At 71.3% G+C, this 47,498-nt stretch carries 38 protein-coding genes and 2 pseudogenes; 19 read left to right on the top strand and 21 right to left on the bottom strand.

Going from position 1 to position 47,498, the window contains the following annotated elements:
* Positions 1–1,667: exo-alpha-sialidase (locus DLJ47_RS20000; protein ID WP_146228151.1), on the top strand; the 1,667-nt coding region annotated here is incomplete at its 5' end.
* A gap of 134 nt (positions 1,668–1,801) precedes the next feature.
* Here the strand turns inward: DLJ47_RS20000 and DLJ47_RS19995 are convergent.
* Complete coding sequence (locus tag DLJ47_RS19995; protein WP_146228150.1) at positions 1,802–5,650, bottom strand: carboxypeptidase regulatory-like domain-containing protein; 3,849 nt, start codon at positions 5,648–5,650, stop codon at positions 1,802–1,804.
* A gap of 66 nt (positions 5,651–5,716) precedes the next feature.
* Positions 5,717–8,311, bottom strand: coding sequence for a M4 family metallopeptidase (locus tag DLJ47_RS19990; protein WP_109901561.1), 2,595 nt, complete (start codon positions 8,309–8,311; stop codon positions 5,717–5,719).
* A 160-nt stretch (positions 8,312–8,471) separates the two neighbouring features.
* Here DLJ47_RS19990 and DLJ47_RS19985 point away from each other — a divergent pair, with 160 nt between their 5' ends.
* The 3 genes from DLJ47_RS19985 to DLJ47_RS19975 all read left to right on the top strand — a co-directional run bounded on the left by DLJ47_RS19985 (position 8,472) and on the right by DLJ47_RS19975 (position 12,974).
* A complete protein-coding gene (locus tag DLJ47_RS19985) occupies positions 8,472–11,276 on the top strand; it encodes an AfsR/SARP family transcriptional regulator (protein WP_109901550.1) in 2,805 nt (934 codons plus the stop codon).
* 140 nt (positions 11,277–11,416) lie between these two features.
* Positions 11,417–11,824, top strand: coding sequence for a YciI family protein (locus DLJ47_RS19980; RefSeq protein ID WP_109901548.1), 408 nt, complete (start codon positions 11,417–11,419; stop codon positions 11,822–11,824).
* 4 nt (positions 11,825–11,828) lie between these two features.
* Positions 11,829–12,974, top strand: coding sequence for an RNA polymerase sigma factor (locus DLJ47_RS19975; RefSeq protein ID WP_109901546.1), 1,146 nt, complete (start codon positions 11,829–11,831; stop codon positions 12,972–12,974).
* Positions 12,975–13,018: 44 nt separating this feature from the next.
* Here DLJ47_RS19975 and DLJ47_RS19970 read toward each other — a convergent pair whose 3' ends face one another.
* Together DLJ47_RS19970 and DLJ47_RS19965 are read right to left on the bottom strand one after the other, a co-directional pair.
* Positions 13,019–13,597 (bottom strand): hypothetical protein, encoded by a 579-nt coding sequence (locus tag DLJ47_RS19970; RefSeq protein WP_146228149.1) that lies wholly within the window; start codon positions 13,595–13,597, stop codon positions 13,019–13,021.
* 145 nt (positions 13,598–13,742) lie between these two features.
* Positions 13,743–14,570 (bottom strand): alpha/beta fold hydrolase, encoded by an 828-nt coding sequence (locus DLJ47_RS19965; protein ID WP_109901542.1) that lies wholly within the window; start codon positions 14,568–14,570, stop codon positions 13,743–13,745.
* A gap of 40 nt (positions 14,571–14,610) precedes the next feature.
* On the opposite strand from DLJ47_RS19965, the gene DLJ47_RS19960 reads away from it, so the two are divergent.
* Positions 14,611–15,321, top strand: coding sequence for a DNA alkylation repair protein (locus tag DLJ47_RS19960; RefSeq protein WP_109901540.1), 711 nt, complete (start codon positions 14,611–14,613; stop codon positions 15,319–15,321).
* Between the two features lie 127 nt (positions 15,322–15,448).
* On the opposite strand, the gene DLJ47_RS19955 is transcribed toward DLJ47_RS19960, so the two are convergent.
* Complete coding sequence (locus DLJ47_RS19955) at positions 15,449–15,826, bottom strand: DUF4267 domain-containing protein (protein ID WP_109901538.1); 378 nt, start codon at positions 15,824–15,826, stop codon at positions 15,449–15,451.
* A 106-nt stretch (positions 15,827–15,932) separates the two neighbouring features.
* On the opposite strand from DLJ47_RS19955, the gene DLJ47_RS19950 reads away from it, so the two are divergent.
* The gene (locus DLJ47_RS19950) at positions 15,933–16,511 is read left to right on the top strand and encodes a TetR/AcrR family transcriptional regulator (RefSeq protein ID WP_109901536.1); all 579 of its coding nucleotides are present in this window, start codon (positions 15,933–15,935) and stop codon (positions 16,509–16,511) included.
* 11 nt (positions 16,512–16,522) lie between these two features.
* Here DLJ47_RS19950 and DLJ47_RS19945 read toward each other — a convergent pair whose 3' ends face one another.
* Positions 16,523–16,855 (bottom strand): TfoX/Sxy family protein, encoded by a 333-nt coding sequence (locus tag DLJ47_RS19945; RefSeq protein ID WP_109901534.1) that lies wholly within the window; start codon positions 16,853–16,855, stop codon positions 16,523–16,525.
* A gap of 518 nt (positions 16,856–17,373) precedes the next feature.
* On the opposite strand from DLJ47_RS19945, the gene DLJ47_RS19935 reads away from it, so the two are divergent.
* On the top strand, positions 17,374–18,207 hold the full coding sequence (locus DLJ47_RS19935; RefSeq protein WP_109901532.1) for a nitroreductase/quinone reductase family protein: 834 nt from the start codon (positions 17,374–17,376) through the stop codon (positions 18,205–18,207).
* A gap of 78 nt (positions 18,208–18,285) precedes the next feature.
* Here DLJ47_RS19935 and DLJ47_RS19930 read toward each other — a convergent pair whose 3' ends face one another.
* Entirely contained in the window at positions 18,286–18,882 is a 597-nt protein-coding gene (locus DLJ47_RS19930) for a PH domain-containing protein (RefSeq protein ID WP_158289854.1), read from the bottom strand.
* A gap of 382 nt (positions 18,883–19,264) precedes the next feature.
* Between DLJ47_RS19930 and DLJ47_RS19925 the strand changes: the two genes are divergently transcribed.
* From DLJ47_RS19925 to DLJ47_RS35850, 3 genes are all read left to right on the top strand, one after another.
* On the top strand, positions 19,265–19,735 hold the full coding sequence (locus DLJ47_RS19925; protein WP_109901528.1) for a hypothetical protein: 471 nt from the start codon (positions 19,265–19,267) through the stop codon (positions 19,733–19,735).
* A gap of 52 nt (positions 19,736–19,787) precedes the next feature.
* Positions 19,788–20,300: a hypothetical protein gene (locus tag DLJ47_RS19920; protein ID WP_109901577.1), complete on the top strand. Its 513-nt coding sequence runs from the start codon at positions 19,788–19,790 to the stop codon at positions 20,298–20,300.
* Between the two features lie 228 nt (positions 20,301–20,528).
* Positions 20,529–21,662: a hypothetical protein gene (locus DLJ47_RS35850; protein ID WP_158289853.1), complete on the top strand. Its 1,134-nt coding sequence runs from the start codon at positions 20,529–20,531 to the stop codon at positions 21,660–21,662.
* A gap of 396 nt (positions 21,663–22,058) precedes the next feature.
* Here DLJ47_RS35850 and DLJ47_RS19900 read toward each other — a convergent pair whose 3' ends face one another.
* A complete protein-coding gene (locus tag DLJ47_RS19900; RefSeq protein ID WP_233257912.1) occupies positions 22,059–22,712 on the bottom strand; it encodes a TetR/AcrR family transcriptional regulator in 654 nt (217 codons plus the stop codon).
* Between DLJ47_RS19900 and DLJ47_RS19895 the strand changes: the two genes are divergently transcribed.
* Complete coding sequence (locus DLJ47_RS19895) at positions 22,656–23,939, top strand: FAD-dependent oxidoreductase (protein ID WP_233257911.1); 1,284 nt, start codon at positions 22,656–22,658, stop codon at positions 23,937–23,939. The two genes, DLJ47_RS19900 and DLJ47_RS19895, sit on opposite strands and share 57 nt — an antisense overlap.
* Before the next feature lie 9 nt (positions 23,940–23,948).
* On the opposite strand, the gene DLJ47_RS19890 is transcribed toward DLJ47_RS19895, so the two are convergent.
* Positions 23,949–24,356 carry a RidA family protein gene (locus tag DLJ47_RS19890; protein WP_109901518.1) on the bottom strand — a complete coding sequence of 136 codons (408 nt, stop codon included), beginning with the start codon at positions 24,354–24,356 and terminating at the stop codon, positions 23,949–23,951.
* 72 nt (positions 24,357–24,428) lie between these two features.
* Between DLJ47_RS19890 and DLJ47_RS19885 the strand changes: the two genes are divergently transcribed.
* The gene (locus DLJ47_RS19885) at positions 24,429–25,043 is read left to right on the top strand and encodes a TetR/AcrR family transcriptional regulator (protein WP_109901573.1); all 615 of its coding nucleotides are present in this window, start codon (positions 24,429–24,431) and stop codon (positions 25,041–25,043) included.
* Between the two features lie 65 nt (positions 25,044–25,108).
* Here the strand turns inward: DLJ47_RS19885 and DLJ47_RS19880 are convergent, their stop codons facing one another.
* From DLJ47_RS19880 to DLJ47_RS19845, 9 genes are all read right to left on the bottom strand, one after another.
* A complete protein-coding gene (locus tag DLJ47_RS19880; protein WP_109901516.1) occupies positions 25,109–25,519 on the bottom strand; it encodes a hypothetical protein in 411 nt (136 codons plus the stop codon).
* Between the two features lie 241 nt (positions 25,520–25,760).
* Positions 25,761–29,738, bottom strand: coding sequence for a S8 family peptidase (locus DLJ47_RS19875; RefSeq protein WP_109901514.1), 3,978 nt, complete (start codon positions 29,736–29,738; stop codon positions 25,761–25,763).
* A gap of 72 nt (positions 29,739–29,810) precedes the next feature.
* Entirely contained in the window at positions 29,811–29,963 is a 153-nt protein-coding gene (locus DLJ47_RS35845; protein WP_158289852.1) for a hypothetical protein, read from the bottom strand.
* 32 nt (positions 29,964–29,995) lie between these two features.
* Positions 29,996–32,845, bottom strand: a complete 2,850-nt coding sequence (locus DLJ47_RS19870) for an ATP-binding protein (RefSeq protein WP_199235917.1) — start codon at positions 32,843–32,845, stop codon at positions 29,996–29,998.
* A gap of 319 nt (positions 32,846–33,164) precedes the next feature.
* The gene (locus DLJ47_RS19865) at positions 33,165–33,860 is read right to left on the bottom strand and encodes an MOSC domain-containing protein (RefSeq protein WP_109901512.1); all 696 of its coding nucleotides are present in this window, start codon (positions 33,858–33,860) and stop codon (positions 33,165–33,167) included.
* A gap of 33 nt (positions 33,861–33,893) precedes the next feature.
* Entirely contained in the window at positions 33,894–34,331 is a 438-nt protein-coding gene (locus DLJ47_RS19860) for an MmcQ/YjbR family DNA-binding protein (RefSeq protein ID WP_233257910.1), read from the bottom strand.
* 110 nt (positions 34,332–34,441) lie between these two features.
* Entirely contained in the window at positions 34,442–35,548 is a 1,107-nt protein-coding gene (locus tag DLJ47_RS19855; protein WP_233257909.1) for a sulfotransferase family protein, read from the bottom strand.
* Positions 35,549–35,737: 189 nt separating this feature from the next.
* Complete coding sequence (locus DLJ47_RS19850; RefSeq protein WP_146228148.1) at positions 35,738–37,504, bottom strand: hypothetical protein; 1,767 nt, start codon at positions 37,502–37,504, stop codon at positions 35,738–35,740.
* Positions 37,489–38,208 carry an ABC transporter ATP-binding protein gene (locus DLJ47_RS19845; protein ID WP_109901569.1) on the bottom strand — a complete coding sequence of 240 codons (720 nt, stop codon included), beginning with the start codon at positions 38,206–38,208 and terminating at the stop codon, positions 37,489–37,491. Before DLJ47_RS19845 ends, DLJ47_RS19850 begins: the two co-directional genes overlap by 16 nt.
* 172 nt (positions 38,209–38,380) lie before the next feature.
* Here DLJ47_RS19845 and DLJ47_RS19840 point away from each other — a divergent pair, with 172 nt between their 5' ends.
* Entirely contained in the window at positions 38,381–39,289 is a 909-nt protein-coding gene (locus DLJ47_RS19840) for a LysR family transcriptional regulator (RefSeq protein WP_109901504.1), read from the top strand.
* Between the two features lie 236 nt (positions 39,290–39,525).
* Here the strand turns inward: DLJ47_RS19840 and DLJ47_RS37525 are convergent, their stop codons facing one another.
* From DLJ47_RS37525 to DLJ47_RS37515, 3 genes are all read right to left on the bottom strand, one after another.
* The gene (locus tag DLJ47_RS37525; RefSeq protein WP_255562319.1) at positions 39,526–39,657 is read right to left on the bottom strand and encodes a hypothetical protein; all 132 of its coding nucleotides are present in this window, start codon (positions 39,655–39,657) and stop codon (positions 39,526–39,528) included.
* A gap of 174 nt (positions 39,658–39,831) precedes the next feature.
* Positions 39,832–40,356, bottom strand: coding sequence for a PhzF family phenazine biosynthesis protein (locus tag DLJ47_RS37520; protein WP_199235916.1), 525 nt, complete (start codon positions 40,354–40,356; stop codon positions 39,832–39,834).
* 68 nt (positions 40,357–40,424) lie between these two features.
* Entirely contained in the window at positions 40,425–40,712 is a 288-nt protein-coding gene (locus tag DLJ47_RS37515; RefSeq protein WP_255562318.1) for a PhzF family phenazine biosynthesis protein, read from the bottom strand.
* Between the two features lie 36 nt (positions 40,713–40,748).
* On the opposite strand from DLJ47_RS37515, the pseudogene DLJ47_RS37905 reads away from it, so the two are divergent.
* From DLJ47_RS37905 to DLJ47_RS19805, 6 genes and pseudogenes are all read left to right on the top strand, one after another.
* A pseudogene (locus DLJ47_RS37905) lies at positions 40,749–40,898 on the top strand (HD domain-containing protein); the annotation flags it as partial.
* A 358-nt stretch (positions 40,899–41,256) separates the two neighbouring features.
* Positions 41,257–42,432: a low temperature requirement protein A gene (locus DLJ47_RS19825; RefSeq protein ID WP_109901567.1), complete on the top strand. Its 1,176-nt coding sequence runs from the start codon at positions 41,257–41,259 to the stop codon at positions 42,430–42,432.
* Positions 42,433–42,554: 122 nt separating this feature from the next.
* A complete protein-coding gene (locus DLJ47_RS19820) occupies positions 42,555–43,919 on the top strand; it encodes a low temperature requirement protein A (RefSeq protein ID WP_233257908.1) in 1,365 nt (454 codons plus the stop codon).
* Between the two features lie 112 nt (positions 43,920–44,031).
* The gene (locus tag DLJ47_RS19815; protein ID WP_109901500.1) at positions 44,032–44,538 is read left to right on the top strand and encodes a DUF4231 domain-containing protein; all 507 of its coding nucleotides are present in this window, start codon (positions 44,032–44,034) and stop codon (positions 44,536–44,538) included.
* A 762-nt stretch (positions 44,539–45,300) separates the two neighbouring features.
* Positions 45,301–45,938 (top strand): annotated as a pseudogene (locus tag DLJ47_RS36975) (IS5 family transposase); the annotation flags it as partial.
* Between the two features lie 166 nt (positions 45,939–46,104).
* The gene (locus DLJ47_RS19805; RefSeq protein ID WP_199235918.1) at positions 46,105–47,349 is read left to right on the top strand and encodes an IS701 family transposase; all 1,245 of its coding nucleotides are present in this window, start codon (positions 46,105–46,107) and stop codon (positions 47,347–47,349) included.
* The last annotated feature ends 149 nt before the right edge of the window (positions 47,350–47,498 follow it).

Here is a 47,498-nt window from a genome sequence, read left to right as displayed (position 1 = left end):
CCGCCCACGCCGCCCCCACCTGCGTCCCCGCGACGGCCAGCGCCGACTGCGTGGCCAGCCGGCTGATCCTGACGCTCGACAACCGCAGCACGACAGCACAGACCTACACCGTCACCTGGCCCGGACGTCCCGGCTCGCCGTGGACCCGGACAGTGGCCGCCGGCGGCAGCACCCAGCTGTACTGGACCCTGGCGGCCGGTACCGCGTACACGCTGCGGACCACCACCCCGACCGGGTTGGACGACACCGCCGCCGGCATCTTCCACTGCGGCACCGGCATGTCCGCGCTGACCAGCTTCGACTGCACGGCCAGCCGGCTCCAGCTCGTGCTGGAGAACCGCACCACGACCGCACGGGACTTCACCGTCACCTGGCCCGGGCGCACCGGTTCACCGTGGACCCGCACCGTCGCCGCCGGCGGGAACCTCCTGCACTACTGGACGGTCCCCGCCGGCACCCCGTACACCCTGCGGGTCACCGCCCTGGGCTTCGACACCACCCAACGGGGCGTCGCCGCCTGCGGCCTGGCCGCCGGCGCCCCGCAGATGACCACGACCACCCTGCTGACCACGCAGACCGTCATCCGCAACCTCAACGGCGCCAACGGCCGCTACGACGGCACGGCGGCCTCGGTCCGCATCCCGGGCCTGGCGGTCACCAACAACGGCACCGTCGTCGCCGTCGCCGACGCCCGGGTCGACGGCTCGTACGACCTGGGCGGCGGCACCAACAACATCCAGCTCGCCATGACCCGCAGCACCGACGGCGGCCGTACCTTCGAGCAGCCGCGCGTCATCCACGCCCCCGCCACCACCCGCGAGGGAGCCGGCGACCCCAGCCTGCTGGTGGACCGCGACACCGGCGTCGTCTACTGCTTCTTCACCTACTCCCCCAGGCCGGGCATCAGCTTCTGGTCCGGCGGCTCCGGCGTCAACACCGCCGACGACCCGAACAGCCTGCATCTGCGCTACATCACCAGCCGGGACGACGGCGCCACCTGGAGCGCGCCGGTGGAGCTGAACCCGGTGCTCAAGGACCCGGCGTGGCAGCAGGTGTTCTTCTCCTCCGGCCACGGCATCCAGACCAGCACCGGGCGGCTGGTCCAGCCGATCGTCTACCGGGACGCCGCCGGCACCAGCCACGCCGGCAACGTCTACAGCGACGACCACGGTGCCACCTGGCGGCGCGGCGGGTCCGCCGGCGCGAACATCAACGAGAGCAAGGCGATCGAGCGCGGCAGCGGAGCCGTCGTGCAGAACATGCGCCACAACTCGACCCGCAGCCGGTTCTACGCCACGTCCACCGACGCGGGCGCGACGTTCGGCCCGGCCACGGCCAGCGCCGCGCTCACCGATCCGCTGTGCAACGCCGACGAGCTGTCCTACCTGCGACCGTCGGACGTGGGCGCGAACGGGGCGCCGGTACGCACCCGTACCGCGCTGTTCAGCAACAACGCGCACCCGACCGCGCGCAACGACCTCACCGTCCGGCTGTCCACCGACGACGGTGCCAGCTGGCCGGCCCGGGCGCTGCTCAAGCCGGGCGGCGCCGGCTACTCGACGATGGCCGTGCTGTCCGACGGGACGATCGGCAACCTGTACGAGGTCGGCAACACCGGCGGCATCCACTTCGCCCGCTTCAGCCTCGACTGGGTCAAGGGGGCCTGACCGCGGTCGCCCGCCGGGCCCGAGGTGGAGGATGCGGTGCGGGCCGTGGTGCTCGGGCCGGACAGCGACCACCCGGGTCGAGCCCGGCGACGGTGGATGCGGGGCGCCGCCCGCCCCGCATCCACCCGCCGCCGTCAGCCGATCGGCGTCACCGGCACGTCCCGGCGCACGGTGCCGTACGGCGCGTCGAGTCGGAGCTGCGCGGTGCCGGGGAAGTGACCGGCGGCGTCGACCGCGAGGTCCCAGGCGCCCAGCGGCACCCGCAGCGTGAACGTGCCGGTGGCGTCGGTGACGACCTCCTCCTCGACCTCCTCCAGCCGCAGGAACTCCACCGTCGCCCCGGCCAGCGGCGCCCCGGTGGTCGCGTCGGTGACGACACCGGTGACGGTGCCCGGCGGCAGGAACCGCACCGACTGCCCGGAACGCAGCCGCTCGTCGTGGTAGCTGTACTCCTGCGCGTGGAAGGAGTCGGCGTCCTCGATGCCGACGGTCGCACCGTCGCCGCGTCCGGCAGCGGTGTCGGGCAGCAGCCGGTGCTGCACGTCGATGCGGCCGTTCTCGTGCAGCACCGCGTCGACGCTGATCCGCTCGCCGTCGAGCAGCATGTCCTGCCAGGAGACCATGAACCGGCGGTTCGGCGCGGTGCCGGCAGTGCCGTGGGTCACCCGGGACGACGCGTCCATGGCGAGGGCGTCCCAGAACGCGTACACCGCGGCATCCGGGCTGGACGTGCTGGGCAGGAAATTGTTGGAGCCGCTCTGGTGGTCCGACGGCTCGAACGTCAGGTAGCCGTAGCGGGACACGTACGCGGTCCGGTACGGCTGGCCGTACAGCCGGAACTCGAACGGCAGCGCGACAGCGGTCGGCGGCCCGTACTCGCTGGTCGTCACCGTCGTGCCGGCGACGCTCGGCTCCACCGAGCCCAGCACGCACTGGTAGCCGAACCCGTCCGCGCCGTCCACCACGCCCATCGGGGCGATCACCGTGACGTCGTTGACGGCGTCGCCGCCGATGATCGTCGGCAGGTAGAGCCGCCCGTCGCGCTGGCAGCCGGGGACGCTGGCGTAGACGTAGGTGGCCACGTCGGACTCGGGGACCTTGGTGAACCGGTACGCCCCGTCCGCGCCGGTGGTCATCCGCACGATCGGCAGCTCGCTGTGCGAGAGCCACACGTCCGCCCCCCGCACCGGTTGACCGAGCGAGTCCCGGATCACGCCGCTCACCGTGCGCTCGTTGAGCGACAGCCGCACGTCGTGGCGCACCCGCGCGCCGCTGGTGTCCAGCACCACGGTGGACCGGTGGATCCCGAACGTGACCAGCGAGACGTCAACGGTGTAGGTGCCCAGCGGCAGGTGCAGCACGTACGTGCCGTCGGCCGCGGCGGTGGTGGTCACCGCTGGCGCGTCACCGGTGACCGCCGAGATCAGCGCGTTGGCGGCCGGTGACCCGTCGGGCTTGGTGACCGTGCCGTACAGCGAACCGGCCGCCCGGAACGTGATCGCGCTGTGCGGGCGCAGCGCCGCCACGTCGCGGGAGTACTCCAACCCGACCGTGCCGGTCTGGTTCTCCACGCCCACGCTCGCGCCCGCGCCGCGGGCCACGGCGGCGGAGGTCAGGTCGCCGTAGTGCACGGTGACCGCGCCGGTCTCCGACAGTTCGGCCGCGAAGGTGACCCGCTGCGTCTCGTCCTCCCAGAAGGTCACGTTGCGCCACTCGACCACGAACCGCCGGTCCGGCGCGGTGCCGTAGCTGGCGGTGCGCACCGTGGCCTGGGCGTCGACGACCAGGTCGTCCCAGAACGCGAAGACCGACGCGTTCGGCGTGGACGGGTTGGGCACCTCGCGGTTGATGGAGTTGTCAGCGGCCCGGTCGAAGCTGAGGAACCCGTTGGTGGCCACCCACATGGTGGTGTGGTTGCGGCCGTAGAACGGCACCGGGAACGGCAGGTTCACCTGCGCCGACTCGTCGTCACCGGTGAGCGCCAGCGCGGTGGTGCCGGTCGGGAACGGCGCGGTGGTGCCGTTGCACTGGTAGCCGGAGCTGTCCACCTGGGCCGGCGGGTACAGGTCGACCGTCTCCGGCCCGTCGACCGTCACCTGCCGGCTGCCCGCGCTGAGGCAGCGGCCCGCGCCGAACGTGAGGGTGTACCCGCCGACCGGCACGTTGTCGATCCGGTACGCCCCGTCGGGCCCGGTGACGACCGGGGGCAGCGGCGTGGCCAGCAGCTTCACCGAGATGCCGGCCGCACCCACGCCGCCCGGGTCGCGGACCACCCCGCTGACCGCGTGCCGGGCCAGCGCGACCAGGGTCAGGTCGGCGGTGGCGGTGCTGTCGGCGGTCACGGTCACCGAGGTGGCGCCGTCACTGAACCCGAACGCCTTCACCGCCACCGTGTAGCCGCCGGGCGGAACGCTGACGCTGTACCGGCCGGTGGCGTCGGTGGTGGCCACCCGCTCGGTGCGGTTGGGCCCGTTGAGCCGCACCGACGCGCCGGCGACCGGCCCGTCGGACCCCCGCACGACGCCGGTGAGCGTGCCGCGGGGGCCGCGGGGCGCGGCGGCGACCGCGGCGTGCACGTCGAGGCGGCCCTTGCCCCACACCGGGTTGTCGGCCGCGGTGCCGCCGCACTGCGCGTCGGCGACGTCGACCGCGCCGCCGTCGAGCAGGGCCCGGGTCGCCGGGATGTCGCCGATCAGTTCGGGGGCCGCCGACCACAGCAGTGCGACCGCCCCGGAGACGTGCGGCGCCGCCATCGAGGTGCCGTTGTACGCCTCGTACCGTCCGCCCGGCAACGAGGAGACCACCGCGACGCCGGGCGCCGCGATGTCGGGCTTGATCTCCGCGGCGGCCGTGCCCCGGCTGGAGAAGTCGGCGATGGCGCCCTCGGCGTCGAATGCCGCCACCGCGTACGCCTGGGGGTAATCGGCGGGTGATCCGACGGTGTCGCAGTCGGGGCCGCTGTTGCCCGCCGAGAAGACCGGCATGATGCCGACCTCGATCCACCGGCTGACCACCTGGCTGTAGAACGGGTCGCTGTTCGGCGACCCCCACGAGTTGTTGACGATGTGCGGGGCGAGGTCGGGACGGCTGGTGAAGGTGTCGTCGAACGGTGCCATCACCCACTCGCCGGCCAGCAGCAGGGCCAGTTCGGTGCAGCCGCTGCCGACGCAGCCGCGGGCGGCCACCCACCGCGCGCCGGGCGCGACGCCGATCTGGGTGCCGTCGCCGTCGTCGCCGACCATCGTGCCCATCGTGTGGGTGCCGTGGCCGTTGGTGTCGCAGGGCGCGGTGCGGCACTGCCCGTACGGGTCGTACCAGTTGAACCGGTGGTCGAACACGCCGTCGCCGACGTTGCCCCGGTACTGGCGGACCAGCGCGGGGTGGTCGAACTGCACCCCGCTGTCGATGCTGGCGACCACGATGCCCTCACCGCGCACGCCGTACCGCGACCACACCTGCGGTGCCTGGATGCGGTCGATGTTCCACTCGACCGCCGCGGCCGCCGCGGCCCGCTGCACCGGGGTCGGCTCGGGCAGCTGGAAGGTGCGCATGGTGCGTACGGTGCGCACCTCGGGCCGGCGGGCCAGTTCGGCGGCGAGCTTCGCGTCGGCGTCCTCGACGTGGACCGCGTTGACGATCCAGAACGGGTGGTGGCCCACCCGGCGCTGGGTGAGCAGCTGCCGGATGCCGCGCTGGCTGCGTTCGGCGAGCGCGGACAGGGTCCGCTGACCGTAGGCGGTGCGCTGGGCGTGGGTACGCAGCTCGCGGGCCGGGCGCAGGTCGGCGCGCTCGGCCAGCTCGACGATCAGGTCGGCGGTGCGCCCGCCGGCCAGCGCCTGGCGCGCCGCGGGCTGGAGCTTGTCGGCCGGGGCACCGGCCACGGGGGCGGGAGCGGTGAGCAGCGCGGCGGCCAGCACGCCGGCCACTGCGGCGGCGAGCCGCCGCACGGCGCGGGACCGTGGGGCGGGAAGGGATGGATGCATGGAGGTCCTCGTCTGGGCGTGCGGTGGTGGCGGGCGCGGGTGCGCCCGCCACCACCGGAGAAGGAATCAGCCGACGTGCGTGTCGAGGTACGACAGCGCCTGGTTGGCGGTCAGCCCGGACAGCGCCGGGAAGTTCGCCTTGCCGAGTTCGGTCTCGATGACCGACGCCAGTTCGCCGCCACCGGCCGCCCGGTCGGCGGCCGCGTAGTCGCGCAGCAGCGTCTCCAGCTCGGTGAGCATCGCCGCCGTCACCACGGTGCCGTCACCGTCCGGGGTGCCGACGGTCTGCAGCACAGGTTGCAGCGTCTGCATCGCGTGGGCGGTGCGCCGGCGCAGGTCGTCGTCGGCGGTCATCAGCGCGATCGCCCGGTCGCCGCCGTCGGCGTAGATGACCTCGTAGTGCCGCAGGGCCGGGGTGCGCCCGTCGGCGAACAGGTCCCGCACGTGCAGCAGCGCGCCGAGCACCGCGTCCACGCCCGGGCCCTGCGGTTCCAGGCCCTCCGGGCCCACCCCGGTCAGCGAGGTGTCGGCGATGCACAGGCAGTCCTGCCGATCCTGCTCGTACACGCCGTCGACACCGACCGCGGTCCACGCGGCGGCCGCCTCCTTGGCCTCGGTCGAGCCCTTGCCGTACAGCTTGTTGGCCGACTCGATGAAGCCGACCCGGGAGTCGGTGAACCGGGCCCGCGGGGCCAGGTAGGTGGTCAGGGTGCGGTAGGCGATCCGGGCCGCCTTCTCGATGCCGATCTTCTGCGACAGTAGGTAGAACGCCTTGTTCTGGATGCCCGAGTTGGTGTGCACGCCACCCATGTCCAGGCAGCTGCGCTCGAAGTCGCGGTAGTGGCCGGGATCGCCGTAGGCCGGCGGGTCGGCCATGCTGCGCAGCGCGCCGCCGGGAATGCCGGTGCCGACCAGCCAGTCGTTGCTGCCGGTGGCGAACTTCTCCACCGCCTCGGCGAAGATGTCGGAGAAGCTCTCGTTGAGCGCCCCGGACTGGTACATGTACCACAGGTCGGCCGTCTCGAAGGTGACCCCGTGGGTCAACTCGTGCGCCACCACGTCCAGCTTGGTCATCTCCTCGCCGAACACCATGGTGTCGATGACGTCCGGGATGAACATCGCGTTGCGCATCGGTCGGTCCGGGTTCTGCCGCACCCGCACCAGCGCCCGCAGCTGGCCACCCTCGTCGTCGAAGCTGTCCCGGCCGAAGGTCTGGTGGTAGTAGTCGTAGGTGTGGCCGAGGTTGTCGTACGCCTCGTCCACGTCCTGGATGCCGCTCGGTCCGTCGCCCTCCGCCCGCTTCGGGGACACCGGCACCTTGTCGTCGGAGAGCTTGTTCAGGTCGTAGATGCGCCGGTTCTTGGCGTGCGCTGTGCGCGGCAGCGCGTACACCAGCCGGCCGGTCGCCGCGTCGACGAAGTACGACGTCGACACGCCCTGCCGGACGTCGGTGAGCCAGACGTGCCAGGCCAGCACGGTCGGCGTACGCCGGCCCGGATCCGCCCCGGCGGGCAGGAGGTACAGCTTCGCCGGCTCCACCAACGACCCGTCGGGCAGGGCGCGGCGGGCGTTCGCCGTCGCGGTCTCCGCGCTGACCGCGGCGCTGACCCGGTCCACGATCAGGTCCGGCTCCAGCGAGTTGGTCAGGAACTCCACCGTGCGGCCGGTGGCGTCCAGGTGCACGCCGACCCGGGAGCCGTAGACCGGCACCCCGCCCACGTGCTGCTCGAACCACACGTGCCGCTCGCCGGTCCGCTCGCGCTGCTCGCGCAGCGGCCGTAGCTGGGCGCTCGCGTCGGCCACCCCGAACAGACCCGAGTTGCGCCGCAGCCAGCCCGGCACGTCCCCGCCGAGGCGGCTGGACAGGCTCAGCATCGACGGTGTCCCGCGCCACGGCTCGAACGCGGCGAGCGGTGCCTGGCCCTGCTCGGCGGTGACCCGCGCGAGTGCGGCGGCCACTCCGGCCCGCCGGTAGCCGTTGGGCGCGGGCGTCGGGTCGCCCACGAACGGCACCACCCGCTCGGCCGGCGGTCCCGCGGGCTGCGCCGCGGCCGGCTGCCCGACCACCACGCCCGCCGCCACCAGCACCAGGGCGAGCACCCCGGCCCGGGCCGGGGTGGCCAGCGCCCGCGTCCCGCGCCGGGGCAGCGCGGCCGCGACCAGCTGGGCCGTTCCGGCCCAGGCCAGGGCGGCCAGCCCGGCGAGCCAGGCCGGCGAGGCGAGGTGCACCAGCGGATCCGTCGCGGTGGCCGCGCCCGCGGCCGACAGGCCCGCGATCAGGGTCGCGTAGCCGCCGGCGGCCAGCGCGGCCGCACCGGGCGACCGCGGGCGGCGGCGGGCCCGCCAGGCCAGCACCACCGCCGCGGCCAGCGGGCCGGCCACCAGCAGGGCCAGCTGGGAGCCGCTCAGCAGCATGGCGACCGGATACAACCGGCCGCCGGTGGCGCCGATGCTCCAGTCCAGCGGCGCGCCGGTGCTCGCGGCGACCGCGGCGGCCAGGCCGGTCAGGTCGCCGGCCAGGTAGGCGCCCACCGGCCCGGCCGCGCCGCCGGCCAGCGACCGCAGCACCAGCCAGCAGACGGCGACTGTCACCGCCGTGGCGAGCAGGGCGTCGCCGCCGGCGACCAGCCACGGTCGCAGGCGGCGTACGAGTACAGGCACGATGAACCTCCCAGTGGACGCGATGGGCGGGTGATGCAGCTGCCCGAACGGATCGATCGTCGTGAGATCCGATCGCGCGAAGGATCATCCCGGCCGGTTGCAGAAAGCCTGCAGACGGCTTGCCGCGCGGCGGCCATAATGGACGGCCGGAGGTGACCAGGTGGAGTTCCGGGTCCTCGGTGCGGTCGAGGCGTACGCCGCCGGCGCGTCGATCGATCTCGGCTCCCGCCAGCAGCGCCTGGTGCTCGGACTGCTCCTGCTGGAGCCCGGCCGCCCGGTGACGGTGGACCGGCTCGTCGAGCTCCTCTGGGGGTCCGATCCGCCGGCTTCCGCCCGGGGCACGCTCCAGGCGCTCGTCTCCCGGCTGCGCGCCTGCCTGCGCCGCGCCCGCGACGCGACCGGCGCCGACCCTTCGGACAGCTGCGAGATCCTGCGCACTGGCGGCGGGTACCTGCTCCGGGTGGATCCGGGCGCGGTCGACGTGCACCGCTTCACCGAGCTGGTCACCCGGGCGCGGCAGGCCGACGACGCGCCCGCGGTCGAGCTGTTCGACCTGGCGCTCCAGCTGTGGCGGGGCGACCCGCTGGCCGACGTGGCGCCGACGGACGTGCGGGACCGGCTCTGCGCCGGCCTGCGCGAGGTGATGTGGACGGCGGTGGAGGACCGGCTGGAGGCACGGATCCGGCTGGGCCGGTCCCGGGAGGCGCTGGACGAGCTGACCAAGCTGGTCGCCGAGCATCCCGTCCGGCAGCGGCTGGCCGGTCAGCTCATGCTGGTGCTGCACCGCGAGGGGCGCACCGACGAGGCCCTGCGGACCTACCGCGACCTGCGGGCCCGGCTGGTCGCCGAGTTTGGCCTCGACCCCTCACCGGAACTGCGGCAGCTGGAAGCCGCGATCCTGCGGGCCGACCGCACGCTGGAGGTCGCACCGGGCCGGCCGACCGGTCGCCGCGCCGATCCACCCGTACGCCCGGCCGAGCTGCCGCCCGCCCACGGCGTGTTCGTCGGCCGGCGCGCCGAACTCGCCACCCTCGACGGCCAGCTCGACGCCGTCCGGTGCGGTGCCGGAGCCGGCATCGTCGTCATCGACGGCATGGGCGGGATCGGCAAGACCGCCCTCGCCCTGCACTGGGGCCACCTGCGCCGACGCGACTTCCCGGACGGCCAGGTCTACCTGGACCTGCGCGGGTTCAGCCCCGGTGACACCCCGATGCGGCCGGCGGAGGCGCTGCCCCGGCTGCTGCTCTCGCTCGGCGTGCCGGCGGCGGAGATTCCGCCCACGGTCGACGCCCAGAGTGGGCGGATGCGCAGCCTGACCGACGGCCGGCGGCTGCTGCTCGTGCTGGACAACGCCTACGACGCCAGCCAGGTCCGACCGCTGCTGCCGGGGAACCTGGCCGGTCTGGTCGTGGTGACCAGCCGCCGCCGGCTGACCGGGCTCGTGGTACGCGAGCAGGCGGTGCCGCTCAGCCTGGCGCCGCTGCGCCCGGCCGAGTCGGTGGACCTGGTCGCCGGGTGCCTGCACCGGTCCCGACCCGACGAGCGGGCGGCGCTGGCCGACTACTGCGGGCACGTGCCGCTGGCGATCCGGATCGTCGCCGCCCGCGCACTGGAGCTGCCGGACCGGCCGCTCGGCGATCTGCTGGGGGAGCTGCGACGGGGACGCCGGCTCGACGCCTTCGCCGGGCCGGACGGTCCGGACGTCAACCTCCGTACCGTCTTCTCCTGGTCGTACCGCTGCCTGTCACCGCCGGCCGCCGAGCTGTTCTGGCGGCTGGCCCTGCACCCCGGCGAGAGCGTCGGCGTCCACGCCGCGGCGGCGCTCGCCGGGCTCGACGTGCCTCGGGTCCGGGAGTTGGCCGCCGAGCTGCACCGGGCCAGCCTCCTGCAGCTGCCGGCTTCGGACCGCTACCAGTTCCACGACCTGGTGGGCGCGTACGCCAGGGAGCTGGCCGAGGCGCCGCAGAACGCGGCCCACCGGCGGCTGGCGTTCGACCGGCTGCTGGACTGGTACCTGCGCACGGTCGACGCGGCGGGCCGGGTGCTGCAGCCGCACCGGCCGCACTTCGCGCCGCCCGCGCCGGCCCTGGTCGAGCCGGTCCGCGTCGACACCTACCAGACGGCGTTGAGCTGGTGCGAGAGCGAACGGACGAACCTGCTCCCGGTGGTCCGCGCGGCGGCGTCCGGCGGGGCGTCCGGGCACGCCTGGCGGATCGCGCTGGGCGCCTCGGCGTACTGGTACATCGCCAAGCGCCGGGAGGACTGGCGGGCGGCGACCCGCATCGGGGTGGCCGCCACCCGCGCCGTCGGCGACCGGCGGGCCGAGGGAGCGCTGCTGGCCAGCCTGGCGACCGCGCTGTGCGAGAGCCGACGCTACGCCGAGGCCATCGAGCTGTACCAGGAGTCGTTGCGACTGCACGAGGCCAGCGGCGACCGGGACTGGCGGGCCACCAGCCTGAACAGCCTGGCCGTCGCGCACGCCGAGGCGGGCCGCCCGGACGAGGCGCTGGCGACGTTCGCCCTCGCCCGCGCGGAGCACCGGCTGCGGGGCAACCGGCGGGGTGAGGGCGTGGCGCTGCAGAACATGGCGCAGTGCCACGTCCTGCTGGGCCAGCCCGGGGAGGCGATCGCCCGCCACGAGGAGGCGCTGACGGCGATGCGCGACGCGGGCGACCGGTACGCCGAGGCGATCTGCATCGCCAACCTCGGTGAGGCGCACGCCGAACTGGGCGATCACGACCGGGCGATCCTGCGCTTCCGCGAGGCGGTACGGCTGCACCGGTCCACCGGCAACGAACACGGCCGGGCGCGGACCCTGCTGGCGCTGGGGCGGTCGCTGGGCGAGCTGGGCGACGCCGACCGCGCCCGGTCCTGCTGGCGTCGGGCGCTCGCCGTCTTCGACGAGCTCGGCGACCCGGAGGCCGACGAGATCCGCGCGTTGCTGGGCGAGCCGACGGGCGCCTGACCTGCTCCCCCGCCCCGTTGCCCTCGGCCAGGTCCCCGCGAGCGGAAAAAGTTCGGCCGGGCATGTCGAGAACCCGTGCCCGGCTCCGTCCCCGGGGTGAACGTGACCAGAATGGGTCACCCGCATCAAGGAGAACCACGATGGCCAAGTACCTGCTGCTCAAGCACTACCGGGGCGCTCCGGCCGCGGTCAACGACGTGCCGATGGCCCGGTGGACGCCGGAGGAGATCTCGGCGCACGTGCAGTACATGAACGACTTCGCGGCCCGGCTGGAGAAGACCGGCGAGTTCGTCGACAGTCAGGCGCTCACCCCCGAGGGGACGTTCGTCCGGTACGACGGTGAGGGCCGCCCGCCGGTCACCGACGGCCCGTTCGCCGAGACCAAGGACCTCATCGCCGGCTGGATGGTGATCGACGTGGACAGCTACGAACGCGCCGTCGAGCTGGCCGGTGAGCTGTCCGCCGCTCCCGGGGCGGGTGGGAAGCCGATCCACGAGTGGCTCGAGCTGCGTCCCTTCCTGACCGCGTCGCACACCATCACGGAGTGACCTGATGGACGAGGCCCTGCTCCGGAGCCTCACGCCGGCCGTGCTCGGTGTCCTCGTCCGCCGCGGAGCCGACTTCGCGGCGGCCGAGGACGCCGTGCAGGACGCGCTGGTCGAGGCGGTCCGCGGCTGGCCGGCCGACCCGCCCTGCGACCCGAAGGGTTGGCTGGTCACCGTGGCCTGGCGCAAGTTCCTCGACGCGACCCGGGCCGACGCCGCCCGGCGCCGGCGGGAGGGCCTCGTCGACGAGGAGCCGGCGCCCGGGCCGGTGCCCGCGGTCGACGACACGCTCCAGCTCTACTTCCTCTGCGCCCACCCGTCGCTGACCCCGTCGTCGGCGGTGGCGCTCACGCTGCGCGCCGTCGGTGGGCTGACCACCCGCCAGATCGCCCGGGCCTACCTGGTGCCCGAGGCGACCATGGCGCAGCGGATCAGCCGGGCCAAGCGCACCGTCTCCGGCGTACGCTTCGACGAGCCCGGCGACGTCGCCACCGTGCTGCGCGTGCTCTACCTGGTCTTCAACGAGGGCTACTCCGGCGACGTCGACCTGGCTGCCGAGGCCATCCGGCTCACCCGGCAGCTCGCGGCGGCGATCGACCACCCCGAGGTGGCGGGGCTGCTCGCTCTCATGCTGCTGCACCACGCCCGCCGCGACACCCGGACCGCGCCCGACGGCAGCCTGGTGCCGCTCGCCGAGCAGGACCGTCGCCGGTGGGACACCAGGTCGATCGCCGAGGGCGTGCAGATCCTGCAGGCGGCCCTGGCCCGCGACCGGCTGGGCGAGTTCCAGGCCCAGGCCGCCATCGCGGCACTGCACGCCGACGCGCCCACCGCCGAGGAGACCGACTGGGTGCAGATCGTCGAGTGGTACGACGAACTGCTCCGCCTGACCGACAGCCCGGTCGTCCGGCTCAACCGGGCGGTGGCCGTCGGTGCGGCGGACGGACCGCGCGCCGGGCTGGCGGCGCTCGCCGGGCTGGACGACTCCCTCCCCCGCTACGCGGCGGTGGCGGCGTACCTGCACGAACGCGACGGCGACCTGGCGACGGCGGCCCGGCTCTACGCCGAGGCGGCCCACCGGGCCACCAACCTCGCCGAGCGCGACCACCTGACCCGCCAGGCCGCCCGGCTCAACACCCGCCGGGGTCGCTGACGTCGACGGGCGCCGGTGGTCTCGGCCCCAGGCGCGCCGCCGTCTCAGCCCGCCGCCGACACCTGCCGGATCGGCTGCCACAGCGGCAGCAGGGCCACCAGCATCAACAGCCCGGCCAGCGGCATGAGGTCCAGGTTCACCGGCGGCAGCAGCACCGCGACGAGCAGGACCGCCGGGCTCCACCACGGCAGCCGGCCCGCCCTGGCGGCCAGCGCCGCGACCACCACGATCCCGACGAAGAAGAACAGTGGCCCGACGTCGTAGATCGCGGGTCGCACCCCGGGCAGGCCGGCGAAGTCCTGCTGCAGGCTCCGCAGCTCGTCCTTGTCGGCAGCCATGACCGCGAGCACGATGTCCGCTCCGAACTGGACCACGGAGGCCGCCAGCCCGAGCAACGTCGCGCCGACCGCCACCTCGCGGACCGTCCCGGCGGGCACCAGCGTCCGCAACCCCAGGACCAGCGGCACGAACAGCAGGAAGCCGGCCAGGCCGAGGACGTGGGCGAGTTGCCAGTCGAATCCCGGCCCGTACACGTCGTCGAGCCTGCCGATGGTACGGGCCACGCCGTAGCCGCTCAGTGCGAGCGGCCCGGCGACCACGGCGAACGTCGCTGCTCTCGTCATGCCGACGATCATGGACGCGCACGCGATGCTGGCGCCTCCGGCGGAACCCCGCCCGCGACCCGGAGAACCCCCGCAGGCGCGACCCTGACCATCCTGGAGTCACCAGCTCCTCATGCCCGCCGCGGTGAGCGACGGTGGAGTCGCGTCACGGGGTCGCGGTCCGCGTGGCGAGCCAGTGGCTCAGCGTCGTGGCCAGCTGCACCGGCTGGTCGAGCTGGACCAGGTGGCCCGCCGCCTCGATCACCTTGAGCTGCGCGCCGGGGATGAGTTCGGCCAGTCGGTGCGCGCGGTCGACCGGGATCCACGTGTCATCGCGGCCCCAGACGACCAAGACCGGCAGGTCGATACGCGGATAGAGCTGCTGGATGTCGTCCGTGTAGGACTGATCCGCCTGGGCGATCTGCCGGTAGAACGCGGCCTGCCCCTCGGCGTCCAGCCACGGCGCGACGAGCGCCCGCAGCTGGCTCGGCGCCAGGCCGCCGTGACTGGCGCCGGTGATGTAGGCCCGGAGCGCTCCTTCGTGCACGGCACTCGGCAGCGCGCTGAAGACCTCGGCGTTGTCGCGCACGAGCCGGAAGAAGTCCGACCCCCACGGAGCCAGCGCCACCACGTCGACCAGCGCCAACGACGCGTACCGGCAGCCGTGCAGGAGATGGGCCCGCAACGCCACGGCGCCGCCGTAGTCGTGGGCGACGACGTGTGGAGCCGCCAACCCCCAGTGCGTCACCAGGTCGGCGAGCAACTCGCCCTGGACGTCCAACGACACCCGGTGCTCCGCCGACTTCGAGGACTGCCCGTAACCGGGCATGTCCCACAGGTGGACCGTGAACCGATCGCTCAGCGCCTCGGCGTAGGGGCGCCACAGCTGCGAGGACCACGGGGTCCCGTGGCAGAAGACGACGGCCGGGCCGGAGCCGGTCCGGCTCCAGCGCACCTCGCGTCCACGCCACTCGAACTTCTCGGTGAGGGTCATCCGCCCAGCCTGCCAGGCGGTCGCGGTAGGTTTCCCGGTCATGGCCACCTGCGCGGACGTCCGTCATGACCTCGCCGGCCTCGCCGACCCGCGCCGGGCCGCGGAGGTCAGCCGGTTCCTGCAGATGGTTCCGGGCGGGTACGGCGAGGGCGACCGGGCCATCGGTGTCCCGGTGCCGGAACAGCGCAGGGTGGCCGGCCGGTACTGGCGCGACCTGTCCCTGCCCGAAACCGGGCAGCTGCTGACCGGCGACGTGCACGAGGAGCGGCTGACGGCGCTGTTCATCCTGGTGCGGAAGTTCGCCAGGGGCGACGACGAGGAACGGGGCCGGATCTTCGACCTGGTCCTGGCCAACACCGGCCACCTCAACAACTGGGACCTGGTGGACTCGTCCGCGCCGTACATCGTCGGCCCGTGGCTGATCGACAAGGACCGCGGCGTCCTGGACCGGTTGGCCGGGTCGAGTCTGGTGTGGGACCGGCGGATCGCCATCATGGCCACCTTCGCCTTCATCAGGGCCGGCGACTTCGAGTGGACCTTCCGGCTCGGTGAACGGCTGCTGCACGACCCGCACGACCTCGTGCAGAAGGCGGTGGGCTGGATGCTGCGCGAGGTGGGCAACCGCGACAGAGCGGCGGAGGAGGCGTTCCTGGCCGGGCGTTACCGGACCATGCCACGGGTCATGCTCCGGTACGCGATCGAGAAGTTCGACCCGCAGCGACGCGGGGAGTACCTGTCCGGCGCGGTCTAGCGGTCCGCGGGGACGCCCGGGGCGTCCGGCGCCGGCCCACCCGAGGTCCGCACCTGGGGGTGGCCGGCGACGGCATCGGGCTGGTCTTTTTCCCGATCACCCCGCCGTGGCGGGGCGTGCCGAGCGGTTACCCGACGAGGAGGAGCACGCTGATCGCCAGCATCACCGCGGCGGTGGCGCCGTGGACGCCGTAGGCGGCCGCCTTGGGCCCGTTGCTGCGCAGCACGATCAACGCGTCGCCCACGGGTATGCCGGTGGCGGCCAGCATGAACCAGCCCAGCAGGTGGGGCGACCCGTTGGCCAGCAGGATGAGGATGAAGACGCCGGAGGCAATGTCGCGGACGGCCTTGACGCCCAACCATGCCTGGAAGCTGCGGTCCTCGGTCGGCGTGTCGGGGATGCCGAACCCAGCCGCGGCCTGCGGCGCCCAGAAGGCGCTTGCGCCCATGACGATGACGCCCACGCCGATCAGTCCGGCGAGCACGGTGGCGACGTTGGTGAGCATGGTGCTTCCTCCCGATAGCAGCGCCCAGGAATTCTAGCGGCGCTAGTTGTCTTGCCGACGATAGCTTTACCTTCGACAGGATGTCTAGCGTTGCTAGAATCACGTCATGTCCGCCATCAAGCAGCGCCGTGAACGTGAACGCGCCCAGCGTCATCAGCTGATCGTCACCGCGGCCCGCGAACTCGCCGAGGCCGAAGGCTGGGAGGCGGTGACGACGCGACGCCTCGCTGAGCGCGTCGAGTACAGCCAGCCCGTGCTCTACAGCCACTTCACCGGCAAGGACGACATCGTGCGCGCCGTCGCGATCGACGGCTTCGGCGAACTCGCCGCCCAGCTACGTCGTGCCCGGCTGGCCCACCCCGAGCCGCAGCAGTCCCTGCACGCCGTGAGCCGCGCCTACCTGGACTTCGCCACCGAGCGGCCCGCCCTCTACCAGGCCATGTTCGTCATGCCGACCGACGTGAAGTTCGCGCACGCCGAGACACCACCCCCGCTGCGCGCCGCCTTCGACGAGTTCGTCAACTGCTTCCGTCCGGACAACCCGCGACGCGAACTGTTCGCCGAGGTCATCTGGAGCGCACTGCACGGCATAGCCACCCTGTCCGACAGCGGCCGCATTCCCCCGGACATTCAGGAGGAGCGCCTCGACTTCCTCATCACCCGGCTCGCCGACACCCCCAGCTGACCGACCCACGGTCACTTGGCCGGCAAGCCCCGGGTGTAGGTGATGCCCCGGTCCACCCAGCGGCGCAGGTCGCCGTCCGCGGCGCAGGCCGACGGCTCGACGGTGATCCAGCCGCGCAGGGGCCGATCGCGCATCCGCGTCGCGTGGGCGCCGGGCTCCGCCAGCAGCCGCTCGGACCACGCCGGGTCGACCCGGACCATCAAGCCGCCCTCGCCGCGGATCACCACGGCCATGTTGCCGTTGAGCAACAGCGCCAGGCCGCCGAACATCCGCCGCTCGCCGATCCCGGGCTCCCGCCCGAGCAAGCTCCGTACCCGGTTCGCGAGATCCTCGTCGTACGCCATCCCCGCATCCTGGCACCAGGCTGTGCCGCTCGTTCCCACGCACGACGACGTCGACCGATGCCGGCGCGTCCGTGACGTACCGCAACGCCTCGCCCCGCGGGCCTCGGCGGTCGCGCTGTCCGGCATCTCGATCGCCGCGGTAGTGGGCATTCCGCTCGGCACGTTCCTGGAGAGTGCCCTGGTCGGCGCATCCGTGCACGGCGAGCCCACGAACCGACCAGCAAAGATCATTGCCGGGCGGAGTCGGGTGGCAGTACGGTCGGGAGCGTGACTGCCGGGTCGGCCATGGGCCACGAGCGGACAGGGCACCCGGCTACCTCGTGAGCCGCGGGCGGGCCCGCGGCCCGCCGACCCCGCCCACAGGTCCGCCGCCACGCGCGGATGCTCGCGCGCCGTCCCCGCGCCCCGCGCCGGGTGACCACCACAAGTCCTTCCCTCGCGCCGGCCCGACCACGGGCGGCGGGCGCGACCTCCGTGCGGCCACCGATCGGCCGTGCGCCCTTGACCGAAAGCAGCGCATGCCCAACGACTTCAACCAGCAGATCATCGACGAGTTCCGGGCCAACTCCGGCCGGGTCGGCGGCCCCTTCGCGGGCGGCCGGCTCATCCTGCTCACCACCACCGGGGCGCGCACCGGCGCCCCGCACACCACCCCGGTCGGCTACCTGCCCGACGGCGGGGAGCGAATCCTGGTGATCGCCTCCGCCGGTGGCGCACCGCGGCACCCCGACTGGTACCACAACCTGGTGGCCGACCCGCGGGCCACCGTCGAGGACGGCGTCTTCACCTACCAGGCTCGCGCCGAGGTGCTGACCGGCGTCGACCGCGACAGCGTCTTCGCCCGCGCCGTGGAAGCCGACCCCGGCTGGGCCGCGTACCAAAGGAAGACCACCCGGGTCATCCCCGTGGTGGCGCTGTACCAGGTCGCCGGCGGACCGCCCAACGCCCCGTCCCTCGGCGCGGGCCTCAAGCTGCTGCACGACGCGTTCCGGCGGGAACTCGCACTGATCCGCGCCGAGGTGGCCCGCTCCGGGCCCCGGCTGGGTGCCCAGCTGCGGATCAACTGCCTGACCGTCTGCCAGGGACTGCACCACCATCACACGATGGAAGACACCGGCCTGTTCCCCGCCCTCGACCAGCAACGTCCGGACCTGGCCGAGACGCTGACCCGGTTGCGGGCGGAACACCAGCGGATAGCCGAACTGCTGGAACAGCTACGCGGAGTGCTGGCCGACGACACCATCGCCCCGGACGAGCTGCGTCGGCGGGTCGACCAACTCACCGACGAACTCGAACGACACCTGGCCTACGAGGAGGAACAACTGATCCCCGTCCTCGACGGCACCCGCTGAGCCCAGCGGATCCGACGGGTTCAGCTCACCCTTCGTACGGCAGCCGCGGCGGCGCGCCCGAGCGCGCGCCGCCGCCCGCTATCGACCCGCGCCGTCAGTACGGTCGACCCGTGTCAGCGGTCCGTCGCCGTCCCTGCTCGTCCGTTCGGATCCGTACCCGCCGTCACCTGGTGCGTCGCCGTTCGGGCGCGGTGCCGCAGGCCCCGTCGCCGCTGACACCCGTCGGTGCTCACGGGCGCGCCGTTCGAGGTACGCCGCGACGACGTCGGCCCGGGTCTCCCGCCCGAGCCAACGGCTCAGGTTCGACCGCTGCGGCGCGGGGGCCACCACCCGGCTGCCATCGGCGCAGGTGATGGTGATCCCGTGATAGCCCGCGTCACACCGCACGACGGCTGACCATGGAACGCGGATCGTGCGCCAGGGCCCGCGCAGGATCAGCCCTTCCGGGCCCGCGGACAGCCGAGGATGGAATATCCGCCGCCACATGGCGAATCCGATCAAGCCGTAAGGCGCCGCGATGGCGAGCGGCGCGAGCAGGTCCCCGTCGGGGGTGGTGGCTTGCCAGAGGAAGAACACGACCACCGCTACGGCCATGCCGCCGATCAACAGTCCGGCCAAGATCCGCGTCGCGCGGCCCAGTCGCCATACCCGCACCTCCGCCAGGTCGCTCGGCACGGTCGCCCCTCCATCCATCCGATTCGGGCACGTCACCGACGCAGCGCACCCGTGGCACCATCATCGCCCACCGTCGCTCCTCGGGAGGGGTGGTGAGCCCGAGGACCTGGCGTGAACGGCACAGCCCAGCGGGTCGCCTTGATGCTCCACGGATGACGCTCTTGTGATCGGTCGTGCGAGGGTGGCTCCCGTCGAGATCGAAGCCCGAGCCGATCTGGGGGGAAGGTCTGACCAACTGACCGTCGCGGCACGGTCGTTGACGTAGCACCTGCCGATCGTCACCGCGCGCCGTCGTTCAGCCGAGCGTCCAACCGGTCGCAACCCGACCGGGAGGGAGGGCGTGTATCCGGATATCGCAGTCCACGCTGATACCGGAGGAACGATGAACCTGACAACTCTGCGCACCCTCGCGCCCCTGGCCGTGCTGGCAGGGCTGGCCGCCTGCACCACGACCTCACCCGCTCCCGTGGCCGGGTCCAGCACACCGTCGTCCACGCTCGCCTCCACTGCGGCGCCATCCGCCTCCAGCAATGCGCCGCCGGCCCAGAGCGCACCGTCCGCCACCCCGGCCACCGCCGGGTCCGCCTGCCCGGTCAGCGCCGCGACCCTGCAGCGGGCGTCGGGGCTTGCGGACACCCACCGGATCGACCCGGCTCACATCAGGTGCGCGGGCCGGTGGGCCACGGCCGGTGTGATCGCTGCCGACCCAGGGATGCAGGGCGACGGCGTGCTGCTGTTCGAGTACTCGGCTGGTAGGTGGACGAAGCTGGGTGAGGGCAGCGCGCTCGAATGCGGCCCGTTCGGCATCCCACAGGAGATCGGCGACCAGGTCGGCTGCCGCGACATCGGCTGAGCCACCACCGGCCGCCTGGGCAACTCGGCGGCCAGCGGTCAGGATGGGTGCCGTGACTGTCGTTCGTGGCCTTGCCTTCGATGCATCCCGTGCCCTCGAAGCCATCACGGCACTCCTGACCGGACCGATCCCGTCCGCGGGCGCCCCCACCCTGATCGACTCCGATCCGCGCACCGGCGAATGGCTGGCGACCCGTGCTGGCGGCTTCGTCCTCGTTCCGCTGTGGGAAGGGCCGAACCTCATCGGCCTACGGGACCCGGAGTGGACCGAGCAGCTCGAGCTCGGCGACCGACACCTGGCCACCTTGGCCGGGACGTTGGACGGGCGGTGGGGGCCGCACCGCCTCCTCACCGTCGACCACCTCATCCGGAATCCGCAGGCGGACCGTCCGCCGGTCTACGAGGCGTTGTTTCGCCAGGATCTCTACGGTGACCTGCACGTCTGGGCGCCCGACCAGGCGGACGACCGGCGCCTCGCCCTCGTGCTCGGGCACAGCGACGGCGACCAACCCCTCACGCTCGCCGCGCTGGTCACCGCCGGCCCCCTCCCGGAACTGCCCGCCTGACCAGGAGCTACCAGGTCCCCGGACGGGCGCCGGGCACCTGAACGCCGTCGCCGTGGTCCACGCCCGACAGGCGCGTTGATCAATGGGATCCGTGGGTAGCGTCGTCCTGCGATCATCGGTGCCATGCGCTGCAAGGTTGCCGTGACGCTGGCCGTTGTCCTGCTGGCGTCGGGGTGCACCGGCGAAGCTGCCGGCACAAGCACCTCGTCATCACCCTCGGGCCCCGCCGTGACCGCCGCCAGCGGGTCGCCCGAAGCCGTCGTCACCGACCCGCCGGCGCCGACCTGGCGTCTGGCCACGCTGCCGGAGCTGGCCGGGCCGACCAGCGTGCTGTGGGACGTCGTGTCGGTGGACGCCACGCACGCGTGGGCCGTCGGCAGCGAGGCCTACTCGCCCGAACAGCCGGACGACACCGGCACCCCGTTGATCCTCGAGTGGAACGGAACGCGCTGGGCCCGCGCGGCACTGCCGGCGATCGCCTGGCACGGTCGGTTCGACCTCGTCGCGGCCGACTCGCCCTCGAACGTCTGGGCAATTGGCAGCACGGCCGCCGCCGGCCCGGAGGACCAGGTCACGCACGTCCTGCACTACGACGGGACGGCCTGGCGCGAGGTGCCGTTCCCACGGGGCAACGGCGGGAACTACGAGCTGATCACCGGACTCACCGTCGTGGCTGGACACACCTGGGTGGTGGGCAATCGCCAGAGCGAGGTGATCATCGAGCAGTGGGACGGCCGGTCCTGGCGGTCACACCAGTCGCCCGCCGAATGCCGCACCGGCGGCACGTCCTTCGGTGGCATGCCGAACTTCTGCACCGTCACCGCAATCGAAGCCTTCCGCCCGGATGACGTCTGGGCCGCCGGCAACGGCGCGTGGCAGGGGTTCAAAGGCCCGCTGCTCTTCCACTGGAACGGCTCCGGCTGGCGTACGGTCCAGGTGGGCATCAACAACCAGGAATCCTCATTCGAGGCGCTCGCGGGTCGCTCGTCCGGCGAACTGTGGGCGGTCGGCGGCCGTGGGTTCGCGGTACGCGGCGGCGGTGGATCCTTCGAGGTGCTCCGGGACGCGCCGGGTGGCGCACTGCCCGACGTGGCGACCGACCCGGCCGGAGTGCCGTGGCTGATCGAGAACTCCCTGGCGCCGAGCACTGCGCTCGCCACGTACCGCAATGGCGCGTGGGTCGACATGCCCGCGCCGCAGCCGCCGGACGCGATCGGCATGAGTCTGCACGGGATCGCCGGGACCCCGGGCAGCCCGCTGATGTTCGCGGTGGGGGCGGCCGATCTCCCCACCAGCCCGCGCTACCTGCGGGCGGTCGTGCTCGAGTACGTGCCAGCCCCGTCGACCGACTCGCGCGCCTGACCCGGTCCGCTCGGGCGGACGTCGGGCGTCGGGGACGGCGCCACGGTGACGGCCTGGGTCGGCTTCTCGGCGGGGCTGGGCTCCGGCGTCCCGCTGCATCCGCCAACCAGGAGCAGGCTGCCGGTCAGGACGAGCGTGAGCAGGGTGCTGTGCCTGCTCATCTGTGTCCCCCAGTGGACCGCCGGCGGCAGCCAGGAGAGCCGCGCGAAGGCAGCGACGGTTTTCGCGGGACACGCCGGCTAGCAAGGTAACAGCACAGGCCGACGTCTCCCCGCCCGGTCGTCACCCGCCGGCTGACGCGGGGCCGTAGCTGCCGTACGACAGCGGCAAATGCCGCCGGAAGTGGCTGTGACCCCGCGTGGGCGACCCAGCCGGTACCGGCCCGCGAGCAGCAGGTCACGTGTGGGGATGGCTGGTGATGCCGTCCAGGATGGTGATCAGGTTGTGGTGGAAGGTCTCCTCGGCGTTGAGGTGGGCGCCGTCGATGACGAGCCGGGCGACGGTGGGATAGCGGCCCGTTTCGAGCATGCGGGTCAGGTAGGGCCCGAGGGCGGCCTGCCATGCGGACACGTCGGTGCCGGTTGAACGGGCGGTCCGGCGCTCGGTGATCTCGCTGCGGAGCGCACCGACGATGAACGCGTTGAGGGCGCCCACAGCCCGCTGGAGATCGTCGACACCGCGCACGCCAGGGGCCTGGCTGAGCGCCGCCGCGATCGATTCGCCCACGGCGAGCGCGTGAGGTCCTATGTGTGGCCTTGCGCCGAGCAGGTCGGCGAACCATTCATGATCAAGAGTGGCGGCGCGGGTCCGGTGAACGATGGCCAGTACCGTGGCGCGCCACTCGGAGTGTTGGCCGGCCTCGGCGATCTGCGCGTACACGGCGTCGACCATCAGATCGAGCAGTTCCGATCTGTTGAGCACGTAATCGTAGAGCCGCATCGGACCGACACCGAGCTCTTTCGCGATCTTGCGTACCGATAGCCCTTCGAGGCCGTGGGCGTCGGCGATCCGGATCGCCGTGGCGGCGATCTTCGCGCGGCTCAGCGGCACCGGAGCCGCGCGCGGCTGAGGCTCGGGCCGTTCCCAGACGGGCAGCGGTGCGCTACCGTACGGCGTATCCATAAGGTACAGCGTACGGTAAGGGAGACGATGATGCGAATCGCGATCCTCGGTGGTGGCCTCGGCGGCCTGACGCTGGCCCGCATCCTGCATCGACACGGCATCGACACGGTGGTGTACGAACGCGAGGCAAGCCGATCCGCGCGATCACAGGGCGGATCGCTCGACCTGCACCCGGAGTCCGGGCAACGGGCCCTGGCCGACGCGGGCCTCGCCGGCCGATTCCGGTCCGAGGCACGGCCGGAGGGCGAGGAACATCGCATCCTCGACCCGGCCGGACGCACCCTCGTGCACCACAAGCCACGACCCGGCTCATTCTCCACACGCCCCGAGATCGACCGCGGCGCACTGCGTGATCTTCTGCTCGATTCGCTCCCCAGCGACGCGGTCGCATGGCAGCACCGACTCGTCGCGGCGACGCCACGACCCGACGGCGGCTTCGGGCTCGTGTTCGACGACGGCCACAGCGCCGACTGCGACGTCCTCATCGGCGCGGACGGCGCACGCTCGGTCGTCCGGTCGCTGCTGACCGACGCGACGCTGTCCCCCGTGGCCACCCTGGTCGAGCTCAGCATCAGCGACGTCGACCGGCGCCACCCGGATCTCGCCGAGCTGGTCGGCCCCGGAAACCTCTGGTGCATCGGCGCGAACCGGGTCCTGGCAGCACAACGCCTCGGCGACGGCAGCATCCGAGTCGGGATCTCCCTACCCGCTGACGATCGCCACCTGGACACCTACCGCAGCAAGCGCGCTCTGCTGGACCTGTTCGATGGCTGGGAGCCCAGCCTGACCGCACTCATCGAAGCCGGCGACAGCCCGCCCACCCCACGCCGGATCGAGGCGATGCCCACCGGCACCCGCTGGCCCCACCAGCCGGGCATCACCCTCATCGGCGACGCCGCGCACCTCATGCCGCCGGTCGGCGAGGGCGCCAACCAAGCCATGCTCGACGCCGCCGAACTCGCCGCCGAACTCGCCGCCGACCCCGCCGACCCCGACTCGGCGATTCAGGCGTACGAGGAGGCGATGTTCGCCAGGATCCACCCGATCGCCGAGATGTCCGCACGGGTCCAAGCGATGATGCTGTCCCCCACCGCGGCCGACGACATCGTCCGCTTCTTCACGCCGCAGCCCACCGAGCCGGCACCCGCACATTGACACCTGCGTTCAGTCGATGACCGCGGTGGCTTCGACCTCGACCAAGAGATCGGGCTCGCCCAGCGCGGCAATACCCAGCAGCGTGATCGGCTTGACCGGGTCGACTCCCAGCTTCGCGGCCGCCCGAGCGACCCCTTCACCCAGCAGGGGCATCTTGTCGGGGGTCCAGTCGACGACGTAGATGGTCAGTTTTGCCACGTCGTCGAAGGAGCCACCGATCTCGGCCAGAGCGGTGCCGATGTTGAGGTAGCACTGCTCAACCTGAGCGGCGAGGTCTCCCTCGCCGACTCTGCGCCCATCGGCATCGCGGGCGACCTGACCAGCCAGGAACACCAGTTTCGACCCGGTAGCGATCGACATCTGCCGGTAGACCTCGGGCTTCGGCAATCCGTCGGGGTTCACCAGGGTGATGGCCATGCTGCCTCCTTGTCGCCAGGGCCCGTGGGCCCACGTCCGCCAAACCATAGCAATGCTATGTATTGTGGCGCCATGGTGAGGACGAAGGATCCCGCGGTCCGCACCCGGCTCATCGAGCGGGCCGGGCAGATGCTGCGAACCCGCGAGCCCATCACTCTCCGCTCGCTGGTGGCCGGGACCGGCGTATCGACCATGGCTGTCTACACCTACTTCGGCGGCATGGACGGCGTGTGGAAGGCACTGCGGCAGGAAGGCTTCACCCGCCTGGCGGCCAGGCTCGCAACCGTGGCCACATCTGCGGACCCGGTTCGGGACCTGGCCGCCCTGGGCGCCGCCTACCTGCGTAATGCCCTGGACAACCCCGATCTGTACCGGGTCATGTTCGACGCGACCTTCGACCTCGAAGATTCCGAGGCCGCAGACGAAACCCTGCACTGTCTGGTGTGTGCCGTCGAACGAGCCAGGGACGCCGGCCGTTTCCGCGCCGACATCGACCCACTGGAACTGGCCACCCAGAGTTGGACGATTGGACATGGGCTCGCCTCGCTCGTCGCCACAGGCCCCCTGCCGTTTCAGACGCTCGCCCAGGGCGTCCCCCTACTGACCGCCCTGTTCGTCAGCGCCGGCGACGACCCCGACACATGCCGCCAGTCGGTCGGGCACGGCTGGGGACGGCTTCCCATCTGACGGCATCGCAGACCTTCAGCCGGTCGCCTCCGCGCCGGCGGCCTGGCGAGCCTTGCGACCGAGCCTCAGTCCGACTGTGCGCCGTGCTCGTTGATTGCCGCTACCAGTTCACCGAACATGACCTCATAAGCCTCACTGAGGCGTTCCACCAGTTCGTGCGGCAGAAGGTCGGTTGTCCAGACCAAGGTCGCCGCGCCATCGCCGTCCGTCAGCACCCGCATCTCAGCCTGGTGGTGATCTGCCCCGGGGAAGCTGGGTATCGTGTAGACGGCCCGCATCAATGCGGGGTCGACGGTCACGTTGCGCTCCCAGATCTCAGTGCCGTCGGCCAGCGTGACCACGCGGTAGTCGTCCTCTTGGCGCTCGCTCTTACAGGCTGAGAAGGCATGCACCTCCGAGCGTGTGTAGCGATCCAGGAAATCCCACGCAACGTCCGCCGTTACCTTCAGCTTCGCCTCGCGATAGATGGTTCCCATTCGCCCCACTTGGTTACTCGGTCCGGCTCTCGGCCTCGCCGCCAACCCTTGCACATCCGACGCTTGACGAGCAACGACGCGGATCAGTACGGCAGCCGGGTCCATCGTGTGGATGCCGGTTGACGGATAGTGCGGTACGTCCGCGAACGCGGAGCAGCCGACCGGTTGGCGACCGGTCGGCTGCTCGCTTCCAATTCAGTGGCTCGGCGCGCGTTTCCCGGATCCACGCGCGTGTGCTGGTTCAGCGCAGGCCGTACGCCTCGTGCACGGTCTGGGTGACGGTGTTGCCGGCTGCGTCGGTGGCCTGCACCCGCAGGCTGACCGCCTTGGCCTTGGCTGGCGGCGGCGGCAGGGTGGCGGTGGCCGTACCCCCGGCGAGGGTTCCGGTCGACGCCGCCTGCCAGGTCTTCTCGCCGTCGTAGCTGACCCACGCCGTGATCGAGGTGATCTCCGGTGCGGTTCGGGCCGACACCTCGTGGTACGCGTGCAGCTGGATTCGGTGCACGTCGCGGCGGACGGTGTTGTCGAGACCCAGGTTGAGCCGGTAGCGCAGGTAGACCAGCGGCTGCACCGCACACGCCTCGGTGGAGATCCCCGTCGCTGTGCCGGCACAGTCCAGATGGTTCCTGTTCTCCTCGCTCACCCGGGCCGAGGTGAACCCCCACTCGGTACTGACCCGCCGGTCGTGGAACCGGTCCCGGAGGCTCTCCGCGATCGGGTTCAGCTCGTGGGTGAGCCGGTAGCGGGCCTGCTCGGCCGGGAGCGTGTACCCGGTGATGTAGCCGAGGAGCGGAGTGGGTTCGATCTCCTGGTCGCCCCGGTAGAGGTGCATCCGGCCCACCGGTATGGGCTCGAGGTAGAACGACTCGATGTGCGGGTCGGTGAAGGTGGCCGGGAGGAGCGGGCTGAAGACGTCGCCCTGCCGGCACGCCCCGCACAACGCCAGGTGGGACCGGTCCGGGGTCGTCTCGGGCGCACCGGGAACGACCGGTCCGCCCCACCACTCCTCGTGGCTGGTGGCGCCCGCCCGCAGCGTGTAGTACGAGTTGGCGGGCGGCAAGTCGGGTTCCACCCCGGTGCTGTTCGCGCCCGCGTAGTCGTGAACCCGGAACACAATGTTCTCGGCGTACTGGCCCGGGTTACCGACCGGCCCGACATACCGCTCACGGTCCCGCAGCCCCTGGTCGAAGAAGAGCTGTTGGGTGGGCGGTAGCTCGCCGGGTAGGAGCTGGCTCCAGCTGTCCACGACGCTGATCGGCTCCTCGGCGTGGAAGTCACGGTCGATCCGCTGGAGCTGTCGCGCCGTCGCGGTGTAGTGCTGATCGGCCGACACCTGGTCGTGCTGGTAGAACTTCAGGTGGTAGGAGTACGGGCTCTCCGGTTGGCCGGTGATCCGGATCGAGAGGGGGGTGTCGGTCCGGCGCAGCTCGCGCAGCGCCCTCCCCTCGGCGGGCGGCAGGGTCAGCGCCGGAATGCTCGACCGGTGCGGGAAGATCGTATTGACGACGCCCGTAGGGCAGTGTGCCTGGGGGAAGCCCACCAATCCGGCGGCACCCGCCTGCGCCATCGCATCGACGTACGGGTCCGGCACCGTGCAGGCCCAGCTGTCACCGGGCTTGCTCCAGCCGTCGTCCAGCTCGATCATCACCAGCTTGCCCTTGACGCTGCGCAGATCGTCGGGGAGCTGGCCGGCCACGTCTTCATGGGCCTTCAGCACGCCGAGGTCGACCAGTTTCAGGTTCTGGACGCCGCTGAACTTCGTCCACCAGGGAACCCACTGGTCGTACAAGGGATGCAGGGGCATCGACGGCGCCGACATCTTGATCAGCGGGGCGGTGGCGTCGCGTTGGTGCTGGAAGAGCAGTGAGCCCTTCCGGATCTGCTGCGCCGGGGTCGCCCAGAGGTGCGTGCCGTAGTTGGGCGTGAGCGACATGGCCGCCACCGATTCGGCGTTGCCGTGTCGCGTGAGGCCGATCTCCTGTTGGATCGCCTCACTCGGCTTCGGCGTGGCGACGGTGATCCGCCGCGCCTTCGACGCGTCGAGCAGCACGGTGGTCGGCCCGGTCACCTCGACGTCGTCGGCGACGACCAGCGCGAACTGTTGCCGGTCGGTGGCGGGGTCGACCCAGCCGATGTAGGACTGGAAGCCGTACCGGCCGGCCCGGAGCCGTACCGCCGTGGGGGTCGAGGCGGTCATGGACAGGGACTCCACCCGGCCGTCGTCGAGGTTCATGTACCACGGAGTCGAGACATGCGAACAGTGGTACCAGCCGGTCTCGCCGCAGAGCTTGCCATCGTGACCCCGGAACTCGACGCGGACCGGGAAGGACGGTGGTGCGATCTCGAAGCCGACGGGCACCCGCAGGACGATCTGTCCGGTGGCGTCGGTGGCGACCACGGCGCCGCTGTACCGGGCCAGGGGCAGCGCCGGCGCGTCGATCGAGACCGTGACCGCGGCGGTGCCGCCGGCGGGGACGGTGACGGACGGGTCGGTGGTGATCGCCCCGGCCGGCACCTGGGCACCTGAGGGGCTGATCAGCGAGGTGGCCAGCGAGAGGGTCACCGGCGCGGACCCGGCGTTGGCGTAGCTGACGGTCCGGCTCAGAGCCGGCTGCTCGCGACCCATGATGCCCAGGTCGATGCTGGGGGTCAGCGCGTGGACCCGTTGTGCGGTCGCCCGGGCCACGTCGAGCCGGCCCGCGCCGAACTCGAAGACACTCCCGCCGACATCCTTGGCGCTGCTCATCAGCGCCGCCTTGAGCTGCGGTCCGGTCCAGTCCGGGTGCTGCTGGGCGAGAACGGCCGCGGCCGCCGAGACGTGCGGGGTCGCCATCGAGGTCCCGGAGGCGGTGGTGTAGAGGTCATCCACCGGCGTACCCATCGTGGTGCCGTTCGCCCGGGCCGCCGTGATGGACGCGCCCGGCGCGGCGATGTCCGGCTTCATCGACCGGTCCGGGTACCAGAGCGGCCCGCGGCTGGAGAAGGCCGCCAACGTGTCGCTCTTGTCGGTCGCCGCGACCGTCAAGGCTGCCGCCGCGATTCCCGGGCTCTGCACCGTCTCGGTCCCCGGCCCCGAGTTTCCGGCGGCCACCACGAAGAGGGTGCCCGTCTGCGCGGTGAGTTCGTCGACGGTCTGCGCCATCGGGTCCGGGTAGTCCGTCGGAGCCTCGCCGCCGATGCTGATGCTCACCACGTCGGCGCCCTGCTCGGCCGCCCACTGCATGCCGGCGATGACGTCCGAGTCCCAGCAGCCACCGTCGTCGTTGCAGACCTTGCCGACGAGCAGCTGCGCACCCGGGGCGACCCCCCGGTGGGCGCCGGCCGACCCGGCGCCGGTGCCGGCGATGGTCGACGCCACGTGGGTGCCGTGACCGTGCCGGTCGCCCGCGTCCTCGGACACCCCGCTGAAGTCGGCGGTGGCCGCGATCCGCCCAGCCAGGTCCGGATGGTTCCGGTCCACGCCGGTGTCGAGTACCGCGACCTTCACCCCGGTGCCGTCGTAGCCGGCCGCCCACGCCTGCGGCGCGCCGATCAGCGGCACGCTCTCGGCCAGGTTCACCCTCGCCACCCGGTCCAGCCACAACCGGCTCACCCCACCGGCGAGCTGCGGCTTCTCCTTGGAGACGTTGGTGGACTTCGCCTGCGGCATGCGCAGCCCCTTCCAGAACTGCGCGCTCCTGCCCTTCGGGACGTCCAGGGCGGCGGCGTTCACGCTGGGCAGCTGCCGCTCCACCGTCACGCCCGCCACCGACGCGGTGGCCCGACGGGTGTTCTCCGCGTACTCGGCGATCACCGGGACGCTACCCAGCTCGGCGTCACCGTAGCCGTTACCGGCCAGGTAGGTGATGTTGAACAGGTCCTTGTCGACAGTTCCGGCGCGTACATAGGGCTCCACGTCGACCGGCATCGCGTAGACGTCGCCGTCGCGCGTGTACGACACGAAGCCGCTCTCGCGCCCGGCACCCCGCTCGGCCCGGGTGACGGTGACACTCGACGTGGCGGTGTTGAACAGCACCTGGTCGCCGGTGACCAAGGTGATCTCGACCTGCTCGCCCGACTCGAGTGCCGTCCGGCGGGCGGCATCGGCAGCCGCACCGGTCGGCGCCGCGGGTGCTGGATCGTCAGCTAAGGCTGGCGCGGCCGCCGCCGGAGCGGCGGACACCAGCAACGCACCCGTCGCGACGAGCGCGACCGGGAATCGCCTGATTCTGCGGCGCATCAGTCACCTTTCAGAGTGGGATACCGAGAGATGGGTCCCCGGAGGAGACCGGTTCGGCGGGCTGTAGGCGACTCAGACCGGTAGCCAGTCGTCGTCATCGTCGACGTCGCCTGACGCGACCGACGTGGGCTCGGTGGGCGGCTGCAGGACCGGTTCCTGGTGCTTCCGGTAGTGGTCGCCCGGTGCGCCCACGCCGTCACCAGCCGCGGGGGGCATCTCGTCCATGGCGCCACCCTGCCCTTGCGGCAGTCGGCTAGCTATGACGGAAACCCACCATCTTTGCTCGTCCCGACGGCCATCAGACGGGCGAGTTCGGTACGGGACCGGATGCTCAGCTTGCGCATCACCGCACCCAGATGTTTCTCCACGGTGGTGGCTGACAGCACGAGCGCCTCGGCGATCTCCTTGTTGGTCCGCCCGGTGGCGGCCAGCTCGGCCACCTGCCGTTCCCGCGGCGACAGCGCCGCGCCGTAGCCGCGCCGGCCGCCCCGGTGCCGGGCCGGCAACCCCACGCCGTACCGCCGGGCCAGCCCCAGTGCCCGGTTGAGGTCCCAGGTCGCACCCAACGCCTCGTACGCCCGCACGGCCTCGCGCAGCAGCGGCACGCCGCGCTCGTCACCCGCGTCCAGCAGCAGGCCGGTCGCCCGCTCCCGCGCCCGGACGGCTTCGTGGCCGGCGCCCACCCGCCGGTACTCCTCGGCCGCCAGCAGCAGGGCGTCGGCGTCAGCGGCGAGGATGCCGCGGGCGTAGTGGAGCGCCGCCGGCAGCAGCGGCACATCCCGGTCGCGCAACTCCTCCGTCACGAGGCGGACGAGGTCGTCCGCCTCGTCCCGTTCGCCGGCCGCGACCAGTGCCTCCACCGCGGCTGGCAGCAACCGGGCCAGCGGCACCGGGGTGTCCTTGGCGGTCAGCAGCGACCGGCAACGCCGTACCCCGGCCACCGCCGCCTCGACATCGCCTTGGGCCAGGGCGGCCCGGGTCGCGGCATCCACCGCCGCCGGCAGTACGGGTAGGTCGCCGAGCCGCTCGGCCAGTTGGCTCGCGTCGGCCAGCCGTTGCCGGGCCTGGTCCAGCTCGCCGCGCGCCAGCGCCAGACATCCGGCGACGACGTCGACGTCGATCCGGAAGCGGGGGTAGTCCGACAACTGCTCGACCAGGAGGGCGACCTCCTGGGCCAGCCCGTCCCACTGGCCGCGGCAGAACGCCAGGAACACCTGCGCGGACCGGAAACCGAGTTCCAGCCGCCGGTTCTCCTGGGCGGCCGCCGAGCGCAGCCCCGCGGCCAGCAGGGACCCGGCGACGTCCAGGTGACCCGCCAGGCAGGCCTCCCACCCGATCGACAGGTACGCGTTCGCCTCCCGGCGCTGTCGGGGCGTGCCGGCGGTGAGGCGCTGCAACCGATCGGCGAGGTCACGCCAGGACGGGTCGCCCACCGACACCAGCACCATGCCGGCCTTGCCGAGGATGTGTGCCTCGACCAGTCGGTCGTCGACCTCCGTGGCCAGTGCCAACGCACGGGCGGTCCACATCAGGTGCTCCGCGATCGGCACGCCCGGGGTGCTGGGGACACCCAACGCCACCATGGTCAGGGCCTGCAGATCGGGACGGTCGTCCAGGTCGGCCGCTGCCTCCACCAGCAGGCGCCGCTCGGCCTGCGGGTCGCCCCCGGTCTCGTTGAGCAACAGCGACACCAGCAGCCGGATCTCGCCGCGCACGGGCGGCGGCAGATCCTCGCCGATGGCGGCCGGTAGCAGCTCAAGGGCCTCCTCGGCGCGCAGCGCGTGGATCGCCGCCCAGCCCAGCTTCACCGCGATCCGGCCCCGCTGCCGCGCGTCGAGCGGCGCGTGGCGCAGCACGTCCGCGAGCAGCCGGACCGCCTCGGCGTCGTCCGCCAGCTGCACCGCCTGGTCCGCCGCTGCCTCGGCGGTGACCGCCCACGGCGCCAGCTCGTCCGCCTGCCGCTGGTGGTGCGCGATGCGACCAAGCGGGGGCGGCGAGAGCGCGCCCAGCGCGGTGGCCGCCCGCCCGTGCAGGGCGGTGCGGCGGGGGGTGCTCAGGCTCTCGTACACCGCCTGTGCGGCGAGCGCGTGCCGGAACCCGAACGCGCCATCCGTCTCCACCAGCACGCCGTGACCGATCGCCTCCTCCAGGGCCTCCACCAGGCCCTCGCCGCCGGTCATGGCTGCCAGCACCGACAGGCCGACCGGGGCCTGCAGCACGGCGGCGGCCTCGGCTATCCGGCGCGCTGCCGTTGACAACCGCAGCACCCGCTCCAGCGTGGACTCCCGGATTCCCCGCGGCACCTCCAGCCGGTCCAACGCCCGGCGCGCCCACCGGTCGCCGCGTTGGACCAGCAGCCCGCGCTCCCGGACCAGAGCCAGCACCTCTTCCACCGCGAACGGCAGCCCCGAGGTGCGCTCCCACAGGTGACGGGCGAACTGCTGCGACACCCCGTCCGTACCGAGGATCCCAGCCGCCAGCGCCCCGGTCTCCGCCTCGCTCAACGGCGCCAGCGCGACGTGGGCCCGGGTGGTCCCGGCGGGCAGCGTCGCCGGCACAGCCCGCAGGTGCGGACCGGCCTGCTCGCCCCGGTAGGTCACCACCGCGGTCAGCCCGGGGGGCGACACCGCCAGCAGGTACGCGAGAAAGTCGCTGGTCTGCTCGTCCACCCAGTGCAGGTCCTCCACCACCAGCACCACCGGGGACAGCGCACCCAGCACGTCGACCAGCCCGCGGAACACCCGGTGTCGCTGCGACGCCCGGTCGTCGAGCGGCTCCGGCGCCGGCGGCAACCACGGCGCCAGCTCCGGCAGCAACGGCCGTACCGCACCGGCCACCTCGGAGAGCCCGAGCCCGTGCACCTGGTCTCCCACGCCCGCCAGCGCCTCGACGATCGGGCCCAGCGGAAACGCCTCCCGGATCGGATGGCACCGACCAACCAGCACCCGCCGGCCGGTCATCTCAGGCAGCCTCAGCAGCTCGGACACCAGCCGGGTCTTGCCGACTCCCGCCTCACCCACCACGGTGACGACCGACGGCGGCGCCGAGACGGCGGCGGTGAGCGCGGCCAACTCACCGACCCGCCCCACCAGCGCGGGCGCGACCACGCGACGGCCCGTCCCACCGGCGCTGGCCGCACCCGCGCCCGTATCCGACGATCCCGACCGGTCAGGCAACGGACACACACCCAACACCCCCAAGCCGTGACCAGGGGCTGATCACCGGCCAGCGCTCCCGGCGCTCATGATCGCGGAGGGGTTGGCCCGTCCGCAAGGGAACGTCCCGCCGCCCAAGCACCATGGGCCGATGGCGTCCGACGTGCGCCAGGCGATGACGCGCGGCGCCGTCGCGTTCGGCTGGGTGCCGGGGTCGGAACACCAGGTCGAGCAGGGCGGTGAGCACGCGCCGCTCGGCCAAGCGCTGGTGTCAACTCGGCAGGAGCTCGACGACATCCCGCAAGCCGATACGACCAGGGCGTTCGACGGTTGCCCATACGCCGAACGTCATGTCGTTGTGCTCCGCGACAGTCCTCAAGAGCTGTCCGTGCTCGGGGAGGTCCTCCTGGGCAAGGTCGATCATGACGCACCGGGTCAGCCGTTGGCGTGGCCGCAACACGACCTCCGACCCGATACGGATGGCTCGGCCGAGCCATCCGTCTTCAACGAAGTCGCCTCCGGGTACGTCGATGAGAAGGTTCGCCCGGAACCGCGCCGGGTCGACCGGCTCCCCGAGAAGATCGTGAAGTCGTCGCAGCGCTGCTGTGCTGATCAGGCTCACCGGCCCCTCGTCATGGTGCCTGACCTCCGCCTCGCGCTCGATGGTGACGCGACGAGCGAGCACATCGCTGACCGCCTCGTGTGCGGCCGGCTCATCGGCACCGAAGCGGCGCCCGTCGGGCAACTCGACGACCGGCACCGGGTCACCACAGTGCCCGCGGAGCATGAACAGACCCGGCATCCGGCGAAAGCGACGGGTGTTCTTCCCGCTGCCCAGCTTCCCGTCCGGGTCCCGCACCGCCCACAACCGGTCACCGACCAATCCGCGCTGCTCGACCTCCACGGTCGTCAACTGCTCACCGAGCAGCGATTTGATCGGATACCTGCGGATCTCGGTCACCTGCATCTGCCTTACCCTAGATCACCGAGCCGGGCATGATCATCTAGCCGGTCGTGGCGGTCGTCGCTGCCGATGGCCTCGGTCGGCATCATGCTGGGACCGTCGGGAGTCGAGCACAGCCACCCTGCGCGGCCCGGCGGTACGTCGGTAGCTGGCGTCGAGCAGCTCGTCGATCTCGTCCCAGTCGGTGTCGCCGGTCAGGTCCACCCCGATCCACCCGTACGCACCCAGATAGGCCGGCACGTAGCAGCGGTCTTCCACCAACAGCGCCTCCCGCTCGTCGGGGTCGACGAGCACGAGCACCGATTGTTCGTGCTGCCGGTAGACGCCGTCGACTTTCACCGATCCGCCGTAGTAGGCGAAGACCTTGGTGGTGAAGAAGGCGGGGTGTCCGTGGGAGATCTTCTCGGCGGCGTCCGGGAAGGCCAGGGCGAGCGCCCGTAGCCGACTCAGGAGCGGGTCCGCCTCGTCAAACATGATGGGATGCGGCATATCAGAAGGTAAGCACACGGTGTCGGCTGTCGCGCCCTGCCGCCACCCCGCGGAGAGTCAGGAACGAATGGCGTGCGAAGCGGTCCGCAGGGCCGTCACTCGTATCCCATGGCCGGGATGACCTTGCCGAGTGCTTCTCTGATGAACTCGCGGGTTTCGTCGTCGAACTGGTTGTTGCGGCGCGTCAGCTTGTGCGACTGGAACATTGAAGGGGTGGCGAAGTCGTCGACGCCGAGCCGTTCGAACAGGGCGCGGCGCTGTCCGGGCCAGTCGGCTGCGAGATCTTCCGCTTTCACCTCGATGTATCGCCTACCCGTCAGGTCGACCGTGTTCTTCCAGGTGAGCCATCGGTGGTAGACCGGCTTAAGGTAGGCGAGCGCGCCGTCGACGGTGGACGGTGCCCATGACTGGGCCAGGTGGGATGCGAGCACCGAGACCGGGTGACGCTTGATGTGCACGATGGTCGCTTCGGGGACCAGTTCCCAGAGGAACTCCATGCACAGCAGGTTGAACGGTGTCTTCTCGCACCAGGTCGGCTTGCCCGCGTCGGCGGCTGCTCCGCCGAACAGGGTGTCGATCAGGCCCCGCAGGATTCCGAGCAGTTCGCTCCGCTCGCTGAAATACCTGGGAAGTACCCGCCGGCGACTCAGCGGATCGAACGGCCCGGCAGGCCGGTCGACGTCCCAGAAGCCTTCCGCGGGCGCCGCTTCGTCGTAGGTGTACGCGACCAACTGCGGCCAGAGCTGTTGCACCGCGTCCCGGTAGCGCCGCTCGCCGACCAGCTCGGGAACGGTCTTGCCGCGATCGTCGCGCCGGCCGGGCACTCGTACGGTGAGGAAGTCGCTCAGCCGGCGCAGGGCATCCTCACCGACGGTGGGGTCGTATCGATCGGTCAGCGCGTCGGCCAGGTCCCGCAGGCCACCCGGGTCGACGAGAAACCGGGTCTCCATGGGAATCCGGTGGATCAGCGGATGTTCGCCGATGATGTCGGCGATCCGTGACGTTCCCGAACGACCCGTACCCGCGACGAAGACCGGCGAGGGGGAAGACATGGCGAGCAGCCAACTCTCAGCCCGGCGCCGGTGCAAGCCATTTATCCCCGTCACCCGCTGCTCCGAGCCGGACCCGCACCCCGCGCCGAGTGCGTGCCGGACGGCCGCCCCGACAGACGAGCAACGAATCATCGAAGCTGTCAGCTCCACACCGTTAGTCGGTGAGAGGCGGGTCGTCGGGCCAGCCGTGGCGGGCCTGCTCGTCCGAACGGGAGCCGGTGGAACCGTGGTGGAGATGTGGGGAGGCGATCAGCCGATCGTGCATGCGCGGTAGGACCCGCGGGGGCATTCACCCATCGGCAGTTCCGCATCCTGCGCCACGGCGGAGTGCACTGCGGCTCATGCTTGTGGGCTGCTGGCGACGACGGGCGATTCGGCCATGACCGCCGACCTTCGCTTTCGGTACCAGGCGGCGCCGAACATGGCGAGCCCGAGCACGATCATGCCGATCACGGTCGGCCAGCGCAGGTCCTGCCTCAGGTAGGTGGCCAGGAACCAACTGTGGCGCTCGGCACCGTCGGCGACGAAGAACGCGGCGACGACACCCTGGGGAAACAGCGGGACCGCCGCCAGGGCGAAGCCGACCCATTCGGCGTTCTGGGCGGGTGCGGGCAGGGCGGGCAGTCGGGGTGCTGCGTGGGCCTGTGGCTTGCGGCCGGTACGCATGGCGTGCAGAAGTTCCGGTGCCCGCGCGGCCAGGCGCTGTGCCGCCAGAAGCCCCAGGCCCCAGTAGCAGAGCAGGCCTGACACGAGGCCGACGGGCACGGCGGCCCAGCCGTACCGCACGGCGAGCAGCGCGGCCGGTGCTGCGGCCGCCGCGACGAGGACGAGCGTGACGTAGGTCAGTCCGGTCAGGCCGCTGTTGTCGTCGCTGAGTCGCAGCGGGTTGGCGCCGCGCTTGTGCGGGTCGATACCCGGGACCAGTCCGTACACCGCCAGCAGGGGCACCAGGCCGGCCGCGGCGCCGAGCAGCGCGGGCAGCAGGGCGAGCATGACCGGCCACGGTCCGCCCGCGATGGCGGTGCCGGCCAGCGTGACGACGGCTGCGGCCGGTCCGACGGCTGCCAGCCAGGCTCGCTGCCGGCCGCGGACGTCGCTGCCGTCCGGGTTGAGGATGGTGAGCCAGAGGGCGGTGCCGTCGGCGCCGTAGAGGTTCACGGTCATGCCCGCGGCCATAAGGATGAAGATCGGGCCTGCGTAGGGCAGCATGCCGGGCCAGCCCAGCAGGAGCGGTGTCGCCCCGAAACAGATACCGAAGCAGAGCGCGAAGACGAGCTGGTAGTTGCGGGCCAGGTCCCGGGACCAGGTGCGCAGTTCCCGGGCCACGATGGCGCCCTGGGCGGTGGTCGCGGTGATGGGTCGGCGGGGCCGGCCCGAGGCCGGTGGGGCTGCAGCCGGCTTGGCCAGCAGGGCGGTCCAGACCGCCAGGAGCAGCAGGTCCAACAGTGCCAGGCCGGCCAGTGCGAGGTTGTCACCGCGGATGGCGTGCAGGCCCCAGCTCGACGGGAGGTGGACGACGAACCGCGGGATGCCGTGCTGGTCGAACAGCGCGAGAAAGACCCAGATCTGGCACAGCGCAGCCAGGACGGCTCCGTTGGTGACGCCTGCCGCGACGGCGCCGATACGCGAGCGCAGGGCCAGGCGCAGTAGTCCCACGGCGACCTTCGACAGCAGGACGAACAGGGCGAGCTGCAGAATGATCGCCGGCACCGCGGTCAGCGCACCGGCCAGGTCCTGCCGGATCCCGGACACGAGCAGCCCGAGCAGCGCCGTCAGGCTCACCAGCGGCGCCAGACCGACGAATGCCGCCGCCAACAGACCTGTCGCCTGGCGGTGGGGCGTCAAGCCGAGCAGTGCGAAGTGCTCGGGCTTGAGGGTTTCGTCGCCGCCGCCCATCGCCACCGGTCCCAGCGCCCAACCCAGCATCCACAACGCGTAGATGGCTGCCAGCAGCTCGAGATCTCCGGTGGCGGCCAGGTGGAGCGTGCCGCCGGCGAGCAGAAGTCCGATGGTCAAGCCGGTGAGGGTCATCGGTTGCTGCCGGCCGCGCAGCGAGTGCCGCAGGATCGTCGCCTTCATCCGGGCCAGGGTCAACGCGACAGCCACGACAGCTCCTTCCCGGTGGTCCCGTTCGCGCCCACCAGGTCGACGAACACGTCCTCGAGGCTGCGCCCGCCACGGACCTGTTCCAGCGTTCCCGCTGCTGCCACGCGGCCCCGGTCGATGACGGCCACGTGGTCGCACAGCTGCTCGACCAGCGCCATGACGTGGCTGGACAGCACGATCGTGCCGCCGCCGGCGACGAATCCGCGCAGGATCGTCTTGATGGTCGCCGCGGAAACCGGGTCCACCGCTTCGAACGGCTCGTCCAGGACCAGTAGCCGTGGAGCGTGCAGCAGGGCTGCGGCCAGGCCGATCTTCTTGCGCATCCCGGTGGAATACTCGATCACCAAGGTTTGCTCAGCCCGGTCGAGTTCCAGGACGCTCAGCAGTTGCCCGGCCCGCCCGTCGGCGACGCCTTTGGGCAGGCCGCGCAGCAGACCCAGATAGGTGAGCAGCTCCCGGCCGGTGAGGCGCTCCGGCATGGCCAACCCGTCCGGCAGGACTCCCACCAGGGCTTTGGCCCGGGCCGGCTTCGCCCACACGTCGACGCCGAACAGGTGCGCACTGCCGCTGTCGGGCCGCAGCAGCCCGACGGCCATCGACAGCGTGGTGGTCTTGCCCGCGCCGTTCTGCCCCACCAGTCCCAGAAACGCGCCCGTGGGCACGGTCAGGTTCACGCCCGCCACGGCGGGCGTTCTCCCGAACATCTTGGTCAGCCGGTCCAGCCGCAGAGCCGGTTCGTTGTCTGTCGTGCGCACGTGTGCTGCCTTCTTCCGGTGCTCGCCTGGTCAGCGGCAGCTTTCCGCGCAGTGCGACCGAAGATCAACAACAGGCTCGATAACATGGCATTAGCTCACCCTTATTGATCGAAAGGACGCGATGGAGCTGCGTGACATCGAGATCTTTCTGACGCTCGCCGAGGAGTTGCATTTCGGCCGCACGGCGCAGAAGCTGCATGTCACGCAGGCACGTGTCAGCCAGTCGATCAAGAAGCAGGAACGCCGCCTCGGCGCCCCGCTGTTCGAGCGCACCAGCCGTATGGTGCGACTGACCCCGGTCGGCCAACGTCTGCGCGACGACCTTCGGCAGGCATACGACCTCATCCAGAGCGGCCTGGCCGGCGCCGCCGCCGAAGCCCAGGGCGCCCACGGCACTCTGCGCATAGGCGTGATGGGCGCGTTGGGCAACGAACTGAGACCGCTGATCGAGAAGTTCACCGCCGACCACCCGGCCTGCACCGTCGAGACCGCCGAGTTCCACTTCAGCGACCCGTTCTCCGCCCTACGCTCCGAGCACGTCGACATGCAGCTGATGTGGCTGCCCGTCCACGAGGACGACCTCACCACCGGACCCGTCGTCCTCACCGAGGGACGCGTACTGGCCGTGCCGGAGACCTCCGAGCTGGCCGTACGCCAGACGGTGTCCGTGGAGGACCTTGCCGGGCGCACGGTGCTCAACCCCGGAGCCGACGCACCGGACTACTGGGTAGAGGCCATGCTGCCCGCCGTCACCCCGAGCGGCCAGCCCATTCCCCGCGGCCCTCGCACGCGGACCTTCCACGAGGTCCTCGCCCTCATCGCCGCCGGGCAGCTCGTCAGCCCGCTCAACGCGCACGTCACCCGGTACTACACCTACCCCGGCGTCGTCTACCTGCCCATCCACGACGCCCCGCCCACCGAATGGGCCCTCGTTTGGCGCACCGACCGGGAGACACCGCTCGTCCGCTCCTTCGCAGAGTTGGGACACAACCGCGGGCCACAGCCGATCAAGCCGACCAGCCAGGAGTAGCAGTGCCCGGCGCACCGTGGCGCCGATGCCCAGCCACGTGCGGGGATGAGCTGGTCGACGAGGGTCCCCTCGAGAACCAGGCACTCAGACGGAGCGAACCAGCGCTCGGGGGGAGCACGCCAGTGCTGGCTCCTGCAGCCGTATCGGTCGATTGCAAAGCACGTTCACGAACGCCGCGCCGGTCAGCGGCTGCGACAGGGCGGCGCCGAACGCTCGCGGTGGGCGCATGACAAGCACTACTCCATGAAGTAGGCGGCGCTCTCCGCGTCTGCCGGGTAGTAGGACTCGATCGCGACCCCGTCGATCGTGATGTCCATCGGGGTGCCGAATGTGGTGATGGTCGAGAACAGCCGCCGCTCTCGTCCCACAGCTGCCACGGCGGCGGGCCCGGGAGGACAGCAGGGAACGACTACTGACTCCAGCGTGACCGACTCGCATCCCCCCAGCCGGCTCTTCGGAGAAGTCACTTCCCGGACCCGCCGAGACCCAGGATAGAACCCTCCTCCCGGCGGTGACACAGAGGGGAGCCAAAAGAGGACGGTCTAGTTGTCGCCTCGGTGTCCTTCGCGGACCACCGCTAACCCGCCTACCCGGGTCGTGATGCCCGCCGGCCCGCGTCGGGCCGAAGCGAGCACGCTGGCCGGTCGACCGAGGGTGTCACCCTGCTCCACCTCGATCGCGACCGTCTGCGCCCCTGTTGTGTCGAGCAGGTGGGCGGCCAGGCAGCCGGTGCTGTTGGCGTTGGCGACGTCCTCGTCGACACCGATCGCCGGCGCGAACATCCGCGCCGCACCCGGTCGGTCGCCCACCGGCGGTACGTACACGAAACAGCCGAGGAGCCCGTACCGGCGGCACGCCGCTGTCAGCCTGCCGAGGTGTGGGCAGACTCGGAGCAGCGCCGACCGGTCGTGGACCGGTACCAGCATGCGTGGTGCGCCGGGCGTGGCGATGCGTGGCGCGTCGGTCGGATGCGGGTCGTCCGCGGTGAGCCCGAGCGCGGCGACGATCGCGGCGCGCTCGTCCGGTGCCGGGTGACGCAGCGCGACGAGGCCCTGGTCGAACCACACCTCGATGCCGGCGGGGCGGCGGATCGCGACGGTGTCGAACGTGCGCCCGCCGGTGTGTTGACGGTCGTTCAGCTCGCCCAGGCGGTGCGGTTCAACCGGACGGCCTGCGCGGCAACGGTGCCGTGGCCGCAGCCGGACAGTTCGGCGGTGGCGGTGAAGAACCGGACCGGCCAGCCACCGTCCGGCGTCCGCCCTGGGCCGAGAAACGCCGCGTGCGAGGTGCCGGCGGCAGGAGCGACCGCACGCCGGTCCGCGTCCGTCGCCGCCGGGTCGTCGTCGGTGACGGCCGTGGGGCTGCCGCCCCGGCCGTCGCGCCGCACGCACGTATCAACCACTGTGACATCCGGCCAGGACATGCGCTCACCTCTGACGCTCAACGAACCGGCAACCGCGAACGGCGTCTGCCGGGCATCGACAACGTGCGGCGCTGGATTGACAGCTCACGCGCGGCGCTCAGGACCGCGAGTGCCCACCGCCTCGCCGACGCCGCCCTCAGCGGACAACCCCTCGCCTGGCTCACCCCTCCCCCGCTGCCACAGTAAGCCTGAGGAACCTGGCGATGGCCTATCGCCGCGGGCTCATGGCTCCAATCGCCTTGACCCCTCGCTTGTGAGTCCTGGGCAGCCTTCCGACCGCGTCCATTTCCGGCCGGCCCGCCGCCGTCCGACCCGCTAGCAGCACATGATCGTGCGCCGTCGTCCGTCACGGTTGCTCATGGTCGACGGGCTGATCCGGACCGGCGCTGGCGGGTAGAAGGAAAAGTGGCCGCCTGAACCGAGGCCGCCCGTGCAGCGGGGTCGCCCGGTTCCAGGCCAGGCCGCATATCCGAATTCACCGGCGCTGCCGCGTGGTACGAATGCTTCAAGCCGAGACAAAGCCGGCAGACCGGGCGGGTTGATGATGACGAGCGGTGCCAAGCTGCTGCGAAGACCCGAAGCGCCGCGGCGGGCAAACTTCCTGGAGCTGTACTTCGACCTGGTGTTCGTCGTCGCGCTCGTCCAGCTCTCGCACGGGCTGATCCAGGATCTCACGTGGAGCGGCGCTTTCCAGACCCTGGTGCTGCTGTTGGCGATGTGGTGGGTCTGGTCCGTCACGGCGTGGATAACCGACTTATACGACCCGCAGCGGCCGGCGATACAGCTGCTGGTGACCGCGACCATGCTCGGCAGTTTGGTGATGGTGGTCGCGCTGCCCGATGCGTTCGGCGAGCGAGGTCTGGTCTTCGCAGGCACGTACGTCGCCATCCATGTCGGCCGCCAACTCTTCCTCGTCCTCGCTCTGCGTGGCCATGAATTGCAGAGCAGAAGCGTGCGGGTGTTGTTCTGGTTTGGTGCGTCGGCGGTGCCGTGGATCGCGGGGGCGCTCGCGCACGGTGCGGCGCGTGGGGCGTTGTGGACGCTGGCGGTGGCCGTGGACTACACGGCACGCGGATTCCGCTTCCCCACGCCGGGGTTGGGTCGCTCGCCCGAATCGGAGTTCCCGATCGCGGCCGAGCATCTGGCCGAGCGGTACCGGCAGCTTTTCGTCATCGCGCTCGGCGAGCTGATCCTGGTCACCGCGTTGACCCTCAGTGGCACCGGCTTCGCGCCTGATCGGACTGCGGCGTTCGTGGTGTCGTTCGTCGGCACGGCGCTGCTTTGGCGGATCTACATCTACCGCTCGGGAGAGTTGTTGCCGGCTGCCATCGCGGCGGCGCCCCACCCAGACCGCTTAGCCGTGTCGGCGCTAACCGCTCATCTGCTCATGATGGCCGGCATCGTCGCGACCGCGGTGGGCGACGAACTCGTCATCGCCCATCCACTCGGGCACACACGGCCGTCCTGGGTCGCCGTCATCCTCGGCGGGCCAGCGCTGTTCCTGGTCGGGCGTTCCTTCTTCGAGTACGCGGTGTTCAGCCGCGTGTCCCGGGACCGGGTGATCGGGCTGCTCGTGTTGGTCGCCCTGACACCGCCGATGCTCCTCCTGCCGCCGCTACTGGCCGCCATCGCCGCCATCGCGGTCCTCACCGGGATCGCCATCGCCGACGCAGCACGCGCCCGCGGACGCCCACCCGAGCCGCCGTCACCACCCGGCTAGACGGAAGTGTCACCCACGTCTGGAGACTGTTCTGTCACGGACGTCCTGAGATCGACACGGTGTCGGGTCTCCGGACCTGGATGACAAATCGGCATCAGGACCTGCGTGACACTCCGCCACCTGTGGCACTGGCCCAAGTCGACGAGCTGATCAGAACCGGCGGCGACGGCCGGCTGGAACTGATCGGCCTCTCCATCACCCCCCACCGGCGGACCGTTTGGTCCCGGGCCGGAGCATCCACATCCACCAGCGCTGCCGCATGGTACGACTGTGTCAGAGGCCGACAGAAGCGACAGAAACGGGGCGAACCGGTGACGAGTGGCGTGGGCCGGCTGCTGCGGGAACCGGAGGAGCAGCGGGCGACTTTCCTTGACCTGTTCTTCGACCTGGTGTTTGTCTTCGCGCTCTTCCGCCTCTCGCATGGGCTGCTGAACCATCTGAACTGGACCGGCGCCTTCCAGGCACTTGTGCTGCTGCTCGCCGTGTGGTGGGTGTGGACCCAGACAGCGGGGATAGGCGACAGGTTCGACCCACGACGGCCGGCGATACAGCTCCTGGTCATCGGGTGCATGTTCGGCAGCATGGTGCTGGCGGCCGCGGCGCCTGGGGCGTTCGGCGAACATGGCCTGGTCTTCGCCGGCGCGTACGTCGCCGTCCAGGTCGGTCGCAGCCTGTTTCTTGTGATCGTTACACGTGGCGACGAGCGGCAGCGTACCGAGATGCGGGTGCTTTTCTGGTACGGCGTATCGGCGGTGCCGTGGATCGCGGGCGCTGTCGTGCAAGGTTGGCCGCGTGAGGTGCTGTGGTCGCTAGCGGTGGCCGTGGACTATGTGGTGCTCAGAATCGGCTGGCCCACGCCGAGGCTGGGCCGCGCCGGTGCGGCGGAATTTCCGCTCTCGGGCGAATTCCTCGCCGAGCGGCACCGGCAGTTCTTCATCATCGCTCTCGGCGAACTGATCCTGGTGACGGGACTGACGTTCACCGGCGACGGCTTCGGGGCGGACCGCAGCGCAGCGGCCGTGGTGGCGTTCGCGACGACGGTGCTGCTGTGGCGGATCTACATCCACCGAGCCGGGCAGGTGTTGGCCGAGGCCGTCACCGCAGCCCCTGATCCGCTCCGCGTTGCCGTGTCGGCGATATACGCCCACCCGGTAATGGTCGCCGGCATCGTCGCGATCTCCATCGGCGACGAACTCGTCATCGAGCACCCGCTCGGGCACACACCACCGGCGTGGGTCGCCGTCATCCTCGGCGGACCCGCACTGTTCCTCGCCGGACGGGCCACCTTCGAGTACGCGGTGTTCGGCCGGGTATCGCGAAACCGCGTGGCCGGAGTCCTCGCGCTCGCCGCCATCTCCCCGGCAACGGTCTTCCTGCCGCCGGTGCTGGTTGCCACCGCCTCTGCTCTCGTCCTGGCCGGGATAGCCCTATCCGACGCAGCCCGAGCCCGAGGACGCCCACCCGAGCCACCCTCACCACCCGGCTAGTCGCAAGTGTCACCCACGTCCCGAGACTCTTTTGTCACGGACGTCCTGAGACCCGATAAGCCGGCAGCCGGCAGCCGGCTGGTCCCTGGGGGCCACCCCTGATTTTGGGGACGTGCGCGAGGATGAATACATGCCGAATGCGAACGAGTTGCGGGCGCTCCAGGATCGGGCACTGGGACGCTGGGAGCACCTCCAAAGCGATTGGCGCCGACGCGCCAGGGTCAACAAGGTCACCTCGATGCTCCTGGTCTACCTGAGCGTGAGCCTGGCAGTCGCCGCCACCGTGTTGGCGGCGGTGCCGGCCGTTCCGAAGTGGTTGATTGCCGCCATCAGTGGCGGTACTGCCCTCGCGACGACCCTGCTGGCTGCTACCAAGGCTCAGGAACACTGGGCGCTCGCTCGGTCGATACAGAATCAGCTCTATGCCGAGCGCTTTCTCTACGAGCAACAGGCCGGCCATTACGCCCTGGCGAGCGCTTCGACCGACGAAGCGCGGGCTCGGCTCTTCTCGGAACGCATTACGGAGATCGCATTGGCGGCTCATGACTCCTGGGCGACCCGGATAGTCACCACGCCCGCTCCCGTCGCGGCCCTACCTGCGGCGCCACCCGTGACCTGATCCCACCGGCGTCTCCGCTGACGTTCAGCGGTATCGGCCCGGAGGCGACATCCGTCCGCGCTGGTCCGGCCTCGGCCGCCATCGTTGATGTCAACGGCTGATGTCAGGTCGCCGCTGCCGTCGGCCCTTACCGCCGGTACCCCCTCGCGCGCTAGGCCCGACCGCGCCAGGTCGTTGTAGACCTGTTCTAGAGTCCGGCCATGGATCGTCGACGGCCGATCCGAAACCTCCTGCGGGTGTTCTCAGCGTTCGGTCTGGTCTTCGCGATCGTCCTCGCGGCGCTAGCCTCATGGTCGGTTGCTGACGAGCGTGGGGGATCAGAGGCAATCGCTGAGGTGCTGGAGGTCGAGCATCGCGGAGCGCGAACCTTCCTGACAGTTCAGTTCACTACGAATCATGGCGAGGTGTGCGAGTCCCTCCTGCGCGTTTCGGTTGACGCGAACCGGGCTATGACTACCGGTGACCGCATCCGCGTTCACCACGCAAGGAGCGACCCTTGCCTCAGAGTGCGTGAGGCTGGCGATCGATCTGGATGGTTGGTCTTGCTCGTCGCGGTGACGCTTTTGATCGCGTTCGCCATCCTGACCTACCTTGCGTGGCGTCGGCCCCGACCTCCGCTCCCACTCCGATACGCGGGCATGCCCTGACGAGACGTACGGGGTGGACTTAGGGGTCCTAACAAAATGATCTCTGGATGTCGCGTCCCTTGTAGAGGTTGATCTACGATGTCGGGCCGTGAGGCGTGGCGAGCAGCCGCCGTGGATCGTGCCTGACGGGCTGTGGCAGCGCATCGAGCCGCTGCTGCCCAAACCTGAGCGCAACCCGCGGCACCCGGGGCGTAAGCGGATCCCGGACCGGCAGGTGCTGTGCGGGATCTTGTTCGTGCTGCACACCGGCATCCAGTGGGAGTTCCTGCCCCAACAGTTGGGGTTCGGGTCCGGGATGACCTGCTGGCGGCGCCTGGAGGAGTGGAACCGGGCCGGGGTGTGGCAGCGGCTGCACGAGCTGCTACTGGCCGAGTTGCAGGCGGCCGGCAAGTTGGACTGGTCCCGCGCCGTGATCGACTCCTCACATGTGCGGGCCGCCCGACGCGGCCCAAAAGCGGCCCGAGCCCAGTCGACCGCGCCCGCCCGGGCTCGAAGCACCACGTCCTGACCGAGGGCGCCGGCATTCCCCTGGCCGTGTCGCTGACCGGCGGCAACCGCCACGACGTCACCCAACTGCTCCCGCTGATCGACAAGATCCCGCCGGTGCGAGGCCGTCGTGGCCGGCCCCGCCAGCGCCCGGATCAGGTCTTCGCTGATCGTGCCTACGACCACGACAAGTACCGTCGGGCGGTGCGGGCCAAGGGCATCCGGCCGCGGATCGCCCGCCGAGGTCAGGCCCACGGCTCGGGGCTAGTACTCCAGCCGGGGATGTTGACCTCGGCTGAGCGGTTCGGTGCGGTGGGGGTACGAGGGCAGCCACCGTCGATCATGGACGGCTGTGTGGACTGACCATGACGCAGCGGTGGCTGCCGGATACAGGGTAGACGCCCAGCGATGGCGGGTGTTGTTCGACGACCTGATGCTGACGGTCGGGCAACGTTTCCGCAGGCCCGAGCCGCGTCACCGGGTGCGTGACTTCGTCCGGGGCCTGCTGGCGCCGCTACCGCGGAAGAACTGCTGGACCATCGCCGAGCACGCCGGGGACGCTGGCCCGGACGGGATGCAGGACCTGCTGACCCGGGTGACGTGGGACGACGCCGAGGTTCGTGCCGATGTCCGTGAGTTCGTCGGTGAGCATCTCGGTGATGTCGAGGCCGTGCTGGTCATCGACGAGACGGCTGATCTGAAGAAGGGCCGGCACACCGTGGGTGTGCAGCGGCAGTACTCGGGCACGGCCGGGAAGATCGAGAACTGCCAGCTCGCCGTGCACCTGGTCTATGCCACCGAGGCTGCTCACGCGATGCTCGACACGGCCCTCTACCTGCCGAAGTCGTGGTGCGACGACCCCGATCGCCGCGCCGAGGCCGGTGTTCCTGAGCAGGTGCGCTTCGCGACGAAACCGCAGCTGGCGGCCCGCATGATCGAGGCAGCGGTCACCGCTGGGCTGCCGTGCCGGTGGGCGGCCGGCGACGAGGCCTACGGCAACGATCCCCGCCTGGCCGCCCGGCTGCGTCAGCTGCGACTGGCCTACGTCCTGGCCGTGGCCTGCTCACATCAGGTGATCACCGGCCTCGGCGTCTACCGCGTCGACGCTCTCGCCGCCGAGCTTCCCGCCACCGCCTGGCAGCGGGTGTCCGCCGGCCGGGGCGCGAAAGGCCACCGCTACTACGACTGGTCCTTCATCGCCCTGCCCCACGCCACCGATGGCCAGGGCGGACACCACTGGCTGCTGATCCGCCGCAGCCGCCGCACCGGTGAGCTGGCCTTCTACCGCTGCTGGTCACCCGAGGTCGTCACGCTCGGCACTCTCGTCGCGGTCGCCGGCCGGCGCTGGAAGATCGAGGAATCGTTCCAGGCCGCAAAGACCGGCCTCGGCCTGGACCAGCACCAACACCGCCGCTGGGCCTCCTGGCACCGCTGGACCACCCTGGCGATCCTCGCCCACGCGTTCCTCGCCGCCGCTACCGCCGAGCACCGCAACCGCTACCAGCCGGTCGGGCTGATCCCGCTGACCGTCAACGAGCTACGCCACCTGTTCCACATCCTGATCACCGAACCTGCCCGCCGACGCTGCGACCCGCTGCTCTGGTCCATCCGCCGACGCCGCCACCAAGCCAGAGCCATGACCAGCCACTACACCCGACAAGCCCTCATCGAGCCGTGATCACGATCCCCGGCTGGAGTACTAGTAGTGCTTTGTTAGGTTGGGACGAGTTGGCGGCAGAGGGGGCAGAACCCGAGCCAGGTCGCGAGTAGGTATTGCAGTTCGCGGAGGATGGCGTACAGGCTCAGGTTCGCCCCACTGCTTTTGGG

The organism is Micromonospora sp. S4605, assembly GCF_003176715.1.
GTDB lineage: Bacteria > Actinomycetota > Actinomycetes > Mycobacteriales > Micromonosporaceae > Micromonospora > Micromonospora echinaurantiaca.
This window is presented reverse-complemented; position numbering and strand designations above follow the sequence as displayed.

What these genes read in the sequence shown, in the direction of transcription:
- DLJ47_RS19995 (WP_146228150.1), bottom strand. Translation starts at nt 5,650, where the DNA reads ATGCATCCATCCCTTCCCGCCCCACGGTCCCGCGCCGTGCGGCGGCTC.
- DLJ47_RS19980 (WP_109901548.1), top strand. Translation starts at nt 11,417, where the DNA reads ATGGCCAAGTACCTGCTGCTCAAGCACTACCGGGGCGCTCCGGCCGCG.
- DLJ47_RS19975 (WP_109901546.1), top strand. Translation starts at nt 11,829, where the DNA reads ATGGACGAGGCCCTGCTCCGGAGCCTCACGCCGGCCGTGCTCGGTGTC.
- DLJ47_RS19970 (WP_146228149.1), bottom strand. Translation starts at nt 13,597, where the DNA reads ATGACGAGAGCAGCGACGTTCGCCGTGGTCGCCGGGCCGCTCGCACTG.
- DLJ47_RS19965 (WP_109901542.1), bottom strand. Translation starts at nt 14,570, where the DNA reads ATGACCCTCACCGAGAAGTTCGAGTGGCGTGGACGCGAGGTGCGCTGG.
- DLJ47_RS19960 (WP_109901540.1), top strand. Translation starts at nt 14,611, where the DNA reads ATGGCCACCTGCGCGGACGTCCGTCATGACCTCGCCGGCCTCGCCGAC.
- DLJ47_RS19955 (WP_109901538.1), bottom strand. Translation starts at nt 15,826, where the DNA reads ATGCTCACCAACGTCGCCACCGTGCTCGCCGGACTGATCGGCGTGGGC.
- DLJ47_RS19950 (WP_109901536.1), top strand. Translation starts at nt 15,933, where the DNA reads ATGTCCGCCATCAAGCAGCGCCGTGAACGTGAACGCGCCCAGCGTCAT.
- DLJ47_RS19945 (WP_109901534.1), bottom strand. Translation starts at nt 16,855, where the DNA reads ATGGCGTACGACGAGGATCTCGCGAACCGGGTACGGAGCTTGCTCGGG.
- DLJ47_RS19935 (WP_109901532.1), top strand. Translation starts at nt 17,374, where the DNA reads ATGCCCAACGACTTCAACCAGCAGATCATCGACGAGTTCCGGGCCAAC.
- DLJ47_RS19925 (WP_109901528.1), top strand. Translation starts at nt 19,265, where the DNA reads ATGAACCTGACAACTCTGCGCACCCTCGCGCCCCTGGCCGTGCTGGCA.
- DLJ47_RS19890 (WP_109901518.1), bottom strand. Translation starts at nt 24,356, where the DNA reads ATGGCCATCACCCTGGTGAACCCCGACGGATTGCCGAAGCCCGAGGTC.
- DLJ47_RS19885 (WP_109901573.1), top strand. Translation starts at nt 24,429, where the DNA reads ATGGTGAGGACGAAGGATCCCGCGGTCCGCACCCGGCTCATCGAGCGG.
- DLJ47_RS19880 (WP_109901516.1), bottom strand. Translation starts at nt 25,519, where the DNA reads ATGGGAACCATCTATCGCGAGGCGAAGCTGAAGGTAACGGCGGACGTT.
- DLJ47_RS19875 (WP_109901514.1), bottom strand. Translation starts at nt 29,738, where the DNA reads ATGCGCCGCAGAATCAGGCGATTCCCGGTCGCGCTCGTCGCGACGGGT.
- DLJ47_RS35845 (WP_158289852.1), bottom strand. Translation starts at nt 29,963, where the DNA reads ATGGACGAGATGCCCCCCGCGGCTGGTGACGGCGTGGGCGCACCGGGC.
- DLJ47_RS19865 (WP_109901512.1), bottom strand. Translation starts at nt 33,860, where the DNA reads ATGCAGGTGACCGAGATCCGCAGGTATCCGATCAAATCGCTGCTCGGT.
- DLJ47_RS19860 (WP_233257910.1), bottom strand. Translation starts at nt 34,331, where the DNA reads ATGTTTGACGAGGCGGACCCGCTCCTGAGTCGGCTACGGGCGCTCGCC.
- DLJ47_RS19845 (WP_109901569.1), bottom strand. Translation starts at nt 38,208, where the DNA reads ATGTTCGGGAGAACGCCCGCCGTGGCGGGCGTGAACCTGACCGTGCCC.
- DLJ47_RS19840 (WP_109901504.1), top strand. Translation starts at nt 38,381, where the DNA reads ATGGAGCTGCGTGACATCGAGATCTTTCTGACGCTCGCCGAGGAGTTG.
- DLJ47_RS37515 (WP_255562318.1), bottom strand. Translation starts at nt 40,712, where the DNA reads ATGTCCTGGCCGGATGTCACAGTGGTTGATACGTGCGTGCGGCGCGAC.
- DLJ47_RS19825 (WP_109901567.1), top strand. Translation starts at nt 41,257, where the DNA reads ATGACGAGCGGTGCCAAGCTGCTGCGAAGACCCGAAGCGCCGCGGCGG.
- DLJ47_RS19805 (WP_199235918.1), top strand. Translation starts at nt 46,105, where the DNA reads ATGCTGACGGTCGGGCAACGTTTCCGCAGGCCCGAGCCGCGTCACCGG.